Here is a 41,001-nt window from a genome sequence, read left to right on the forward strand (position 1 = left end):
CCTTCCCGCAGCCAGCGCAGCAGCGTGCCCCCCGCCCCTATTTCAATGTCGTCGGCGTGGGCGCCCAGGCACAGCAGGCGCAGGCCGGCGGCCGGCACCAGGGCTAGCATGGCACCGCCCCCCCAACCACGCGTGGTGCCAGCGGCTTGCGCCACACTTCCCAGGGAACATCGCCGCCGTTGCAGAGTTCGTCGAGCTGCTGCTTGTCCTTGAACGTATCCATGGCCGCCCAGAAGCCGGTGTGCCGGTGCGCCCGCAGCCGGTTGGCCGCAATAAGCCGCTGAAACGGGTTTTCCACCAGCTCCTCGCCGGGCTGGAGGTAGTCGAATATTTCGGTCCGAAACGCGAAGTAGCCCGCATTGATCCACAAGCCTGATTGGGCAATGGGGCTGATGTACTCCACGTGGTCGTCATCGGTCAGCGACACAATATGAAAGCTATGCGGGGGCTGGTAGGCCAGAAAGCTTCCCACCGCCGCCGAGGCCGTAAAATCCGCCAGCATGGCCGGCAGGTCCAGGTCGGTCAGGCCGTCGGCGTAGTTGGCCAGAAACATCTCCTCGCCTTCCAAAAACGGGCGCACGGCCGCCAGCCGCTCCCCGATGTTGCTGTGCAGGCCGGTATCGACAAAGGTGATGTTCCAGTCGTCAATATCGGAGCTCAGCAGTTTCACCTGCCGGCCACCCTTCGAGAACACGAAGTCGTTGGAGAGGCACTCGTTGTAATTCATGAAATATTGCTTCACCGAATCGGCCTTGTAGCCCAGGCACAGGATAAAATCCTTGTGGCCATAGTGGGCATAGTAGCGCATAATATGCCACAGCAGTGGGCGGTAGCCCAGCGGCACCATGGGTTTGGGAATGGCTTCGGAGTATTCGCGCAGGCGCATGCCTTGTCCGCCACAGAATAGAACTACTTTCATCTGGCTGATTGGTTTGGGAGAGAGAGAAAGGCGCGCAGGCACCCGGGAGAACCAGCTAAACGACTTGCCTTGGTGAAATCTGCTTCATACGCTACTGCTTTTTAGTGGTCAGGCATACACCTGCACCTCCGGAATGGGCACCACGAAGCGGCCGCCCCAGTTGCGGATATCTTCCATCTGCTCCATGATTTCCTCGCGCAGATTCCAGGGCAGAATCAGCACGTAGTCGGGCCGGGTTTCGCGGATGCGGTCGGGGTGGCAGATGGGAATGCGGGTGCCGGGCAGGAAATTCCCCTGCTTGTGGGGGCTCACATCGACGGTATATTCCAGAAAATCGGTGCGGATGCCGCAGTAGTTGAGCAGGGTGTTGCCCTTGCCCGGCGCGCCGTAGCCGACCACCGTTTTGCCGGCCCGGCGGGCTTCAATCAGGAATTCGAGCAGCTTGCGCTTGGTTTCCTTGGCCTTCTCCCCAAAGTCGGCGTAACAGGCCAGGTCGGTGACGCCGGCGGCCAGCTCCCGCGTGCGCAGCCCGGCTACCTGGGGGCTCACCGGATGCGTACTATTGGCTGAGTGACGGGCAAAGATGCGCAGTGAGCCGCCGTGGGTGCTCAGCTCTTCCACGTCAAACAGCGTGAGGCCGTGGTGGGCGAAGATGCGCTCCACAGTATAAAACGAGAGGTAGCTGAAATGCTCGTGGTAGATAGTGTCAAACTGGTTGCCCTCCATCAGGCGCAGCAGGTGCGGAAACTCCATCGTGATTACGCCCCCGGGCTTAAGCAAAATCCGCATCCCCGCCACAAAATCGTTGATGTCGGGCACGTGGGCCAGCACGTTGTTGCCCAGCAGCAAATCGGCCTGCCCACTGAGGGCGGCCACGTAATGGGCCGTTTCCTGCCCAAAAAAGCGCACTAGCGTGTTGATGCCCTTGGCCTGGGCATGGCCGGCCACGTTGGCCGCCGGCTCAATGCCAAGCACCGGAATTTCCTTCTCCACGAAGTACTGCAACAGATAGCCGTCATTAGATGCTACTTCCACCACCAGGCTGTCTTTGGTGAGCCCGAACCGCGCGGCGGCCATATCGGTGTAACGCTGGGCGTGGCGCAGCCAGGAGGGCGAGTAGGACGAGAAGTAGGCATAGTCGTTCTGGAAAATTTCCTCCGACGTGACAAACTCGTCCAGCTGCACCAGAAAGCAGCTCCGGCACACGCGGGCATGGAGCGGGTAGAATGCTTCGGCCCGGTTGAACTCGTGGGGCCGCACGTGGTCCTGGCACAAGGGCGAGGTGCCCAGGTTGACGAAGGTGAAATCGAGGGCCGAACCACAGAACCGGCACGGACTAGCCGGCGGCTCCACCGGCGCGGAGCGGGGGTCAGAGGGGACGTCAACTGGCGTTAGGGCGATAACGGGCGGCAACAATGGCAGCAATTCCATGGCCAATGCGAGGTAGGGGAGGTGAGAGAAGAGCGGTGGAGCAGACGGGAAGTAGAGCGGGGCGAAGCGGCGGAGTTGCCGGGGAGCGAATCAGACGACCGACTCCGAAACCGATTGGTCTTTGGGGACAGGAGTCGAACCGAAATAGCGGGCTTGCTCCCGGCGGAGCTGGTCGATGAGCCGGCCCTCGGGCAGCAGCACGTCATCGTAGGTGAGCACTTGGTCCGGGGGCACGTCGTGGCGCAGCATGCAGCCTTCGGCCACGCCCAGGGGCAGCAGGTTTTCGTGGCGCGCGACGTCGGCGTTTTCGGCCAGGCCGTAGGTGTGGTAGTGGCCGATGCCATCGAGCACCTGCCCGGCGTGCAGCGCAATTTTGGCGGCCGTCACCACTTCCACGCACATGGGGCCGGCGGGGGCCAGGGCGGCATCCTGAAACAGCACGGCCCGGGCCACGGTAGTTGGCGTTTCGAAGTGGCAGAGGTGGTAGGGCGTGTAGAAACAGTACAGCGGCCCGGGTCCCAGCTTATAGAGCTTGAGGTAGTGCTGCTGCACGGCATCATCAATAGTACCCAGCACGAATACCCCGGGGCCGGGCTCGGCCCCCACCACGTAATCCACGATGCCCGGGCCACCGCTGAGCAGCAGTTCCTGGGGGTACCACTCGGCCGCTTTGGTAATGGGCGTACCGGGCGCCACAGTAGGCCCCAGCATCCCGCGGCGGGCCACCCGCATCCCCAGGGCATTGGCCGTTACGGCCTGCTCGAAGCTGATTTTACTGCCGTCGGCGAAGCTCGTGACCATACTCGGGTTCTGGCCCCACTGCCGGGCAAAGCCCTCCTGGGTGGTGGGATTTCGGTAGGGGTCGTGCAGGCCCTTGATATTACCGCAGAGCACCGGCGTAATGCCCAGGCCCTTCACGAAGCGGGCCAGGTTGAGCGTTACGCCCGGCTGGTCGCCGTCGGACACGGTGTACACCACGCCGGCCTGGTCGGCGTACACTTTCAGAATGGGGCCTACCGTACCATCGAGCTCGGCGTTGAGCAGCACCACGTGCTTGGCGTGCCGGATAGCTTCGAGCACCACGTGCGCCCCGTGCTCCACGGCTCCGGTCACCTCAATAATGGCGTCGATGCCCACGGCCCGGCTCAGCAGCAGCGCGTCGTCGGTGATGGCGGGGCGGCCCTGGGCCAGGCAGGCTTCGAGCTGGGACACGGAGGCCACTTCGGTTACATCCACCACGCCGGCTTCGGCATAGATGGCGCGGGCTTTTTCGGGAGTGCGGTTGGCAATGGCCACCAGCTCCATGCCGGGCACGTAGCAGCAAATCTGGCGGGCCACGCCCCGGGCCATAAAGCCCGCCCCCACCAGGCCCACCCGAATCGGGCGACCTTCGCGCTGGCGTTTTTGCAGGGCAGTATCAACGATGAGCATGGGTTTTTGGAATTATGAATTACGAATTATGAATTATGAATTGGGCCGTTCATACAACGCGGCGGCGCATTCATAGTCATAGCTCACAACCCGTTAGGAGAAGCTTTCAGAAAAGTGCATTCATAATTCATAATTCATAATTCATAATTCATAATTCATAATTCATTTCCGGTATTTTCAGCTCAAAATCGGGGTGGTGCTGGTCTTTTTCGGAGACGAGGACGGGCTCGAAGGGCCACTGGATGCCGATGGCGGAGTCGTTCCAGCGCAGGCCGCGCTCATGGCCCGGCGTGTACTTGGCCGACACCTGGTAGCAAACGTCGGTATGGTCCTGGAGCGTGATGAAGCCGTGGGCGAAGCGGCCGGGCACGAACAGCATCCGGAACGAGTCGGCGGTCAGCTCCACGCCCAGCCACTGCCCATAAGTCGGCGACTCCTCGCGCAGGTCCACAATCACGTCGTAGATGGCGCCGCGGGTGCAGCGCACCAACTTGGTTTCCTCGTAGGGCGCGAGCTGGAAGTGCATCCCGCGCAGGGTACCGCGCAGCGGGTTCGACGAGACGTTGGCCTGCAGGGGCGGCATGAGAATGCCGTGGGCGGCAAATTCGTCTTCGCACCAGGAACGGGCAAAAAACCCGCGTTCATCAGCCATGCGGTCCACATCAATAATGAAGGCCCCGGGCAGTTCAGTTTCAGTGAAAATCATACGCGTAGGTGGTTGAATAGTGAGCACGGAGGGTACTGGCAGCCGCCGCAACGGCCTTGGTTACACGCCCACCGATTGGAGTACCTCGGCGCGCGCGGGTACCACCTGCCGCCAGCCCAGCTCGTCGGTCAGCTCCCGCGACTCGCGCAGGCTGGTGAGCACCCGCAGGCGCATCAGCTCGGAGGAGCGGAACGACCGGTCGCGGAAATTCATGGCCAGCAGGCCGTCGCGCAGCTCGTCGATGGTATCGGCCAGGGTGCGGCGGGGCTGGTGGGCCGGGGCCAGTTCCCGGTAAAGGCTGAAATCGACGCGGTAGGAGCGTTTGTCGGGGGGGGCGGCGGCGTTCAGGCTCACCAGCGTGCCGGGCAGCGAGCCGGCCACGGCGTAGGCCAGTTCGCGCACCTGGTAGTTCCAGTGGTCGGAGCCGGTGTTCACGGCCAGGAAGGTGCCGCCCACCTCGGCCGGGCGGCCAATGGCCCACTCAATGGCACGGGCCATGTCCTGCACATGAATCAGGGGCCGCCAGGGGGTGCCGTCGCTCAGGATGCTGATTTCGCCGGCCGCCACGGCCCCGGCCACGAAGTCGTTGACCACCAGATCCAGCCGCAGCCGGTCGCTCCAGCCGCAGGCAGTGGCAAAGCGCAGGCAGGTGATGAGAAAGTCGTCGGACGCCAGCGGGCGCAGGTGCTGCTCACTCAGCACCTTGGAGCGGGCGTAGGCCGTGAGCGGGTTGAGCTGGGAGGTTTCGGTTTTGGCTCCCTCCCCCCCTTCCCCGTACATGCTGCACGAGGAGGCGAACACAAAGCTGCTCACCCCGGCCGCCTTGGCCCGGCGGGCCAGTTCCAGGGTAGCACGGTAGTTCACGGCCAGCGTCACGTCCTCGTAGGTCTGGCCCATGGGGTCGTTGCTGATGGCGGCCAGACTCACCACCGCGTCTACGCCGGCAAGCAGGCCGGCGGGCAGGTGGCGCACGTCGCCGAACAGCTGCCGGTCCAGGTACGACTCGGGCAGGCGGTGCGTTCCGGTGAGGCAGTGCGCGAAGTAGCCCATATCGAAGCCAATGAGCTCGGCGTGCGGAAACTGCTGGCGCAGGTGGCGTACCACGCCGGGGCCTACGTAGCCCATATTGCCAGTGATAAGAATGCGTTGCATAGGGTGGTGAATGAGTGACTCAGTGGATGAGTGAATGGGTGAAGCGAAAGAGCGGAACGAGTACGCGGCAACGGTGCAGAAGCAACTGCAACAGCGCCGGGCAGACACTATTCCAACAGCTACTTCACTCATTCACCAACTCACTCGTTCACCGCTAGTCGGCGGGCATGATGGTAGGGGCAATGACGCGCTCATGACTGGGCGCAACCAGGGGCGAGGCCAGAATGCCGGCCAGTACGGGGTCGGGGATTGAGGGCTCGGGGGCATCGTCCCAGACTTTCCAACGGGCGCGGCCCTGCTGCCAGAGCTCCTCCAGCATGTTTTTGTCGCGGAGCGTATCCATGGGCTGCCAGAAGCCCGTGTGGCGGAAAGCCGCCAGGTGGCCTTCGGCGGCCAGTCGCTCCAGCGGGGCTTTTTCCCAAACCGTATCGTCGTCGGCAATGTAATCGAGCACGGCGGGTTCAAGCACGAAAAAGCCCCCGTTGATCCAGGGGGTTTCGCCCCCTTCGGGCTTTTCGGTGAAGCTGCCAATCCGCTCACTTTCGTCCGTCAGGTTGAACACGCCGAAGCGGCCCGGCTGGCGCACGGCCGTGAGCGTGGCCAGCGCCCCTTGCTGGCGGTGGTAGCGCACGGCGGCCTGCAAATCCACGTCGCCCACCCCGTCGCCGTAAGTCAGGCAGAACGTTTCGCCGGGCGTGAGGTAGTCGCGCACCCGCCGCAGGCGCCCCCCGGTCATGGTTTCCTGGCCCGTATCGACCAGCGTCACGGTCCAGGGCTCGGCGTGGTTGCGATGAATCTGCATTTCGTTGCGGTCCATGCGAAACGTTACGTCGGAGTTGTGCAGGAAGTAGTCGGAGAAGTACTGCTTGATCAGGTGGCCCTTATAGCCGCAGCACACCACAAATTCGCGGATACCGTGATGGGCGTAAATCTTCATAATGTGCCACAGAATCGGCTTTCCCCCGATTTCAACCATCGGTTTGGGCCGCACACCGCTTTCTTCGCTGATGCGGGTGCCGTAGCCCCCCGCCAGAATAACTGCTTTCATAAGGCATCGGGAAAGTGGGTGAATAAAGAACCCGGAGGAAAAGAGCAGATGGAGTTGAAGGAGTCGCTCAGCGCCGGTATCCGGCCGGGACTACGGTTTCTGAAATATAAAACATATTATAATATTATCAATAATTTTTGTTGTTATTTTTAAAAAAAAGAGAATAAAAGATGCCAATTATCCTGTTAAATACAAACTCCCCCGCGCCTTCTCCCTGATGGGCGGCCTGCTTTGGCAACCCGGTTGCGCATCGGGTTAGCTAAGCAGTGGCGCGGGGCGCAGGCCGACCTACCAAGTGGGCCAGCGAGCGGCGCGCCAGCAGGTACACGAAGCGGGAATTGGTCAGCAGGTAGCGCTTCCAGAGCCGACGCGGTTCGAGCCAGAGCCGGTAGGCCCATTCCAGCCAGAGGCGGCGGGCCCACAGCGGCAGGCGTGGCTCCAGGCCCGCGTACACCGGAAACGCCTGCCCCACGCCCAGCATACAGGCCCGCACGCGGTCCTGGTGAGCAGCCATCCAGCGCTCCTGCCGGGGGCAGCCCAAGGCCACAAACAGCAGGTCGGGGTCGGCGGCGTTGATGGCGGCCACTTCGGCCGCGTCTTCGGCGGGCGTGAGGGGCCGGAACGGTGGCGAGCAGGTCCCGACAACGCGCAAAGCGGGTAGTTCGCGCCCGGCCCGGGCTACCATAGCGGCCAGCACGGCCTCGGTAGTGCCGTAGAAATACACCGACTGCCCGCTGGCGGCGGCCGCGCTCAGCAGCTCGGGCAGCAGGTCCATCCCGGCCACCCGGGGCTGGGGCGGCGTATCGGCGTTGAGCCAGCCAACGGCGGCGGCCACCGGGCTACCATCGGGGGCCACCAGGGCGGCCTGGCGCAGAATCCGGCGAAAACCGGCATCCCGCTGGGCTTCCACCACCATATGCACGTTGGCAAAGCACACGTAGGCCGATGTGCGCATTGCCCCCAGCTTCAGAATAGCAGCCACGAAATCGGCCGGCGCACCGGTAGAAATCCAGGAATCCAGAACGGGCAACTTGGGCAGCATCGGGGAGATGGTGAAGTGGTGAGTTTGACGTTCTGTTGGGCCTTATGGCGCAGGTTGGGCAGTGAAGACAATGAAAACATCAAACTCACCATCTGCCCGTCAGTAGGCGTTTTTTTCGCCGCGCATCATGTTCCAGAGGGTGAGCCAGATGATTTTCATATCCAGTCCGAAGGACCAGTTTTCCACGTACTTCAGGTCGTATTCCACCCGCTTTTCCATGGTGCCGGCCTCCCGGGTTTCGCCCCGGAAACCGTGCACCTGGGCGTAGCCCGTGATGCCGGGCGTAACGGCGTGGCGCATCTGATACGTGCGGATATGCTTGCTGTATTCCTCCAACTGGGAAATCATGTTGGGGCGCGGCCCAACCACCGACATATGGCCCAGCAGCACATTGAAAAACTGGGGCAGCTCATCGAGGTTGTACTTGCGCAGGTAGTGGCCCAGGCGCGTGATGCGCGGGTCGCCCTTGGTGGCCTGGAGCTCCGTGCGGCCGTGGTCGGTGCGCATGGTGCGCAGCTTGAAGCACGGAAACAGCTGGTTGCGCTTGCCCGGCCGCAGCTGCCTGAAAAACACAGGTCCCGACGAATCGAGCTTGATCAGGACGGCCAATATCGTGAGTACCACCGGAAACACGAGCAGGATAACAGCCAGCGAGAAGGCAACGTCAAACAGCCGTTTCACGGCCAGGTTGGCCCGGATGCCCAGCGGGGCGTGGCGGATGGTGAGAATCGGCAGGTGGTCGTAGAAATAAACGTTCACCTCCTGACGGACGGTGCCGCGGAAATCGGGGACGATGCGGAAAGCAAGAAAGTGCTCATCGGCGAAGCGGGAGAGGTCCTCAATCAGCTGGCGGCGGTCGAGGGGCATGGCAAAGTAGATTTCGTCAATCTGCTCGTGCAGGCAGAAGTTCTTGAGCTCCGCCAGCCGGCCCCGCACGGATGCCTGCAACTCAGCGGGCACCTTATCCGGCGTGTCGGTGAAGAAGCCCATAAACTGGTTGGCAATCGGGTCGTGCGACTCCAGGAAGCGGTATAGCTCCTGGCCGCTGGCCCCCGCCCCCACTATCACGAAGCGGCTGTGTGGCCGGGCCAAGTAGCGGTGGTAGGTCCGGTACACGAACGTCATCAGGAAGCGCCCCGCCACTACGGCCGTTACGGCAAAGCTGTAGACCGCAAACAGGTAGCGGGCCGGAGGCCAGTACAGCTTCAGCAGCACAATGGCCAGCAGCACCACCCCGGCATGCAGCAAAAACGTGCGCATCAGGTAGAGCAGCTTTTCGGGGTAGGTGATGAGCCGGTCGGTACGGTAGATGTTGGCAAACTGCCCCGACAGAATCCACCAGAGCAAGGCAAAAATGGCGAAGAAGAACGGGTAATAACCTCCAAAATGCCAGCTCCCGAGTTGTTGCAGGCCCGCCAGCCGGAAGGCCCCAAAAATCAGCAACACATCTACCAGCGGCAGAATGATGCGGGAAGTGTCCGTGTAGTGCCGATAACGTTCCATGTGGCAGGGGGTGAAGTTTGCGGGGGCAGCTCCGGATAGAATGGGTGGGTAGAAAGTAGAGCGTAGGACAGGAGCCTTTCTACAAAGGAAGCATTTTTTATGTTTAAAGCAATAATTAATATCATTATTTAATATTTAAATGATAAAATAAATAAAAAATATTCAGCAATATATCAGCCAAAAACCGGGGCTAACGGCTCACCAGCGGGCATCAGGGCACCCCTGCGAGCTTCTCAGCGGAGCAGGCAGATAATGCCGGGTTTTCAGACCCGTATCTTTTCCGTAGCTTCGGCCCGCCGCTGGGTTACAGGTGTGTGTCCGAGCGGTCAAGAGCTAATCTATTGCAACATCAGGCCCCGGTTGTTTCAGCCGGGGCCTTTTTTGCGGACCAATGCCCGGCCGGAAGCCGGCCCCGGCGGATTCCGCGTAACTTCGGGCCGTTATGGCTACGCCCGATTCTATTTCCCAGACCCTGACTCACCACCAGCTGCGCCAGACGCCCGTGCGCCGGGCCGTGCTGGCCGTGTTGTCCCGCTCCCCCTACGCCCTCTCGGGCCACGAGGTGGAGCAGCAGATCGGTGGCGAAGTAGACCGGATTACGCTCTATCGCACGCTCAAAACCTTCGAGGAAAGCGGCCTGATTCACCGCGTGATTGATACCAGCGACACAGTGCGCTACGCGGCCTGCGCCGTGGGCTGCTCCGCCCAGCAGCACCTCGACGACCACGTGCACTTCAAGTGCACCCATTGCCAGCACATTTACTGCCTCACGCAGGTGGCCATTCCGGCCGTTACGCTGCCCGCCCGGTTCGAGGCCCAGCGCCGCGACTACCTGCTGGCCGGCGTGTGCCGCGAGTGCCAGCCCTGAGTGCCCCTGACTGCCCGCCTCCCCCTCTCTTCGCCGCCCAAGGCTCCCCGCCCTGGGCTGGCAACTGCACGCAGAGGCTTCCGGCCTGTCGGGTCGGGGCAAGTGCTTCTTTCGTTGGGGCAGAAATGCGCCTGCAACTTGCTACTGACGAGCACAAGTACCAACTAACCATACGTTAAAACCACCGCCTGTTTTACCGCCGCCTGATTAGAAATATGCTCCGACAAACCAGTTGCCGGAGCCAGCCACGCGGGTGTTGCGGATGCTGCGCGTACTTGGTGCTTGATGGCCGCCGGTGGCAAGGGTGGTGTGGCCACTGCTGAGCTGCCAGCAGAGAAACCCTTGTGCTGCGCTGCGTGCTGCGGGCGGTTCCGGCCGCAGCTTACCGATAAATCAGTACTTGAGCGGTTTGGGGGCAGTACAGGCTGTGGATGGCGTTGGCGGGAAAAATAACGTAGTCGCCGGCCACGTAGTGGCGGGGCTCGTCGGCCACGGTGATATCGAGTTCCCCGCTGAGCACCACCACGAAAACATCGTGCGGGGCGTGGTGGGGGGCCATGCTCTGGCCAGCGTCAAACTGCTTATGGATGATGGTGTGGCCCTCGCGGCGCAGGAGCACGTGGGTGGTGGCGTTGGCGGAGGAGGGGTGGGCGTGCGTGCCCGCCAGCAGGCTGCCGGAGGTAACTTCCATGAGGAAAAGAGCTAGGTTAAAGGATAGAAAGGGGGTCGTGGAGGGTCCGCAGGCGGGTCTCGAAAACGTGGGCAATGCTGCCGGCCCGCAGCCGCGCCTCATCGGCCACCGGGCCGGCAAACAGGGCGTCGACGGTGTGGCAGAACAGGTGCAGCCACTGCTGAAAGTGCTCCCCGCTGATGGGAAGCGGGATATGCTTGGCGAAGGGCTGGCCCTGGTAGCGGTTGGTGTGCAGCAGCAGGCCGCTCCAGAAATCGTACATGCGCGGCAGGTGGGCCGCCCAGTTCACGTGGGCCATCTCGTTGAAAACGGGTCCCAGCAGCGGGTCGGCGTTCACGCGGTCGTAGAACCTATCGACCAGGGCCTTGATGTCGGCTTCGGTCTGGATATCGGGCAGGGTGTCGGAGGTCATGATTGGGTAGGAAACGTTTGAACGGTAGGCGAAGAGGGGGCTGCGCCAGCACTCAGGCCGCCTGCCGGAGGCACCAGGCCTGAGTGCTGGCGGCTGAACAACCGAAAGGCCCGGCCGGCGGTGCCCAGCAGTAGCAGCAGTTTTAACACTTCGGCCCCAATATAAAGATGGTGCAGGTTGCTGGCGGGCAGAGCCTGGCCGGCCAGCAGGGCCACGGCCCGCACATCGAGGGCCGGCGGCAGCCACAGCGTCTGAACCACCAGCACGGCGGCCAGCAAACCCAGCGGCAGGGCCAGATTCGTCGGCACCTTCAGGCGGAAGGCGGCCCCGGTGGCCAGCACCGCCAGCCCGATTTCCAGCTTGTTGAGGGCCTGGAACACGATACGGCCGATGCCCAGGCCCAGCGGAACGGTAATACCCGGCGCGGTGAACTTCAGCGGCGCTTCCAGAAACGAGATGCCCGCCACCAGTCCCGCCCAGAACAGCAGCGCCGCCACCAACAGAAACGACCAGGAATGACGAGCGAACATAAGCGGAACAGGTAGCAGCGTTGCGGGGTGGAGTGAGATAGGAGCAAGCTGCACTCTTGCCCCCAGCCAGAAAGCAAAGGTGCCCGCCCGCCATCCCGGATGCGCTGACGCAAATCAGGTCCCGACGTGAGGTTGGTCATCGGATGCGCCCGCGGGTGGGGGGAGCTTTGCCAGTGTTGCCTTTACCTGAAATTATGCCTGCCGTTCTTAAAGAAGCTACCGCCACTGCCGTGGCCTGCGCCCACTGCGGCGACGCCTGCCCGCGCCGCTGGCCCTGGCCGGGCTGCCCTTCTGCTGCGCCGGCTGCCGGACGGTGTACGAGCTGCTGGCGGCCAACAACCTGTGCCCCTACTACCGCCTCGACGAGCGCCCCGGTCTCAAAATCAAGGAGGTGGAGCTGCCCGGCCGCTTCGACTACCTCGCCTCGGAAACCGTGCAGGCCCAGCTGCTGAGCTTCCGCTCGGAGCAGCGCGCCCGCCTGACCGTGCGCGTGCCCCAGATGCACTGCATGTCCTGCATCTGGCTGCTGGAGCACCTGCCCCGGCTCCATCCCGGCCTCGTGGAGGCGCGGGTGCAGTTCCTGCGCCAGGAGGTGACCATTACGTACCTCACTGCCCAAACCACCCTCAAAGACGTGGTGGCCCTGCTGGCCTCGGTGGGCTACGAGCCCCAGATTACGCTGGCCGAGCTGGGCGCCCACCCCCACCGCGCCAGCCGCATGCTCTATTACCAGCTCGGGCTGGCGGCCTTCGCCTTCGGCAACGTGATGCTGCTGGCCCTGCCGGACTACTTCTCGTTTGTCGAAGATTTGCAGACTGGGTTCGGGGCCTTTTTTGGGTGGCTGAGCCTGGCGCTGGCCCTGCCAGTGCTGCTCTACAGTGCCCGCAACTTCTGCCGCTCGGCCTGGCAGGGGCTGCGCCAGGGCCATATCAACCTCGATTTTTCGATTAGCCTGGGGCTGCTGGCCTTGTTTGGAGTGAGTGCCTGGGAGGCCCTGGCGGGGCGCGGCCCTGGCGGGGCGCGGCCCCGGCTACTTCGACTCGTTTACCGGCCTGGTGTTTTTGCTGCTTATTGGCCGCTGGGTGCAGCAGCGCACCTATGATGCGCTGCGCTGCGACCGCGCATGAGCAGCATCGCCCTGAACCTGCCCGTGCCGGTGGTAGCCGAGGTAGGGCACGGCCGCGTTGCGTCCGCCGTTGCCGATGCTGTTGCGCGGCATCATCCGGCGCTGGTAGTATTGGGCCGGCCCAACTACGAAGACATTCCCGATGACTTAATCCAGACGACGGCCCTCGAATTATTGCGCCTCATTGCCTACCCGTTGCTGATCGTGCCACACACCATGAGTGGTCTCCAGCCCCTTCGCCGGGTACTGTTTGCCGTTGATGGGGAGCCGTTCAGCCTGGGCGACCACGCGGGAGCCGTGCGCCAGCTGCGTTACGGTCATCGACGCCGAAGTTACGGTGCTCTACGTGGCGCCCGATGCAGTGGAAGTAGAAGCCGAGGAGGCCACCAACCAGGCCCTGGACACCGTGTTGCGCACGGGCCTGACCATCGACCTGCCCCGGGTGAAAGTGCGCACCCTGGCCGATGCAAGTCCGGCCCGCAGAATTCTGGAAGCCGCCCGGAGCGCCGATTTTGACCTGGTCGTCGTGGTTGCGCGGCCCCGCAGCTTCTTCGGTAATCTGTTCCACCGCAGCGTTACGGCGGAAGTACTGCGCCGCAGCACCATCCCGGTGCTGGTGCTCCCCGCCGCGTAAGGAAATAGGGCAGCGTTGGCTTGCCGTAAGGGGTTTTCGCGTTTTCGGGCGGATAAGCGAAAGAGTCAGCCAACTGCTTGCAGCACCACTCAGTTACAAAGGCACTTCGCTCAATGACTGCGTTTAGGACGTTTCCTGCCTGACCTGCTGCCGGCGTTGCTGTTTCTTGCTGCTGAAAAATCCACTTATCTTCACTTCCAGCCAGTGCCCCCGAGGCCTGGAATTTTAATCACGCTTAGTTCTTCTTTCCTATGGATAACCTACTTCGTTTGATTGCCTCGCCCGGAGGCCGGGCGGCCCGCGTGGCTATCGGTACGGGCCTGATTGGCACGGGGCTGGCGCTGGGCCGCAAGGGCCGGGCGCTGGCAGTGCTGGGGCTGCTGCCCCTCTCCATGGGCGCTTTCGACTGGTGCCTGTTGGCGCCGCTCGCAGGCCTGCCCTTCGATGGGGCCCGATTGCGCGACACGCTGGCCCCCCGCCCGGCGGATGAGAAGCGCTAGTACGAGCCACCTCGGATTAGTTGCAGTAGCCTGAACCGATAACGCCCTGCCGCCGCTCCTGCTTTCAGCAGGAGCGGCGGCAGGGCGTTATCGGTTTTACGGATTTGAAGCCTGTGCGTCTTGCATGCCGGGACGGTTGGGCGTTATGCCTTGCCGGGCATCATCTCGTTGCGGGCCAGTACGGGGCAACGCAATCCTGACCGGTCCCACCGCCTACGGATGCACCAATACCCAGCCTTCGGTCTGGCGGATAATCAGCTCGCCGTTGCCGGTGGGTACGTAGGAGATGTAGGGCAGCATGTCGTCTTTAGTGAGTTTGTGGGCCTTCATGGAGTTTTCGCACTGGGCCAGAATGACGCCCGCCTGCTGCAAAGCCAGCACGTCGGCCTCGTAGGGCTGGTTCTTTTTGAACACCACCGTGCCGCCGCTGAACACGACCAGCTCCAGCTCCAGCTTGCCCTTCAGACGCGGGTCGTCCAGGGCATTCTGCATGTTGCGCAGGGTCTGGCCGATGAGCTTGGGGTCGTTGCTGTCGAGCTGGTACACGGCCCGGTAATGCTTTTTGGTGGCCGTTGCGCCCTGAAAGGTGGCGGCTTTGGCGGCGGCGGCCGCGTTGGGTGGCGTGAGGGCCACTGCGGGGGCTGGCGGGGTGGCCGGAGGTGTGGCTTCCGGCGTGGTTTGGGCCTGGGCGGTGCCGAGGGTGGCCAGCAGGGCAGCGGCGGCGAGTAGGCGGGACAGGGAGTTCATCGGCTGGCGGGGAAAGGCGTTAGAAATCATAGTTTACTATCAGGTTCAGCTGGTGCATATTCACCTTGTTTACCACGTAGCGGGCCTCGCCGTAGGTGTCGGCCAGGGAGGCTTTATAAAGGTAGAGCAGCTGACCCCGCAACCCCTTGGCCCAGCCGCGAAACGGGTAGCTGAGCCAAGCGTTGAGTTGGCTGTACGAAGGCATGCCATACTTGTTGAGGCGGAAGTTCTTCACATCGGGCAGGTAGTAGTGGCCGTAACCGACTTCCGCCTTCAGGCCCGGCACGGCCGGCACCGTGTAGCTGGCCAGCAGCGCAGCCGCGTCGAGGCCGCCGAAACCCTCCGTCCGCTCGCGGGGCAGGAAGGTGTAGAACGGCTCGCGGCCCCACTCGCGCGGAAACAGAAAGCGCCCCGTGCGGGTGATGCGGGTGTAGTTGACGCTCAGGCTCCAGGGGCCTTGTTGGTAGCCCAGGCGGCCGCTCAGCGCGTGGGCCTGGCGGCCGGGGGCGCTGTAGGCCAGGCGCGGGTCGGCGTTGCCGCCGTGGCCCACCGTGCGCTGGTAGTGGTACTGCGCGCCCAGTGTGAGCTGGCCCGCGCCCACGGCCCGACCGGTGGTCAGCTCCGTAAACAGGCTGTTGAAAAGGTTGTCGGCGTAGTAGTTCCAGGCCTGCACCTGGGTGCGGGTGCCCAGCTGCCGGCTGACGCCCAGCACGCCCAGGCCCCGGCTACTTTGGTGGCCGGCGTAGGCGGCGCGCCGGCCGGTGTCGTCCACGCCGGTCGGGTACAGGCCGATGGAATTGGCCACCGACGCCCACTCCGAAGTAGAGCGCACGGCGATGAGCGTGAGCCAGCCCGCCGTGATGCGGGTGCGGGCCAGCTCGTTCATTTCCAGCCACAGGCCCTGCGCGTAGTTGGGGCTCAGGCGGCCATCCTGCGGGTTGAGCAGGGGCGTCACGAGCAGCTGCCGGCCAAACGTAGCCACCGACTTCCGCCAGCGGTAGCGCCCGAACAGTTCCTCGGGCCGGCCCGTGAGCTGGCGGCGGGCGGGGTCACTAACATCAAACAGGCCCACTTCGTAGCGGCTCACCGCCCCGGTAGCCGCGTCGGGCGTGGCCAGGTCGTTGGAGGCCAGGTTCACCCAGAAAAAGCCGCCGGCTCCCACCGAAAAGCCGTGCAGCGGGGCCGTTTCGAACCGCGCCCCGGCCCCCAGGCCGTTGGCGTAGTAGTCGGGCAGGTCGCCCTGGTTACGGGTGGCCATGAGGTAGTTGCGCACCCGGCCGTGCCACTGCCCCCGCCCGAAAGCTTCGGCCAGCGTGCGGGCCGGCAGCGAATCGGCCCTGGCCGGGGCGGGGTAGGGCGGCAGTGCCGACCGGCCAGTGGTGGGCAGCGTGGGGGCGGGCTCGGCCTGCTGCGCCCGCGTGGCGAGGGGAGCCAGCAGCAGGGCCACCACAGCGGAACGCAGGAGAAAATTCATCAGCGGGAGTTAGTTGCTTTTGCCGGGGTGGGCATCCTCAATGGGCTGCCATGGCCCGTATTTGTGCTGCTGCACCGAAAACGCGTCGGCGTAGGGCCCAAACGGGTGGTCCACCGGCTTCTTGCTGATGTCGGGCCAGTCGTGGGTGGAAGCCGGATGCGGGCGGGGCTGCGAGTTGACGAAAGCCGCCACGTCCCAGGCCTGCTTGTTGGTGAGCTGCGGGTGGTCGAAGGTGGCGCCGTAGGGCATGGCCGCCTTCACGTATCTGGCAAAGTTGGTGACCCGGAACAGGCCCGCGCCGTCGTTGTAGCTGTGCGGCCCCCACAGGGGCGGGTACTGGTAGCCCCGGCCGTCGGCCAGCGGCTGGCCCTGGCCTTCGGGCCCGTGGCAGCTCTGGCACTTGCCGGCATACACGGCCTTGCCAATAACGGGGTCGGTGGCGCGGTCGAGGTAGGCCAGCTTCACGAAGCCCGTACCGTACACCTTCTTTCCCTTAGGAATGCCCTGGCCCACCCATTTAATGTAGGCCACCATGGCGCGCATCTCGCGGCTGCTGTCGGCCAGGGGCTGGCCGTTGAGGCTGCGCTCCAGACAGTCGTTCACGCGCTTCTCGATGCCCTCCACCTGGCCCGAGCGGGCCCGCAGCTTGGGGTAGGTGGCGGCCACGGCCAGGTAGTTGTTGGCAAAACCCTGCGTGCCGGCCTGCAGGTGGCAGTTCTGGCAGTTCATGCCGTTGGTCAGGTGCGCTACCGAGCCGGCAGGCCCCAGATACTGCGCCGTGTTAGCAATCAGGTCGCGGCCGTAGCGAATCTGGCGGCCGGCGGCCGTGCGCGGAATCAGGGCCGTGTCGGGGGCCGGGGTGGCGGGCCGGCGGTAGCTGCCGGGCGGCGGCGGGCCGTCAGTGGCCTCGTTGGCCACCACTTCGGGCGCGGCCGGGGCCGGGCCGTAGAGCTGCGTGAGCACCACGGCTACCACCAGCACCACCGCCGCTGTCAGCAGCATCAGCAGGCGCGCCAATTGAGGCAGCTGGCGCACCCGTTCTTCCGTGGGTTTCATTGGGAGAAAGGTTGAATGTGGTCGTTCTGGCGTCGCGCCTCACCCCCTGACCCCCTCTCCGAAAAGGAGATAGGGCACCGGTTTTGCCCCAGCCGATAGTCGTGAGGCTCCCCCTCTCCTTTTCGGAGAGGGGGCCGGGGGGTGAGGCGAACCGCCAGGTATTAATAAGGCAGCTTCTCGCGCAGGGCGCTATACGTCCAGGTGCCGGCCAAGGCGGCCAGAATCATCACGGCGGCCGCGCCTACGCCGCTGCCCAGCTGGGCAAACAGGGGGCCTGGGCAGGCCCCGGTGATGGCCCAGCCCAAGCCGAAAATGAAGCCGCCAATCCAGATGCCGTGGTTGAATTTCTTGTCGGAGAGCTTGATTTCCTCGCCGCTGATGGATTTCAGACGGTTGCGCTTGATGAGCTGAATCGAAATCATGCCTACCACAATGGCAGAGCCGATAACGCCGTACATGTGGAAGGCCTGGAAGCGGAACATCTCCTGAATCCGGAACCAGCTGATGACTTCGCTTTTGGTGAGGATGATGCCGAACAAGGTGCCCAGCACTAGGTATTTGAAGTATTTCATGAGAAGGAAATGAGGTCGGAATGAGGTTAAACCGAAGGGTTTGGATGGGCGGGGCGCTGGGCCAGCAGGCGTACTACCTGGGCCGGGCCGGCGTGAAAAGTGCCTTCGCGCAGCACCACGGTGGCTTCCTGATTTTCGAGCAGCGCCAGGCTGGCAAAATCAGTGGCTAGCTGGGCCGGCTCGTAGAGGAGTTCTGCCTCGCGGGGGCCGCCCGAGGCAAGGCCAAGCTGCCGGGGATTAAAGGCCTCCAGAATAAGGTGGCCGCCGGGAGCCAGACTGGCCGCCGCGGCCGCGTGCACCGCCTGCCGGTCGTCGGGGGGCAGGTGGGCGTAAATCAGCCCGATGGCATCGTAGTAGCCGGGCCGCTGCCAGGCCAGGTCGGTCAGGTCGGCTACCTGGTAATCGACGCGCACGCCCTGGGTGGCCGCCAGGCGCTGGGTTTTGGCCCGGCCTTCGTCGCTGAAATCCACGGCCGTAACCTGCCAGCCCTGGCGGGCGGCGTACACGGCGTTGCGGCCCTCACCCTCGGCCAGCAGCAGTAGGCGGCCGGGCGGCAGCGCGGCAAGCTGCCGGCGGAAATAGGCGTTGGGCTCGGTGCCGTAGGCGTAGGTTTCGGACTCGTAGCGGGCATCCCAGAAATCAGCGGCGTGCGTCATAGTCGGCAGTTAAAACAGCATGGGATAAATCACCCAGGTCATCAGCAGGCCACCGGCGAAGAAGCCGATAACAGCCACCAGCGACACCCACTGCAAATTGGAAAGGCCCGAAATGGCGTGGCCCGAAGTGCAGCCCCCGGCGTAGCGCGTGCCGAAACCCACCAGAAAGCCGCCAAACACCATGAAAAACCAGCCCTTCCAGTTGGCCAGGTTATCAAGCGAAAACAGCTCGCGCGGCAGCAGACCCGAGAAATCGGTGAGGTGCAGCTCGGTTTTGAGGTCCTGAATGGTTTCGGGCGAGATGCCTACCATGTCGGGGTAGCCCATGAGCCGGTAGCCTATAAAGCCCCCCAGCGCCACGCCCAGTACAAATACCAGGTTCCAGATTTCGGCCCGCCAGTTGTAGGTCAGGAACGGGATGCCGGCCGGCACGCAAGCCGCGCACACGTGGCGCAGCGAGGAGCTGATGCCCAGCGCCTTATTGCCGATGAGCAGCAGGGCTGGCACCGTCAGGCCAATCAGGGGCCCGGCCACGTACCAGGGCCAGGGCTTTTGAAGAAGTTCAAGCATGATAATCAGTTAAAAAGGAGTGTCCGGCCCGGCTCAGAGCCAGACACTCGGAAAAGGAGATTTGAGGCCGGCTACTTGGTCGTGAGCGGCTCAGGCCAGTCGAGCACCCCGCCCAGCAGGTTGCTCACGTTGGCGAAACCGGTTTTGGTGAGCTGCCCGGCCGCGCTGGCCGAGCGGGCTCCGCTGCGGCAGTACACGTAAGTGGGCGCGTCTTTGTCGAGGGCGGCCATGCGCTGGGCAAAGTCGGGCGCGGTGACTTCGATGTTCACGGCGCCGGGCAAATGGCCCTGGGCAAACTCCTCGGGGCGGCGCACATCCACGAGCACCGCGCCAGGCTGGCGCAGGCCCTCGGAAAATTTCGCGGGGGTGAGATTATGAAAAGCCGGAGCAGAAGATTTCAGGAAGTCAAACATGGCGTGGGATTTTGAAAGAGTTAATGGAGGAAAGCTGCCTGTCATGCTGCGCACCCTGGCTCAATCCGCCACATGCTCAGCATGACGGGCTACTTATAGTAAAGGCAGAATTAGTGAGCCGCCTCAGCCTTTTGGAAAGACTTCACAGCCTCGCTCAAATCCAATACTTTGGTATCGGGCAGGGCGGGGGCCACAATGCTGCTGCCAGCCGCCGAGCGGTAACCGCCAGCGCAATGCACCACCACGGGCTTGCCGGCCGGAATCTCGCCCACCCGCTCGCGCAGCTCGGGCAGCGGCACGTTGATGGCGTTGGCGAACAGCGGCTCCGATTTCACCTCCGAGGCATTGCGGATATCCACGATGGTGTAGTTCTCGGGGTGCTGGCGGAAGGCCTCCACATCCATTTCGGGCATGGTTTCCTTGGTGGAAGGCGTGCCTACTAGTGCGCCCTTAATCAGGGGCTCATAGCCAATCTTGGCCGTTTTCTGAATCAAATTGGTCAGCGTGGCCTCGTCGGCGGCCAGCAGGTAGAACGATTCCTCCGGGCCTACAATGGAGCCCAGCCAGGTTTCGAACTTGCCGCCCTGCTGGATGTTGATGGCGCCGGCCACGTGGCCTTTTTTGAACTCGCCTTCGGGGCGCGTATCCACTACCACCACACCGGCTTCCAGCTTGGCGTCGGCAGCCAGGCGGGGCGCTTTGGCGATGCTGGGGGCGAAGGCGGGCGCGCCGGCCTTGTTCAGGTCCACGTCGTAGCCGAAGTACTTGGGAATGAACGGCTGGTCAGCCAGCAGCTCCTTCACAAAGTCCTCTTCCGACTGCGGGCGCAGGGCGTAGTTGCCGGCCTTTTCGGCCCCGATGGTGCTGCTGTTGGCCGAGTTGGTGGCCTTGCTGCAGAGCGAGCCCGCGCCGTGGGCGGGGTACACCAGCACGTCGTCGGCCAGGGGCATGAGCTTCTCGCGGGTGCTGTGGTACATCTGGCGGGCCAGCTCCTCGCGCTTGGCGGTCATGTTGCCGGCTTTTTCGCGCAGGTCGGGCCGGCCTACGTCGCCGATGAGCAGCGTGTCGCCCGTGAACACGGCCACGTCTTTGCCCTCGTGGCTGAGCACGGTGCTCACCGAGTCGGGCGAGTGACCGGGCGTGTTCAGGGCCCGGAACGTGAGCTTGCCCACCGTGAACGACTGGCCCTCGTCAAACGCTTCGTGGTCGTATTCGGCCCCCAGCAGCTTGCTGACGCGGATAACGGCGCCGGTTTTCTGCGCAATTTCCAGGTGCGACGACACGAAGTCGGCGTGGGGGTGGGTTTCGAGCACGCACACGATTTTGGCGTCGTGCTGCTTGGCAAAATCATAATATTGCTGCGGGTCGCGGGCGGGGTCTACCAGCACAATTTCGCGGGCGCACTCGCTGAGGACTGCGTAGGAATAATGCGCGAGGCCTTTGTCTTCAAACTGTTCGATTTTCATGTCGTTAGGCATAAAGAGTGGGAAAGAAAGCAGGTTAGGATTGGTGAAACAGGAGTTCTTTGACGAGAATAAATGTGCCCATGGCCAGCGTGAACCAGCCGAAAGCGGGCTTCAGCTTGGCGCCCGGAATGAAGCGGGCCAGGTAGGTGCCCAGCACGATGCCGCCGAGGGCGAAGGACAAGAAACCCAGGATGAAGGGCCACGCAATGGGGGTGCCCGCGCTGAGGTCGCCGGTGAAGCCGATGAGCGAGTTCAGGGCGATAATTGCCAGCGAGGTGCCCACGGCCAGCTTCATGGGCAGGCGCGCGCCCAGCACCAGGGCCGGAATGATGAGGAATCCTCCCCCCGCGCCCACGAAGCCTGTGAGCGCGCCCACCACCAGGCCAATGCCCAGAATGAGCGGGTAGTTGAAGGCGTGCTTCTGGTGCAGCTCGCCATCCAGAACTTCTTCGGCCTGCTTGCTGCGAATCATGGAAACGGCCGCGCCGACCATCAGGACGGCGAAGGCCACCAGTACCAGCAGGTCTTTGGTAAACAGGATGCCGCCCACCGTAAACAGCTCGTGCGGGATGGCCGGCATGAGCACCTTGCGCACCAGAAATACCGAGGCCAGCGAGGGAATCAGAAAGACTACCGCCGTTTTTAGCGACACCAGGCCCTTGCGGAAGTAGCCCACCGCGCCCAGTACCGACGTGCTGCCCACCACAAACAGCGAGTAGGCCGTACTCAGCACCGGGCTCACGCCCATCAGGTACACCAGCACGGGGACAGTGAGAATGGAGCCCCCACCGCCCATGATGCCGAGCGAAAGGCCAATGAAAATGGCGGCGAAGTAACCGATGTAGTGCAACATATTGGAAAGCGTAAACGAAAAAGGAAGTAGAAGCGGTAACGTATGAATCTATGAAAGGTTGTTCATGTGTAGTGCCAAAAAAAAGCCGGCCCCTACAAAAAGGTGCAGCCGGCCAGGCACTGAATCACATCAATAACCTCGCGCATCTTCAGTGAGTAGTAAATGTTTTTGCCCTCGCGGGTGCTGCTCAGAATGCCCTTCAGCTTCATGCCCGAAAGGTGGTGCGACAGCAGGCTCTGCTCCACATTCAGCTTCTCGCTGATGTCCGTCACCGACAGGCTTTCCTGCGCCGCCAGCAACTGCACGATGGCAATGCGGGTAGGGTGGGCGGTAACCTTCAGAATGAAAGCCACTTTTTCCATTTTCTCAATGGAAAGACCCATGTCAACAGTAAGAGTGGAGGTAGCAGGTAGCATTACGGGAGCAAATATATGAACAACTTATCATACATACAGCCGTAAGCCCCCATAAGTTCACGAGGTTCTATTATTTCTCCGGTGGTCAACTATTTCCCGTCTGTCATCCTGAGCTTGCGAAGGACTTTCTCACGATTGCACCCGCTAAACAACCCGAGGTATGCGGACTGGCGAAGGTCCTTCGCAAGCTCAGGATGACAGACAGAGAAACGTATGAATCTTCAGACGCCTTACCACCCCGCTCTTCCAACCCACATGAAAACCGCTTCCATCCTTTCAAAAAGCAGACGGCCGGGCTTCTCCGCCACTTTCATGCTGGGCGCATCGCTGCTGCTGGCGGCCTGCAACTCCGCCCCAAAACAGGAGGAAAAAGCCGCCGCTGCCGCACCTGGCACCGTCAGCGGCACCTTCACCATCCTGCACACCAACGACATCCATGGCCGGCACCGGCCCTTTACCGTGGCGCCCGGCAACGCCACCTCCCAGACCGGCGACGCGGGCCGGTCGGCCAGCTCGTTTGCGCACGCAGGCACCGTGGGGGGCTTTGCCCACCTGGCCACCGCTGTGGCGCAGGTGCGGCAGCAGCGCGGGCCGGCCAACGTGCTGCTGCTCGACGGCGGCGACACCTTTGGCGACGACTTTGTAGCCAACCAGACCAAAGGCGCCGCCAACATTCGCCTGATGAACGCGCTGGGCTACCAGTTCATGGCCCTGGGCAACCACGATTTCGACTACGGCAGCGCCCGCACCCGCGAGCTGCAGCAGCTGGCCCGCTTCCCCATGCGCGGGGCCAACGTAACCGACAAGGCCACCGGCGAGCCCTTCCTCGGCGACCCCACCCAGGTGTTTACCGTGGGCGGGGTGCGCGTGGGCATCCTGGCCCTAACCTACCACAACACGGGCCTCACCGGCAACCCCAAAAACACCGCCGAGCTCACCTTCAGCAGTGGCCTGGAAGCTGCCCGCCGCTACCTGCCGGGTCTGCGCGCCCGCGCCGATGTGGTGGTGGTGCTCTCGCACCAGGGCACGAAGGTGGATGAGCTGCTGGCCCGCGAGGTGCCGGGCATCGACCTGATTGTGGGCGCCCACTCGCACGACCTGATTACGCCGCCCCGGCAGGTAGCCGGCGTGTGGGTGGTGCAGGCCCTGTCCGATGCCGCCGTGCTCGGCCAGCTCACCGTGCAGGTGCAAAACGGCCGCCTGACCAACGTGGAGGGCATCGCGCCCACGCTCTGGACCGACCAGTACCCCGCCGACCCGGCCGTGGCCGCCCTCGTCGATTCGCTGCGCGCGCCCTACCGGGCGCAGCTGGAAGAAGTGCTGGCCACCGCCACTGGCCGCATCGGCCGGCAGTACAAGTCGGCCAGCCCTTTCGACCAGCTGGCCGGCGAGTTGCTGCGCGAAGCCACGAAGGCCGAAGTCACCTTTTTGCCCGGCGTGGGCTACGGCGTGTCGCTCGAAACCGGCCCCATCACCCGCGAAGCCCTCTACACCCTGCTGCCGCACCCCTCCAAGCTGGTGACGATGACGCTGACCGGCGCGCAGCTGCTGGCCCTGCTGGAGCAAAGCGCCACCAACCTCAACCCCGGCGACGACCTCAAGCGGGTAGGGGGCCTCATCCAAAGCAGCGGCCTGGCCTGGACCGCCGACCTCGGCCGCCCAACCGGGCAACGCGTGAGCGGTGTGCAGGTAAACGGCCAGCCCCTGGCCGCCACCCGCGCCTACCGCGTGGTGACGCACAACGGCATGCTCAGCGGCATCCACCGCTACACCACTTTCGCCCAGGGCCAGCAGATTGAGAAGCTGGAGAAGGGCGTGACAGAGGTGGTAGAAGCCGGCCTGCGCCGCCGTGGTAAAGTAGCGCCGCCGGTGCTGGCGCGGGTGGAGATTGTGGCTGCCAAGTAGCGGATTTATTGGGGGGATAAGCACCGCACCGGGCGTGGCGGCATGAACTTTGTTTGCCCCGGTAGCCGTTGGGTATGGCAATAAGGCTGTTTTAGGGGAGTTGAGGTGAACTGGTGCAAACGGCGCGAACGGTCGCCTCACCCCCCGGCCCCCTCTCCGAAAAGGAGAGGGGGAGCCATACGATTATTGGCCGAGGCAAGACCGGTGTCCCCTCTCCTTTTCGGAGAGGGGGTCAGGGGGTGAGGCGTACGCCAGAACAAGACGCCTGTTAAGCAATCAAAATGCATCAATGACAGCCTAACTATTCCCCAAAATTCCCGGAAAAACCCTGCACCCAAACCCCCTTTTTAGCCCCCTTTAGCCCACCTGTTGGTCGCCACCAAAAAAAAATGGCGCAACTTTGCACCGTTCGTACTGCTCTATGCCGCGTTTCCTGTCCCATTTGCTGTTGCTGATTTATGCGGGGGTTTTCCTGCATTGCCAGCCCCTGCCCGGGCCGGCCGCCAGCGTAGCGAGTACTTCGGACTCGCCGCAGGAGCAGTCCGGCACCGGCCTCTGCAAAAAGAAGCTGCAAACGGTGCAGGCCGACCCTGCGACCGTGAAAGCGCTGGCGGCCAAGCAGCATCCGCTACCGCTGGACCTGTGCCTCGGCGGCGACTTTGCGGCGCTGTATTTCGGCCTGCTTTTCCCGGCCGACCAGCCCACCATCACCCCCGCCCGCGGCCCCGATGCCGGCCCCGCGCAGGTATTTGCCAACCACCCCAACAAGGCTCCGCCCGTCCGTTTTTCTTAGGAAAAGCGCGGAGGAGCCGGGTGCCATACCCGGCTGACTGCCCCGTTTGACGGGTGCGGTAGCCGGTTTTTTTTATGCCCTGACCGGCCCGGGCGCGGCACCAGCCGCGCCACCTGCTCCTTCGGTTTCGTGCCGAAAGGCAACCCCGTATTTTCCTGAGAATCCCCAGCAAATCTGCCCCTAACTGGCCGAGCCGCACCACCATGCGCGCGTTTCCGGCCCGGATTTCTGTCACGACTTCTTCGGACTCCATGCTTTTTTCTTGCCTAGCCGCCCGTTGGCGGCAACCTCTGGCGACGTGGCACCTAACCGGCGCACTGCTGCTGCTGGCCATGGCCGGCCAGGCCCAACCGGCTCCCGCGCCATCCGCTGTTGCCCAACCCATCTCCCTCACCCAGGCGCTGGAACTGGCCCGCCGAAATGCCCCCCACCTGCAAGCCAAAGCCTATCAGGTGCAGGCCGCCGAGGCCGACATCACCCAGGCCCGCACCCAGCGCCTGCCCTCGGTGCGGCTGAGCGGCCAGGTTAGCTACGGCTCGACCAATGCCGTGGCGGGCACCATTCTGCCCATCGGCACCGTCATTCCCAGCAACGGCACGCTGGCCGGGGTCAACTCCTACAACGCCGTGTTTGGCAGCATGGGCACGGCCCTGGCCGAGTGGAGCCCCGTCACGTTTGGCCAGTACCCGGCCCAGCTGGCCCGCGCCGAGGCGGCCCGCGGCTATGCCCAGGCCGATGCCGACAACGAGTGGTTCACCCAGCAGCTGCGCGTGGCCCAGACCTACCTCGACCTGCTGGCTACCCAAAGCCTGCGCCGGGTGCGCGAGCAGGACGTGCGCCGCGTGGGCACGCTCGAAAAGACCATCACCCGGCTGGCCCTCAACGGCCTGCGGCCCGGCGTCGACAGCACCCTGGCCCGCGCCGCCGAGGCCCAGGCGCGGCTGGCCCTCATCGCGGCCCGCGAGCAGGAAGCCGACCGGCAGGCCCGCCTTTCCACGCTGCTCGGGCAACCCGGCCGCCGCTGGCAGCCCGACACGGTGTACAACGCCCGCCTGCCGCTTGCGCTGGCCCTGCCGCCGGCCACCCACCCCACGCTGGGCCTGCAGCAGCGGGCCGTGGAGTTGGGCCAGGCCCGCGAAACCAGCATCCGGCGCAGCTACCGGCCCCGGCTCTCGCTGCTGGGCGCCACCTGGGGGCGCGGCTCGGGCATCGGCTACAATGGCCAGACCGATTACGGCCTGGGCGGGGCCGCGCCCACCCGCTTCAACTACGCGCTGGGCGTGGGCCTCGTGTTTGACGTGCTGGACTGGCCGCGCCTGCGGGCCCAGGCCCGGGCCGAAAACCTGCGCACCCAGGGCCTGCAGGCCGAATACCGCCAGCAGCAGCTGGAGCTGAGCAACCAGGCCACCCTGGCCGAACAGCGCCTGGCCCTGGCCGCCGACCGCGCCCGCCAGGCCCCGGTGCAGCTCGCGGCTTCCCGCCAGGCCTACCGCCAGAAGCTGGCCCTTTATGATGCCGGCCTGGCTACGGTGGTCGATGTGACGCAGGCCCTCTACGCCCTGCAGCAGGCCGAGCAGGACCAGGTGCTGACGGCCAACGCGGCCTGGCAGGCGGTGCTGCTGCAAACGGCCGCCGCCGGCGACTTCTCCTTCTTTTTCACGCACCTCACTCCCTAGCCGCATGTACGAACTCATCCGCTCGGCCCTGCAGCGGCCTATTACCGTGGTGGTGGCCATGCTGGCCATCCTCTTTTTCGCCTTTGCCGCCGTGCGCAGCATTGCCGTCGATATTTTCCCGGCCATGGACGTGCCGGCCATCTACGTGGCCGAGCCCTACGGCGGCCTCTCGCCCGAGCAGCTCGACGGCTTCATGGCCAACCAGTTCCAGAACAACTTCCTGTTCGTGTCGGGCGTCAAGAAGATTGAAACCAAGAGCATTCAGGGCCTCACGCTCATCAAGCTCTCCTTTTACCCCGGCACCGACATGGCCCAGGCCGCCGCCGAGGTGGCCACCCAGGTGTCGCGGGCCACGGCCTTTATGCCGGTGGGCACGCTGCCCCCGCAGGTGGTGCGCTTCGATGCCAGCTCGCTGCCGGTGGGCCAGCTCGTGCTCGAAAGCGAGCAAAGCTCGCTCACCCAGCTCCAGGATTTGGCCGCCAGCCGCATCCGGCCCATGTTCACCACCATTCCGGGCGTTACCTCCACGGCCCCGTTCGGCGGCAACATCCGCACCATTGTGGTGCGGGCCGACCCCGGCAAGCTGCGCAGCTACCAGCTCACGCCCGACGACGTGGTGAAGGCCATTGTGAGCAGCAACCAGCCCTCGGCGGCCGGCAACGTGAAGATGGGCGACATGGCCTACATGGCCCCGGTAAACTCGCTGATTGAGAACCCCGCCGACTTCCTCGACGTGCCCCTGAAAACCGGCGCCGGCCCCGGCGTGTACCTGCGCGACGTGGCCACGGTGGAGGACGCGGCCGACGTAACCACGGGCTACGCCGTCATCAACGGCAAGCGCGCCATCTACATGCCCGTCATCAAAAAGGCCAATGCCTCGACCCTGAAAGTGGTGCAGGACGTGAAGGACAAGCTGCCCACCCTGCGCGCCCTGCTGCCCGAAGACGTGAAGCTGAGCTACGCCTTCGACCAGTCGGTGTACGTGGCCAACTCGCTCAAAAGCCTGGTGACGGAGGGCATTCTCGGGGCCGTGCTCACGGGCCTGATGGTGCTGCTGTTTCTGCGCGACTGGCGCAGCGTGCTCATCGTCATCACCACCATTCCGCTCTCGGTGCTCTCGGCCGTTATCCTGCTGAACCTGTTCGGTCAGACGCTCAACATCATGACCCTGAGCGGGCTGGCCCTGGCCATCGGCGTGCTGGTGGACGAGGCCACGGTGACCATCGAAAACATCCACCAGCACCTGGAAACGGGCAAGAACAAGGCCCAGGCCATTTGGGACGCGGCCCGCGAAATTGCCCTGCCCAAGCTCCTGATTCTGCTCTGCATCCTGGCCGTGTTCGCGCCGGCTTTGGTGATGGAAGGCGTGCCGCGGGCCATGTTCCTGCCCTTGTCGCTGGCCGTGGGTTTTGCCATGGTGGCCTCGTTTCTGCTCTCGCAAACGCTGGTGCCGGTGATGGCCAACTGGCTGATGAAAGACCACGCCGCCGACGGCTCGCACGCCGAAAAGGCCCCGGACACCGGTTTCTTTGCCCGTTTCCGGGCCGGCTACCAGCGCCTGCTCGTGCGCACCCAGGGCCGGCAGCGGGGCCTGGTGCTGGGCTACCTCACGCTGAGCGTGGTGGTGGTGGCGGCGGGCTTCGCCCTTATCGGCACCGATATTTTCCCGCAGGCCAACAGCGGCCAGTTCCAGCTGCGCCTGCGCGAAAAAGTGGGCACCCGCCTCGAAAAAACCGAGAAAACGGTGGCCGCTGTGCAGGCCATCATCAACAAAGAAGTGGGGCCGGCCAACGTGGAAATCTCGTCCACGTTCGTGGGCACCCAGCCGGCCAGCTTCGCCGTCAATTCGGTGTTTGTGTTCACCACCGGCCCCCACGAGGCCATTATGCAGGTGGCCCTGCGCGAAGGCGTGCACGTGAAGCTGCCCGCCCTCAAGGAGCGGCTGCGGCGCGAGATTCTGCGCCAGTACCCCGGTTTACAGCTTTCGTTTGAGCCCATCGAGCTGGTAGAAAAGGTGATGAGCGACGGCGCGCCCACGCCCATTCAGGTGAACGTGGGGGGCAAAAACCTGCTCGAAGCCGCCGGCCACGCCCGCAAGGTGCTGGCGCAGCTGCAGCAGATTCCGTACCTGCGCGACGTGCAGATTGCCCAGCCCCTGCAGTACCCGGCCCTGCGCATCGACGTGGACCGGGAGCGGGCCGCCCAGTTCGGGCTCACCAGCCAGGAAATCACCCAGTCGGTGGTGGCCGCCACGTCGTCGTCGCGCTTCACCAGTAAAAACCTGTGGCTCGACCCCAAATCGGGGCTGGGCTACCAGGTGCAGGTGCAGCTGCCCGAAGACCAGCTCACGCAGCTACAGGACTTGGAGGCGCTGCCGGTGAAAGCCGGGCAGGCGCGCCCGACCATCGGCGAAGTGGCCACCATTTCGGCCCGCATGATGCCCGGCCAGATTGACCGCCAGGGACCTTACCGGCTGGTGAGCATCACGGCCAACGTGCACGAGCAGGACCTGGGCACCTCCGCGCAGGCCGTGCGCCAGTCGCTTAAACAGGCCGGCGAGCCCCCGCGCGGGGTGGTAGTGAACCTGGTGGGCCAGCCCCAGCTGCTGGCCGAAACCATGAGCAGCCTGCAAACCGGCCTGGGCATGGCCATTGTGGTGATTTTTCTGCTGCTGGCCGCCAACTTCCAGAGCTTCCGCCTCTCGCTGGTGGTGCTGTCGGTGGTGCCGGCCGTGGTGGGCGGCTCGCTGCTACTGCTGCTGGCCACCGGGGCCACGCTCAACCTGCAGTCCTATATGGGTATGATTATGAGCGTGGGCGTGTCGGTGGCCAATGCCATCCTGCTCATTACCAGCGCCGAACACCTGCGCCACGAGCACCGCGACGCCCTGCAAGCCGCCCGCCGGGCGGCCGATACCCGCATCCGCCCCATCCTCATGACCAGCATTGCCATGATTGCCGGCATGCTGCCCATGGCCTCGGGCCTGGGCGAGGGCGGCGACCAGATTGCCCCGCTGGGCCAGGCCGTTATCGGCGGGCTCATTGCCTCCACGCTGGCCTCGCTGCTGGTGCTGCCCCACGTGTTCGGCTGGGCCATGGGCCGGGTTGGTTTCGCGTCGGTATCGCTGCTGCCCAAGCGCACCCGGCAGGCGGCTTAACTCCTATTAGTTTCTCTCTTTTGAACTTCTTATGACTGATTATCTGAACCTTACTACTGGACTGCGCCAGCGCGTGGCCCCGCTGCTGGCCGGCCTGGCCCTGGCCGGCTGCACTTCCGCCACCGATGATTCGGGCGCGGCCGAAGCGGCCGCCAAGCCGGCGGCCCCGGTGGTGGCGCCCGTCGCCACGTTCACGCTCGGGGCCGCGCCGGCCGTGCGCCGCCTGCGCCTGTCCGGCGAGCTCAAGCCCTTCGAGCAGGTCGATATTTTCCCCCGGGTGGGCGCTTTCGTCAAGCAGGTGCTCGTTGACCGGGGCACCCGCGTAGCCAAAGGCCAGACCCTGGCCCTGCTCGAAGCGCCCGAGCTGGCCGCCCAGCTGGCCCGGGCCACCTCGCGCTGGCAGGCCGCCCAGGCCAAGCTCTCGGGCACCAAAGCCAGCTACGAGCGCCTGCTGCGCACCAGCCAGGAGCCCGGCACCATCTCGCCCAACGACCTGGAGCGCGCCCGCGCCGACATGCAGGGCGACCAGGCCAACGTGCAGGCCGCCCGCTCCGAGCTGCAGGCCAGCCGCGAGCTGAGCAACTACCTGGTGGTGCGGGCTCCGTTTGCCGGCGTCATTACGGCCCGCAACGTGTCGGCCGGGGCGCTGGTGGGGCCGGGCGGGGGCCAGCCGGCCAGCCCGCTTTTCTCGCTCGAAAACAACCGCACCCTGCGCCTGGAAGTGGCCGTGCCCGAAGCGGCGGCCGGCCAGTGGCTGCAGCCCGGCGCTGCGGTGCCGTTCACGGTGCCCGCCTTCCCCGGCCAGACTTTTACTGGCACCTACCGCCGCCACGCCGACCGCCTGAGCCAGAGTGTGCGCTCCGAGCTGGTGGAAATGGACGTGCCCAACGCCGCCGGCCAGCTCAAGGCCGGCATGTACGCCCAGGTGCTGGTGGCCCTGCCCACCGCCGCCAGTGGCCGGGCCGTGCCCGTTTCGGCCGTGTTCGCGCGCCCCGACCAGCCCCAGCAGAGCCAGGTAATCCGGGTGCAGGATGGCCGGGCGCAGTGGGTGCCGGTGCGCCGCGGGCCGCTGCTCAGCCGCGACTCGGTGGAAATCTCCGGCGCGCTCACGCCCGGCGACGTGCTGGTGCGCGAGGCCTCCGGGCAGCTGGCCGATGGCCAGCCCGTAACCGTCGCCAAGCCCAAACCCGCTGGTGCGTAACAAATGAAACTTTGTTCATATTAACTTTGTCGTCTCTTTAAATCCCTCAACTATGAATCGCAAAACCCTCATCTCCTGGCTCCCGCTGGCCCTGTTCGCTCTCGTTATGTTCTCGCCCCTGCGGCCCATCGTGCTCGGTGGCCTGCAGCGCGGCCTGCTGGCCACCGGCCTCATGAAGGCCGACGTGCCCGTGGCGCCCGCTACCGCCACACCGGTGGCGCTTACCAATGGTAGCGCCTACCCCCATAACCTGCCGCTTACTACGCTCGACGGCAAAGCCGTGAACCTGAGCGAGCTGAAAGGCAAAGTGGTGTTTGTGAACCTGTGGGCCAGCTGGTGCCCGCCCTGCGTGGCCGAAATGCCGGGCATTTACGCCCTCTATAACAAGGTAGACCACTCGAAAGTGGCCTTCGTGATGCTCTCGCTTGATGAGGACCCGGCCAAGGCCCGCAAATTTGTGCAGAAACGCGGCTACACCTTCCCCGTGTACCTGCGCACGGCCGAGCTGCCCGCCCCGTTCAACTCCAGCGCCATCCCTTCCACCGTTATCCTCGGCCCCGACGGGCAGGTAGCGGCCCGCCACGATGGTATGGCCGAGTACGACACGCCCGAGTTCCTGGCCGCGCTGAACAACCTGGCCAAGTCGGCCCGGTAACGCGGCGGGGAGACCATCGAGGTGGTGCAGCAACGTGCCCGGCCTGCAAGGTTGGGCACCTGCCGCAGCTTGGGCAAGCTCGCGATTCTTCGTTTTTGGAAGCCCCCGCCCCTACCCCGTTCCCACCGAGCGGCCGACCTCTGTTGGCCGCTTGCTTAAGCTGGCAGCTGGCTGACACCTCATTATTCGACTTTTTCCTTCCTTCTATGCCCACCACGCTCACCCTGTTCCAGCTCAACGATGTGCACGGCTACCTCAACCTGCACCAGGAAGCCTTTTTCGGCCCCACCGGCCTTGAGTACCGCCGTTGCGGCGGCTATGCCCGCATTGCCACGCGCCTGCGCGAGCTGCGGGCGCAGCACCCCAACCACCTGCTTTTCGATGGCGGCGACACCTTCCACGGCACCCGGCCAGTGGTAGCCACCGAGGGCGGCATCCTGCCCCCCATCCTCAACGAGCTGGGCATTGCGGCCATGACGGCGCATTGGGAGTTTGCCCACGGTCCGGCCCGGCTCCGGGAACTGGTAAGCCAACTCAACTACCCACTGCTGGCCGCCAACATCTACCACGAGGATAGCGGGGAGCTGGCCTACGCCCCCACGCTGCTGCTGGAAACGGCAGGGCTGCGCGTGGGCATCATCGGGCTGGCCTGCCCTATCGTCGACAAGACGATGCCGGCCCACTTCAGCACCGGCCTGCGCTTCACCAACGGCGTAGCCGAGCTACCGGGCCACGTGCAACGCCTGCGCAACGAGGAGCGCGCCGACGTGATTATCCTGCTCTCACACTGCGGCTTTCCGCAGGATGTAGCCCTGCTCGAAGACTGCCCCGGCATTGACGTGTGCCTGAGCAGCCATACCCATAACCGGCTCTATAAGCCTTTCGAGGCGGGCGGGGCGCTGGTAATCCAGTCCGGCTCCCACGGCTCGTTTCTGGGCCAGCTCACCCTCACGGTGGAAGCTGGCCGCGTGGTTTCGCACACCCACGAGCTGCATGAAATTAGCGAAAGCATAGCCCCCGACGCCGCTTTGCAAACCCGCATCGACGCGGCGCTGGAGCCCTTTGCCGCCCTCAATGAAACAGTAGGCACCACCGACACCGGCCTGCACCGGCTTACGTCGGTGGAGTGCCCGGCCGATGATTTCCTGCTGGCCAGCCTGCAAGCCCTGGTGCCGGCCGACCTGTATTTCTCCAACGGCTGGCGCTACGGCGCGCCCATCGCGCCCGGTCCGGTACTGCTCAACGACCTCTACGACCTGGTGCCCATGGACCCCGAAATTCAGACCGCGGAGCTCACGGGGGCCGAGCTGCACGAGATGCTCGAAAAGAACCTCGAAGGCACCTACAGCCAGAACCCGCTGCACCAGATGGGCGGCTACGTGAAGCGCACCCTAGGCCTGAAAGCGTACTTCAAAGCCGAAAACCCCAAAGGCAGCCGCCTGCAGGCCGTGTTCGTGCAGGGCAAGGCACTGGACCCGGCCCGCACCTATTCAGCGGCCTTCATCACCTCGCAGGGCGTGCCGCCCAAGTTTGGCCGCAACCGCCAAAAAACCGGGCAGCACATTGTGGCCGCCATGCGTACCTACCTGGCGCAACACCGCCCGCTGGTAGTGCAGCCGCACGACACGTTTATCGTCGTCTGAGGGACGCGCCGGGCGGCCTCGGGCGGACGAGTGAGCCAGCCCAGAGCAACCGGCTGTTGGGCGCGGGTTGAGCCTGGGGTACACATATTGCTCAGCCCGAGGTTTTGCGGTAGCGCCACACGGCCAGGGCATTCACCGTGAGGGCCAGTAGCAGCAGGGCTCCCAGTGGCCCGGCAATGTCGCGCGCGGTACTGCCCTTGAGCAGCACCATGCGGGCGATGCGGATGATGTAGGCCAGGGGGTTGAGCCGGTCGAGGGCCTGGGCCCAGGCCGGCATGTACTCGATGGGCGTGAACAAGCCGCTGAGCAGCACGAAGATGATGAGGAAGAAAAACGCCACGAACAGCGCCTGCTGCTGCGTACGGCTGCTGGCCGAAATCAGCAGGCCGATGCCCAGCGGCACGGTGAGGTAGAGGGCGGTGGCGGCGTAGAGCAGCGGCAGGCTGCCCACCAGCGGCACCTGAAACACCAGCCGCGCCACCAGCAGCCCCACGCTGAGCTGGTAGAAGCCCGCCAGCCAGAACGGCAGCAGCTTGCCCAGCATAAACTGCCACTTGCGAATGGGCGTGACGTTGAGTTGCTCGATGGTCCCGATTTCCTTTTCGCGCACGATGTTGAGCGTGGCCAGAAACATCACAATCAGCGTCATAATCTGGAAAATGAGCCCCGGCACCATGAACGTTTTGTAGTTCAGGCGCGGGTTGTACCAGTAGGCCGGCACCACCTCCAGCCCCCCGCGCCCGGCCAGCACGGCCGCCACCGTGGCGGGCCGGGCCTCGCCCTGGTACGCCTGCACGATGCTGGCCGCGTAGCTGCCTGCCAGCCCGGCCTTCACGCTGTTCAGGGCATTTACCAGCAGCTGCACGTCGGCCCGGCGCTCGCGCACCAGCGCCCGCTCGAAGTGGCGCGGCACCACCAGCACTACGTCGGCGCGGTCGCGTAGCAGGTCCTGCTCGGCGGCGCGCACCGAGGGGCGCACGGCCACCAGCCGGAAGTAGGGCGTGTACTGAAACTTATCGACCAAGCGGCGGGCGGCCGGGCTGTGGTCCTGGTCTACCACCACCAGGTTGAGGTTGCGGATTTCGTAGTTGGCCGCGTTGGAGAGCACCAGCAGCTGCACCACCGGCGCCAGCAACAGCAGCAGCAGCGTGCGGTTGCGGCGCAGCTGATGAAATTCCTTTTCGAGCAAAAACCAAACGATGCGCATGAGCAGCTTGCAGTTAAGATGGTATCAGGCCAGCCGGCTTTTGAGGGAGCGGAAGGCCAGCAGCAGCAGCCCGGCGGCCAACGCCAGCAGGGCGGCGGTTTCGGGCCACAACTCGCGCAGGCCCAGGCCCTTTATCATGATGCCCTTGAGAATGTCGATGTAGTAGCGGGCCGGAATCAGGCGCGACACGGCCTGCATGGGCGGGGGCATGCTTTCGAGCGGAAACAGGAAGCCGCTCAGCATCACGGTGGGCAGCAGCAGGCTCAGAATAGAGAAGAGCATGGCCCCCTGCTGCGTGCTGGAGCGCGTGGAAATAAACACGCCCAGCGCCAGCGCCACGAAGGTGTAGAGCAGGGTTTCGAGCAGCAGCAGCCCCAGACTGCCCCGCATGGGCATGCCCAGCCCCCACACGCCCAGGGCCAGAATAACGAGGGCATTGCCGAAAGACAGCAGAAAATACGGCACAATCTTGCCCAGAATGAAGGGCAGCTGCCGCATGGGCGACACCAGCAGCACTTCCATGGTGCCGGTTTCCTTTTCGCGGGCAATGGTGATGCTGGTGAGCATGGCCGACACCAGCAGCAGAATCAGGGCCATGGTGCCGGGCACGAACGTGTAGGCCGCCTCCAGGCTGGGGTTGAAGTAGAGCCGGGCCACGGCCTCCACGTGCGGGCCGGCCGTGCCGGGGGCGGGCGGCGGCAGCTCCTGCCGGGCATAGTCGCGCACAATGCTCGTGGCGTAGCTCACCAGGCTGGTGGCGGTGTTCTGGTCCGAGGCATCGGCCACGAGCTGCACCTGCGCGTGGCCCAGGTGGTCGAGTTCGTGCGAGAAGCCGGCCGGAAACACCACCGCCAGCTTGATATCGCCCTGCCGGAACGCCGCCTCCACCTCCCGGTACGAGCCCAAGTAGTGGCGCAGCCCGAAATAGTCCGACGACAGCAGCCGCGCCTGCACCTGCCGGGCGTGGGGGCCTTTGTCGAAGTCGAGCACGGCCACATCGGCGTTTTTCACCTCGTTGGTGAGCGCGAAGCCGAAAAGCGTGACCAGCACCACGGGCATGCCAAACAGGATGAGCAGGGTGCGGCGGTCCCGGAAAATATGGTAGAACTCCTTGCGCACGAACAGAAGAAAAGCTTTCATGGCGGGCCTATTCGGTGTTTTTGGCCCCTCGGGCCAGCTGAAGAAAAACCTCGTTCATGTCGGCCGCCCCAAACTGCTGCTTCAGCCCGGCCGGCGTGTCCAGAGCCGCCATCCGGCCATCGACCATAATGGACACCCGGTCGCAGTACTCGGCCTCATCGAGGTAGTGGGTGGTGATGAACACGGTGACGCCCCGGGCCGCTGCTTCGTACAGCAAGTCCCAGAACTGCCGGCGCGTGATGGGGTCTACGCCGCCCGTGGGCTCGTCCAGGAACACCACCGCCGGGTCGTGGAGCAGGGCCACCGAGAAGGCCAGCTTTTGCTTCCAGCCCAGCGGCAGGCTGCCCACCAGCGCGTCGCGCTCGTGGGCCAGGCCCAGCCGCCCCAGCAGCGCTTCGGTCTTGGCCCTGATTTCGGTGGTGCGCAGCCCGTACACGCCGCCGTAGAAGCGGATGTTCTCGCGCACCGTCAGGTCGTCATAAAGCGAGAATTTCTGGCTCATGTAGCCGATGCGCCGCTTGATGGCTTCCGGCTCGCGCCCCACATCGAAGCCTGCCACCGAGGCCACCCCACCCGAGGGCGTGAGCAGGCCGCAGAGCATACGCATGGCCGTGGTCTTGCCCGCCCCGTTGGCCCCCAGAAAACCGAATATCTCGCCCGCCGCCACCTCAAAGCTGATGGCATCGACGGCCGTAAATGCCCCGAAGGTCTTGGTCAGCCCCTCGGCCCGAATCACTGGCCCGGCCACCGCGCCGGGCAGCTGTGTTGCGGCCCCGCTCATCGTGCGGTGGGGGCTGTAGCGGCCGGCCGGGCCCCCAGCAGCTCCATAAATGTGTCCTCGATGGTGGGCGTGAGGCCCCGCAGCTGCACCTGGGCGTGGCCCGCCCGCGCCAGGTAGCCCAGCAAGTCGGCCTCCGCCGTGCCGGTTGTGGCAGCAGCCGTGGCGGCGGGCAGCAAACTCAGGTGGGCTTCTTCGCCGAAGGCATACACCGTGCGCGTGGCCGGGTAGGCCCGCAGGCTTTGCAGCAGCGGATAAAGGCTGCCCGTGGCCCGCACCGCGTACAGCGGCACCGGATAGGCGGCTTGCAGGGCCGCCGGGGTATCCACGCGCAGCACCTGGCCTTCCTGCAGCAGGGCCACCCGCTCGCAGCGTGCCGCTTCATCCATGTAGGGAGTCGAAACCATAATGGTGATGCCGCGCGCCTTCAGCTGCCCCAACACCTGCCAGAACTCCTGCCGCGACACGGCATCCACGCCCGTTGTGGGCTCATCGAGCAACAGCACTTCGGGCTTATGAATCAGGGCGCAGCACAGGGCCAGCTTCTGCTTCATGCCCCCCGACAAGGCCCCTGCCCGCCGGTCGCGGAACGGGGCCAGCGGCTCATAAATATCCCGAATCAGCTCGTAGTTAGCCCGCACCGTGGTGCGGAACAGGGCCGCGAAAAAGTCCAGGTTTTCTGCCACCGTCAGGTCGGGATAGAGCGAGAAGCGGCCCGGCATGTAGCCCACCACTTCCCGAATGGCCCGCATGCCGCCGCGCGTGTCGTGCCCGGCCACGGCGGCCGTGCCCGCATCGGGCAGCAGCAGCGTGGCCATGATGCGAAACAGGGTGGTTTTGCCCGCCCCGTCGGGGCCGATGAGGCCGAACAGCTCGCCCGGCGGCACGCGCAGGCTCACGTCCTGCACCGCCTGCACGGGGCCATAGCTTTTGCTCAGGTGTTGAAGGTCGATGGCGAACATGGCGGCGGGCATCAGGTGGGAGAAAAGAGGGTGGCGGAGCTTAGGGGCTATCCGAACAGGCAAAACAAGAACGGTCATGCTGAGCTCGGCTCAACATGACGACCAATTCGAATAGGCACTCAAAACCGCACGTCGGCGGGCATCCCGATTTTCAGGCTGCCATCGTTGGGCACGGCAATTTTCAGGGCGTACACCAGGCTCACCCGGTCCTCTTTGGTTTGCACCACTTTGGGAGTGAATTCCGACTTGCTGGCCACCCACTGCACCCGGCCGGGATACTCGCGCTGGCCGCCGTCGGGGGCATCCACCAGCACCTTCACCGCCTGTCCCAGCTTCACGCGGGTAAGCTGGTCGCCGGCCACGTAGGCCCGCAGCACCAGCTGCCGCGTATCGCCGATTTTGTAGAGCGGCTGGCCGTAGCCCACCACCTCGCTCGGCTCCACATACACCGTAAGCACGGTGCCGGCCACGGGGTTCACCACGCGGCTGCGCCGGAGCTGGTCGTCGAGCTGGCTCAGCTGGGCCTGGAGCGGGCCAGCCTGTGCGGCCGTGCCCCGGGCCTGGGTACCCAGGGCGGCGCGCTGGGCGGCGGCCTGCTTTTGGGCCACAGCCAGCTGGTAGTCCAGGTCGTCGAGCTGTTTGGCGGGCACGGCATCGGCGCGCACCAGGTTCAGCACGCGCTGCCGCTCGCGCCGCAGGTTGGCCGCCTGCTGCTCCAGGGCCACCAGCTGGGCGGGCACATCGGGGGTTTGGGCGCGCACGGCCCGCACGCTGGCCAGCAGCTGCTGGCGCCGCAGCGACAGGGCCAGCGTGTCTACCAGGCCCACCACGCGGCCGGCGGGCAGCTCATCGCCCTCGCGCACGGCCAGGCGCAGCAGGGGGCCGGTCGCCTCGGCCGCCACCACATACTCGGTGGTTTCAAAATTGCCCGAGGCATCGAAGCGCGGGGCGGCGGGCTGGCAGCCGCTCAGCAGGCCTGGCACCACCGCCAGGGCCAACAACCAAAAGCGTAGCGGGGAGTGAAGAAGATGAAGCATACGGCGGGAAGAATTAAGGCTGAGTTGGGGAAGCAGAATCGGTGGCGGCGGGGCCGCCTTGGGCGCTGAGCAGAGCTGCCTGGGTTTGCAGCAACTGCAGGCGGTGCAGCTGCTCGTTGAGCTGGGCCTGCGCCAGCTGGTTGGCATCGGCGAAGTAATCAGCAAACCCGATGATGCCGTTGGCCAGCTGTACGGCCGACGTGGCGCGCACCTTTTCGCGCAGCGTAATCAGGGCCTGGTCGGTGGTGAGCAGGTCGCGGTAGCGGTCCACGGCGCTTTGCTGGGCCACCAGGGCCACGCGCTGGCTTTGCGCGAAGCTTTGCTGCTGCACCGCCACGGCCTCGGCATCCAGCTGGAGCAACTGCTGGTCCTGCCGCCGGGTGGTGTAGCCGTTCAGGGTCCAGCTCAACCGCAGCCCGCCCAGGCCGTAGGCATGCAAGTCGTTGCGGAAAAAGTTGAGCCCCGGCCGGCCGTAGCCCGCCTGCCCAAAGGCACTCAGGCGCGGGCCTAGGCGGGCATCGAGCAGGCGCGCCTGGCCCGCCAGCTGCGCCCGCTGCTGTTGGTAGAGCGCCCACTCGGGGCGGGGCGGAGCCGGGGGCAGCTCGGCGGGCAGCTCCAGCGCCGTGGTGGGCGGCAGGAGCCGGCCCAGCAGCTCGCCCAGCTGGCCTAATAGCATGGCCCGCTGCCGGGCCAGGTCGCACACCTGCTGGTCGAGGCCCAGGGTTTCGGCATCGAGGCGGGCCAGGTCCTGGCCGGTGGCCGTGCCGTAGCGCTGGCGGGCGGCCAGGGCAGTGCGGCGCGTGAGCAGGTCGGTGCGCAGGCCCTGGCGCAGGCGGCTGGTTTCATCGGTGAGCAACACGCCAAAAAACAGGTTGTCAACCTGTTCGCGCACCTTATACAAGCCCACCTCCGCCTGCCGGTTGCCGGTGGCGCGGCCCAGCTGCTCCTGCTGCTGCTGCTGCCGCGTGAGGCCGCCGTCGTAGAGGTTCTGGCTCAGGTCGAGAGTGAGGCGGTATTGGTCGCGGGCCACGGCGGGCAGGGCCACGCCGGGCAGGTCGAGCGGCACACGGGTTACCTCGGTCTGGTAGCTGGCCTGGGCATTGAGGGCTACCTGCGGGATTTGTTGCAGGGTTTTGAGCCGGGTAATGCGCGCGGCAGCCTGCTCGTCGTTCAGGGCCAGCTGCCGCAGCAGCGGGTAGTGCTGCCGGGCCTCGGCGTAGCAGGCGGCCAGCGTGAGGGGCGGCCCGTCGGCGGGGGCGGGCGGCACAGCCTGGGCCAGCGCCCCGCGGCCCAGCAGCGCCAGCGCCAGCAGAAGGATTCGAGACTTATCCATACGATTTAACTACTTGGTTAAACAAGAGGCAAAAAAATATCAGGCCTGAATGGCCCGGATGACAAACTCGGCCACTTCCGTGCGGCGGCGCTCCATTTCGACCTGGAAATCGGCCTCCGACAGCGCCAGCACGGCCTGAAAAATTGGCTTTCCCATGAACGGGAATACGGCCATCGACATCATATTCATCAGCAGCTCGGTCGAGGCCATGGGCCGGATGCGACCCTCGGCCACGGCCTCTGCCACTTGCCGGTGGAAGGCGTCCAAGCGCGGCTTCTCCTTACGGGTAATGGATTTAAAGAAAAACTCCGGATTGCGGTTAATCTCATTCACCACGAACAGCGGCAGGAAGCTGTTGGCGCTCACGAAGGTGATGTACTCGCGCACCACCCGACGAATCTTCTCAAAAAGCTCCAAATCCGACTCCAGCAGGGCCAGCATGCGGGGCAGCAGGGTGCCTACCGCCCGCCCCACAATGAGCTTAAAAAGCTGCTCCTTGCTGCGGAAATAGTAATGCAACAGGGCTTTGTTGATGCCGGCACGGTCGGCAATTTCCTGCATCCGCGCCCCGCTCATGCCCTTCTCCAGAAACACCTGCTGCGCCGCTTCCAGGATAAGCTCCTCGGTGCTCACTTTGGGGGCGACGGTGGATGGTTGTTTCGGCATAATGGATTAACCGTTTGGTTAACTTCTGAGCAAATATACGCAGTGGGCGGTACTTGTTGGGGGAAATCTTATCGGTCAACAGGGCAAAAACACCGCGAAGTTAGTTCGTGCCCAAGGGCATTGGGGCGAACTGGCTGAGCAGTTGCCGGAAACAGATACCATTTTTTTGCCTGATAGTATGCACGTTAGCGACCCGACACTGACCAACGCCGCAGTAATGGCGCGCTGGCGGCGATGCTCACCACGCTGCCAGCAGCCTCCCCAGATTGGGCACCTGCGGAATGGCAACGGGTTCGTTGGCTTTACTACCTCCTTAGGTTCGGGCCAGGCACTGGCGCTGCCCGGGAGTCCGGACGCTGACCAGCCAGCACCCGCTGAATAACGGCGCTTGGCTCGGGTACGCAGCGCCTCTCCACCCGATAGTCCGTTACCTGCCAAAAGAAATCCGTTCCTTTGGCGGTGGTATAATGCGAGGTGATTCAAGTTGGCGTTAACCGACGGTTGTGCTCGTCGATGACGAGTTGGATGCGCATGTGGTGCATTTTCTCGCACCGACTGAACGAGCAGGACTTGCGCACCAACACGCCGCACTTTTGGCGCAACGAACAGTTGATGGCCTCCACGATGCTCGT

40 protein-coding genes (1 of these 40 cut by a window edge) are annotated in these 41,001 nt (G+C 64.5%); 11 read left to right on the forward strand and 29 right to left on the reverse strand.

All coding sequences use genetic code 11. The annotated features are described in order from the left end of the window. From D0T11_RS16450 to D0T11_RS16490, 9 genes are all read right to left on the reverse strand, one after another. Positions 1-155, reverse strand: partial view of a PIG-L deacetylase family protein gene (locus D0T11_RS16450; protein WP_220473739.1) — the start only. Its footprint begins 535 nt before the window's first position; 155 of the gene's 690 nt are visible here — the first part of the coding sequence; the start codon lies at positions 153-155; the stop codon falls past the left edge of the window. Beyond that, on the reverse strand, positions 104-919 hold the full coding sequence (locus D0T11_RS16455) for a sugar phosphate nucleotidyltransferase (RefSeq protein ID WP_119656894.1): 816 nt from the start codon (positions 917-919) through the stop codon (positions 104-106). Before D0T11_RS16455 ends, D0T11_RS16450 begins: the two co-directional genes overlap by 52 nt. A gap of 108 nt (positions 920-1,027) precedes the next feature. Beyond that, entirely contained in the window at positions 1,028-2,350 is a 1,323-nt protein-coding gene (locus D0T11_RS16460; protein WP_119656895.1) for a class I SAM-dependent methyltransferase, read from the reverse strand. 90 nt (positions 2,351-2,440) lie between these two features. Further along, positions 2,441-3,781, reverse strand: a complete 1,341-nt coding sequence (locus D0T11_RS16465; protein ID WP_119656896.1) for an NAD(P)H-dependent oxidoreductase — start codon at positions 3,779-3,781, stop codon at positions 2,441-2,443. 148 nt (positions 3,782-3,929) lie between these two features. Beyond that, a complete protein-coding gene (rfbC, locus tag D0T11_RS16470) occupies positions 3,930-4,487 on the reverse strand; it encodes a dTDP-4-dehydrorhamnose 3,5-epimerase (RefSeq protein WP_119656897.1) in 558 nt (185 codons plus the stop codon). A gap of 60 nt (positions 4,488-4,547) precedes the next feature. Next, a complete protein-coding gene (locus tag D0T11_RS16475; RefSeq protein WP_119656898.1) occupies positions 4,548-5,639 on the reverse strand; it encodes an NAD-dependent epimerase/dehydratase family protein in 1,092 nt (363 codons plus the stop codon). Positions 5,640-5,793: 154 nt separating this feature from the next. Next, a complete protein-coding gene (rfbF, locus tag D0T11_RS16480) occupies positions 5,794-6,687 on the reverse strand; it encodes a glucose-1-phosphate cytidylyltransferase (RefSeq protein WP_119656899.1) in 894 nt (297 codons plus the stop codon). A 259-nt stretch (positions 6,688-6,946) separates the two neighbouring features. Beyond that, a complete protein-coding gene (locus D0T11_RS16485; protein ID WP_119656900.1) occupies positions 6,947-7,729 on the reverse strand; it encodes a WecB/TagA/CpsF family glycosyltransferase in 783 nt (260 codons plus the stop codon). Between the two features lie 99 nt (positions 7,730-7,828). Beyond that, positions 7,829-9,232, reverse strand: coding sequence for an exopolysaccharide biosynthesis polyprenyl glycosylphosphotransferase (locus D0T11_RS16490; protein WP_119656901.1), 1,404 nt, complete (start codon positions 9,230-9,232; stop codon positions 7,829-7,831). Positions 9,233-9,674: 442 nt separating this feature from the next. Between D0T11_RS16490 and D0T11_RS16495 the strand changes: the two genes are divergently transcribed. Continuing rightward, positions 9,675-10,100 carry a Fur family transcriptional regulator gene (locus tag D0T11_RS16495; protein WP_119656902.1) on the forward strand — a complete coding sequence of 142 codons (426 nt, stop codon included), beginning with the start codon at positions 9,675-9,677 and terminating at the stop codon, positions 10,098-10,100. 382 nt (positions 10,101-10,482) lie between these two features. Here D0T11_RS16495 and D0T11_RS16500 read toward each other — a convergent pair whose 3' ends face one another. Genes D0T11_RS16500 through D0T11_RS16510 form a run of 3 tightly spaced genes read right to left on the reverse strand, consistent with a single transcriptional unit; the run spans position 10,483 to position 11,733 of the window. Then, the gene (locus tag D0T11_RS16500; RefSeq protein WP_182888456.1) at positions 10,483-10,791 is read right to left on the reverse strand and encodes a cupin domain-containing protein; all 309 of its coding nucleotides are present in this window, start codon (positions 10,789-10,791) and stop codon (positions 10,483-10,485) included. Between the two features lie 16 nt (positions 10,792-10,807). Next, positions 10,808-11,203 carry a group III truncated hemoglobin gene (locus D0T11_RS16505; RefSeq protein ID WP_119656904.1) on the reverse strand — a complete coding sequence of 132 codons (396 nt, stop codon included), beginning with the start codon at positions 11,201-11,203 and terminating at the stop codon, positions 10,808-10,810. Next, entirely contained in the window at positions 11,200-11,733 is a 534-nt protein-coding gene (locus D0T11_RS16510) for a hypothetical protein (protein ID WP_220473740.1), read from the reverse strand. Before D0T11_RS16510 ends, D0T11_RS16505 begins: the two co-directional genes overlap by 4 nt. 283 nt (positions 11,734-12,016) lie before the next feature. Between D0T11_RS16510 and D0T11_RS16515 the strand changes: the two genes are divergently transcribed. The 3 genes from D0T11_RS16515 (at position 12,017) to D0T11_RS16525 (ending at position 13,993) form a co-directional block, all read left to right on the forward strand. After that, entirely contained in the window at positions 12,017-12,835 is an 819-nt protein-coding gene (locus D0T11_RS16515) for a heavy metal translocating P-type ATPase metal-binding domain-containing protein (RefSeq protein WP_245990960.1), read from the forward strand. Between the two features lie 283 nt (positions 12,836-13,118). Beyond that, positions 13,119-13,493, forward strand: coding sequence for a universal stress protein (locus D0T11_RS16520; RefSeq protein WP_119656906.1), 375 nt, complete (start codon positions 13,119-13,121; stop codon positions 13,491-13,493). A 251-nt stretch (positions 13,494-13,744) separates the two neighbouring features. Next, positions 13,745-13,993, forward strand: coding sequence for a DUF2892 domain-containing protein (locus D0T11_RS16525; RefSeq protein ID WP_182888457.1), 249 nt, complete (start codon positions 13,745-13,747; stop codon positions 13,991-13,993). 213 nt (positions 13,994-14,206) lie between these two features. Here D0T11_RS16525 and D0T11_RS16530 read toward each other — a convergent pair whose 3' ends face one another. From D0T11_RS16530 to D0T11_RS16575, 10 genes are all read right to left on the reverse strand, one after another. Beyond that, a complete protein-coding gene (locus D0T11_RS16530; RefSeq protein ID WP_119656907.1) occupies positions 14,207-14,740 on the reverse strand; it encodes a DsrE family protein in 534 nt (177 codons plus the stop codon). 19 nt (positions 14,741-14,759) lie between these two features. Then, a complete protein-coding gene (locus D0T11_RS16535) occupies positions 14,760-16,214 on the reverse strand; it encodes an OprD family outer membrane porin (protein ID WP_119656908.1) in 1,455 nt (484 codons plus the stop codon). Positions 16,215-16,223: 9 nt separating this feature from the next. Beyond that, positions 16,224-17,270, reverse strand: a complete 1,047-nt coding sequence (locus D0T11_RS16540) for a c-type cytochrome (RefSeq protein WP_119656909.1) — start codon at positions 17,268-17,270, stop codon at positions 16,224-16,226. Positions 17,271-17,431: 161 nt separating this feature from the next. Further along, complete coding sequence (locus D0T11_RS16545; RefSeq protein ID WP_119656910.1) at positions 17,432-17,842, reverse strand: DUF6691 family protein; 411 nt, start codon at positions 17,840-17,842, stop codon at positions 17,432-17,434. A gap of 26 nt (positions 17,843-17,868) precedes the next feature. Then, positions 17,869-18,498, reverse strand: a complete 630-nt coding sequence (locus D0T11_RS16550; RefSeq protein WP_119656911.1) for a class I SAM-dependent methyltransferase — start codon at positions 18,496-18,498, stop codon at positions 17,869-17,871. A 9-nt stretch (positions 18,499-18,507) separates the two neighbouring features. Next, complete coding sequence (locus D0T11_RS16555; protein ID WP_119656912.1) at positions 18,508-19,068, reverse strand: YeeE/YedE family protein; 561 nt, start codon at positions 19,066-19,068, stop codon at positions 18,508-18,510. 71 nt (positions 19,069-19,139) lie between these two features. Then, complete coding sequence (locus D0T11_RS16560) at positions 19,140-19,481, reverse strand: rhodanese-like domain-containing protein (RefSeq protein WP_220473741.1); 342 nt, start codon at positions 19,479-19,481, stop codon at positions 19,140-19,142. 110 nt (positions 19,482-19,591) lie between these two features. Then, positions 19,592-20,947 (reverse strand): MBL fold metallo-hydrolase, encoded by a 1,356-nt coding sequence (locus tag D0T11_RS16565; RefSeq protein WP_119656914.1) that lies wholly within the window; start codon positions 20,945-20,947, stop codon positions 19,592-19,594. A gap of 34 nt (positions 20,948-20,981) precedes the next feature. Further along, positions 20,982-21,800 carry a sulfite exporter TauE/SafE family protein gene (locus D0T11_RS16570; protein ID WP_182888458.1) on the reverse strand — a complete coding sequence of 273 codons (819 nt, stop codon included), beginning with the start codon at positions 21,798-21,800 and terminating at the stop codon, positions 20,982-20,984. Positions 21,801-21,892: 92 nt separating this feature from the next. Further along, positions 21,893-22,183 (reverse strand): ArsR/SmtB family transcription factor, encoded by a 291-nt coding sequence (locus D0T11_RS16575; RefSeq protein ID WP_245990951.1) that lies wholly within the window; start codon positions 22,181-22,183, stop codon positions 21,893-21,895. 345 nt (positions 22,184-22,528) lie between these two features. Here D0T11_RS16575 and D0T11_RS16580 point away from each other — a divergent pair, with 345 nt between their 5' ends. The 7 genes from D0T11_RS16580 (at position 22,529) to D0T11_RS16610 (ending at position 33,246) form a co-directional block, all read left to right on the forward strand. Then, positions 22,529-24,121: a bifunctional metallophosphatase/5'-nucleotidase gene (locus tag D0T11_RS16580; protein ID WP_182888459.1), complete on the forward strand. Its 1,593-nt coding sequence runs from the start codon at positions 22,529-22,531 to the stop codon at positions 24,119-24,121. Positions 24,122-24,542: 421 nt separating this feature from the next. Next, the gene (locus tag D0T11_RS16585) at positions 24,543-24,914 is read left to right on the forward strand and encodes a hypothetical protein (RefSeq protein ID WP_147374696.1); all 372 of its coding nucleotides are present in this window, start codon (positions 24,543-24,545) and stop codon (positions 24,912-24,914) included. 251 nt (positions 24,915-25,165) lie between these two features. Beyond that, the gene (locus D0T11_RS16590; protein WP_182888460.1) at positions 25,166-26,590 is read left to right on the forward strand and encodes a TolC family protein; all 1,425 of its coding nucleotides are present in this window, start codon (positions 25,166-25,168) and stop codon (positions 26,588-26,590) included. Between the two features lie 4 nt (positions 26,591-26,594). Further along, positions 26,595-29,747: an efflux RND transporter permease subunit gene (locus tag D0T11_RS16595; protein WP_119656918.1), complete on the forward strand. Its 3,153-nt coding sequence runs from the start codon at positions 26,595-26,597 to the stop codon at positions 29,745-29,747. Between the two features lie 31 nt (positions 29,748-29,778). Beyond that, the gene (locus tag D0T11_RS16600; RefSeq protein WP_119656919.1) at positions 29,779-30,948 is read left to right on the forward strand and encodes an efflux RND transporter periplasmic adaptor subunit; all 1,170 of its coding nucleotides are present in this window, start codon (positions 29,779-29,781) and stop codon (positions 30,946-30,948) included. A 52-nt stretch (positions 30,949-31,000) separates the two neighbouring features. Next, positions 31,001-31,603 carry a TlpA family protein disulfide reductase gene (locus D0T11_RS16605; protein ID WP_119656920.1) on the forward strand — a complete coding sequence of 201 codons (603 nt, stop codon included), beginning with the start codon at positions 31,001-31,003 and terminating at the stop codon, positions 31,601-31,603. 206 nt (positions 31,604-31,809) lie between these two features. Next, on the forward strand, positions 31,810-33,246 hold the full coding sequence (locus tag D0T11_RS16610) for a bifunctional metallophosphatase/5'-nucleotidase (protein WP_245990954.1): 1,437 nt from the start codon (positions 31,810-31,812) through the stop codon (positions 33,244-33,246). A gap of 91 nt (positions 33,247-33,337) precedes the next feature. Here the strand turns inward: D0T11_RS16610 and D0T11_RS16615 are convergent, their stop codons facing one another. The 7 genes from D0T11_RS16615 to D0T11_RS16645 form a co-directional block, all read right to left on the reverse strand. Further along, the gene (locus D0T11_RS16615; RefSeq protein WP_119656921.1) at positions 33,338-34,453 is read right to left on the reverse strand and encodes an ABC transporter permease; all 1,116 of its coding nucleotides are present in this window, start codon (positions 34,451-34,453) and stop codon (positions 33,338-33,340) included. A gap of 24 nt (positions 34,454-34,477) precedes the next feature. Further along, on the reverse strand, positions 34,478-35,593 hold the full coding sequence (locus D0T11_RS16620; protein WP_119656922.1) for an ABC transporter permease: 1,116 nt from the start codon (positions 35,591-35,593) through the stop codon (positions 34,478-34,480). Positions 35,594-35,600: 7 nt separating this feature from the next. Continuing rightward, the gene (locus tag D0T11_RS16625) at positions 35,601-36,374 is read right to left on the reverse strand and encodes an ABC transporter ATP-binding protein (RefSeq protein WP_119656923.1); all 774 of its coding nucleotides are present in this window, start codon (positions 36,372-36,374) and stop codon (positions 35,601-35,603) included. Further along, positions 36,371-37,345, reverse strand: coding sequence for an ABC transporter ATP-binding protein (locus tag D0T11_RS16630; protein WP_245990957.1), 975 nt, complete (start codon positions 37,343-37,345; stop codon positions 36,371-36,373). The genes D0T11_RS16625 and D0T11_RS16630 overlap by 4 nt, the downstream gene beginning before the upstream one ends. Before the next feature lie 107 nt (positions 37,346-37,452). Further along, a complete protein-coding gene (locus tag D0T11_RS16635) occupies positions 37,453-38,370 on the reverse strand; it encodes an HlyD family secretion protein (protein WP_182888461.1) in 918 nt (305 codons plus the stop codon). 13 nt (positions 38,371-38,383) lie between these two features. Then, positions 38,384-39,703, reverse strand: a complete 1,320-nt coding sequence (locus tag D0T11_RS16640; RefSeq protein WP_119656925.1) for a TolC family protein — start codon at positions 39,701-39,703, stop codon at positions 38,384-38,386. Between the two features lie 39 nt (positions 39,704-39,742). Next, positions 39,743-40,369 carry a TetR/AcrR family transcriptional regulator gene (locus D0T11_RS16645; protein ID WP_119656926.1) on the reverse strand — a complete coding sequence of 209 codons (627 nt, stop codon included), beginning with the start codon at positions 40,367-40,369 and terminating at the stop codon, positions 39,743-39,745. Positions 40,370-41,001: the final 632 nt, after the last annotated feature.

This window comes from Hymenobacter rubripertinctus, from assembly GCF_003583925.1.
GTDB classification, from domain to species: domain Bacteria; phylum Bacteroidota; class Bacteroidia; order Cytophagales; family Hymenobacteraceae; genus Hymenobacter; species Hymenobacter rubripertinctus.

What these genes read in the sequence shown, in the direction of transcription:
- D0T11_RS16490 (WP_119656901.1), bottom strand. Translation starts at nt 9,232, where the DNA reads ATGGAACGTTATCGGCACTACACGGACACTTCCCGCATCATTCTGCCG.
- D0T11_RS16600 (WP_119656919.1), top strand. Translation starts at nt 29,779, where the DNA reads ATGACTGATTATCTGAACCTTACTACTGGACTGCGCCAGCGCGTGGCC.
- D0T11_RS16525 (WP_182888457.1), top strand. Translation starts at nt 13,745, where the DNA reads ATGGATAACCTACTTCGTTTGATTGCCTCGCCCGGAGGCCGGGCGGCC.
- D0T11_RS16500 (WP_182888456.1), bottom strand. Translation starts at nt 10,791, where the DNA reads ATGGAAGTTACCTCCGGCAGCCTGCTGGCGGGCACGCACGCCCACCCC.
- D0T11_RS16510 (WP_220473740.1), bottom strand. Translation starts at nt 11,733, where the DNA reads ATGTTCGCTCGTCATTCCTGGTCGTTTCTGTTGGTGGCGGCGCTGCTG.
- D0T11_RS16585 (WP_147374696.1), top strand. Translation starts at nt 24,543, where the DNA reads ATGCCGCGTTTCCTGTCCCATTTGCTGTTGCTGATTTATGCGGGGGTT.
- D0T11_RS16555 (WP_119656912.1), bottom strand. Translation starts at nt 19,068, where the DNA reads ATGCTTGAACTTCTTCAAAAGCCCTGGCCCTGGTACGTGGCCGGGCCC.
- D0T11_RS16550 (WP_119656911.1), bottom strand. Translation starts at nt 18,498, where the DNA reads ATGACGCACGCCGCTGATTTCTGGGATGCCCGCTACGAGTCCGAAACC.
- D0T11_RS16540 (WP_119656909.1), bottom strand. Translation starts at nt 17,270, where the DNA reads ATGAAACCCACGGAAGAACGGGTGCGCCAGCTGCCTCAATTGGCGCGC.
- D0T11_RS16605 (WP_119656920.1), top strand. Translation starts at nt 31,001, where the DNA reads ATGAATCGCAAAACCCTCATCTCCTGGCTCCCGCTGGCCCTGTTCGCT.
- D0T11_RS16530 (WP_119656907.1), bottom strand. Translation starts at nt 14,740, where the DNA reads ATGAACTCCCTGTCCCGCCTACTCGCCGCCGCTGCCCTGCTGGCCACC.
- D0T11_RS16570 (WP_182888458.1), bottom strand. Translation starts at nt 21,800, where the DNA reads ATGTTGCACTACATCGGTTACTTCGCCGCCATTTTCATTGGCCTTTCG.
- D0T11_RS16615 (WP_119656921.1), bottom strand. Translation starts at nt 34,453, where the DNA reads ATGCGCATCGTTTGGTTTTTGCTCGAAAAGGAATTTCATCAGCTGCGC.
- D0T11_RS16460 (WP_119656895.1), bottom strand. Translation starts at nt 2,350, where the DNA reads ATGGAATTGCTGCCATTGTTGCCGCCCGTTATCGCCCTAACGCCAGTT.
- D0T11_RS16535 (WP_119656908.1), bottom strand. Translation starts at nt 16,214, where the DNA reads ATGAATTTTCTCCTGCGTTCCGCTGTGGTGGCCCTGCTGCTGGCTCCC.
- D0T11_RS16565 (WP_119656914.1), bottom strand. Translation starts at nt 20,947, where the DNA reads ATGAAAATCGAACAGTTTGAAGACAAAGGCCTCGCGCATTATTCCTAC.
- D0T11_RS16455 (WP_119656894.1), bottom strand. Translation starts at nt 919, where the DNA reads ATGAAAGTAGTTCTATTCTGTGGCGGACAAGGCATGCGCCTGCGCGAA.
- D0T11_RS16620 (WP_119656922.1), bottom strand. Translation starts at nt 35,593, where the DNA reads ATGAAAGCTTTTCTTCTGTTCGTGCGCAAGGAGTTCTACCATATTTTC.
- D0T11_RS16545 (WP_119656910.1), bottom strand. Translation starts at nt 17,842, where the DNA reads ATGAAATACTTCAAATACCTAGTGCTGGGCACCTTGTTCGGCATCATC.
- D0T11_RS16560 (WP_220473741.1), bottom strand. Translation starts at nt 19,481, where the DNA reads ATGTTTGACTTCCTGAAATCTTCTGCTCCGGCTTTTCATAATCTCACC.
- D0T11_RS16495 (WP_119656902.1), top strand. Translation starts at nt 9,675, where the DNA reads ATGGCTACGCCCGATTCTATTTCCCAGACCCTGACTCACCACCAGCTG.
- D0T11_RS16505 (WP_119656904.1), bottom strand. Translation starts at nt 11,203, where the DNA reads ATGACCTCCGACACCCTGCCCGATATCCAGACCGAAGCCGACATCAAG.
- D0T11_RS16580 (WP_182888459.1), top strand. Translation starts at nt 22,529, where the DNA reads ATGCTGGGCGCATCGCTGCTGCTGGCGGCCTGCAACTCCGCCCCAAAA.
- D0T11_RS16645 (WP_119656926.1), bottom strand. Translation starts at nt 40,369, where the DNA reads ATGCCGAAACAACCATCCACCGTCGCCCCCAAAGTGAGCACCGAGGAG.
- D0T11_RS16520 (WP_119656906.1), top strand. Translation starts at nt 13,119, where the DNA reads ATGGGGAGCCGTTCAGCCTGGGCGACCACGCGGGAGCCGTGCGCCAGC.
- D0T11_RS16485 (WP_119656900.1), bottom strand. Translation starts at nt 7,729, where the DNA reads ATGCTGCCCAAGTTGCCCGTTCTGGATTCCTGGATTTCTACCGGTGCG.
- rfbC (WP_119656897.1), bottom strand. Translation starts at nt 4,487, where the DNA reads ATGATTTTCACTGAAACTGAACTGCCCGGGGCCTTCATTATTGATGTG.
- D0T11_RS16635 (WP_182888461.1), bottom strand. Translation starts at nt 38,370, where the DNA reads ATGCTTCATCTTCTTCACTCCCCGCTACGCTTTTGGTTGTTGGCCCTG.
- D0T11_RS16475 (WP_119656898.1), bottom strand. Translation starts at nt 5,639, where the DNA reads ATGCAACGCATTCTTATCACTGGCAATATGGGCTACGTAGGCCCCGGC.
- rfbF (WP_119656899.1), bottom strand. Translation starts at nt 6,687, where the DNA reads ATGAAAGCAGTTATTCTGGCGGGGGGCTACGGCACCCGCATCAGCGAA.
- D0T11_RS16590 (WP_182888460.1), top strand. Translation starts at nt 25,166, where the DNA reads ATGCTTTTTTCTTGCCTAGCCGCCCGTTGGCGGCAACCTCTGGCGACG.
- D0T11_RS16465 (WP_119656896.1), bottom strand. Translation starts at nt 3,781, where the DNA reads ATGCTCATCGTTGATACTGCCCTGCAAAAACGCCAGCGCGAAGGTCGC.
- D0T11_RS16640 (WP_119656925.1), bottom strand. Translation starts at nt 39,703, where the DNA reads ATGGATAAGTCTCGAATCCTTCTGCTGGCGCTGGCGCTGCTGGGCCGC.
- D0T11_RS16625 (WP_119656923.1), bottom strand. Translation starts at nt 36,374, where the DNA reads ATGAGCGGGGCCGCAACACAGCTGCCCGGCGCGGTGGCCGGGCCAGTG.
- D0T11_RS16595 (WP_119656918.1), top strand. Translation starts at nt 26,595, where the DNA reads ATGTACGAACTCATCCGCTCGGCCCTGCAGCGGCCTATTACCGTGGTG.
- D0T11_RS16610 (WP_245990954.1), top strand. Translation starts at nt 31,810, where the DNA reads ATGCCCACCACGCTCACCCTGTTCCAGCTCAACGATGTGCACGGCTAC.
- D0T11_RS16575 (WP_245990951.1), bottom strand. Translation starts at nt 22,183, where the DNA reads ATGGGTCTTTCCATTGAGAAAATGGAAAAAGTGGCTTTCATTCTGAAG.
- D0T11_RS16630 (WP_245990957.1), bottom strand. Translation starts at nt 37,345, where the DNA reads ATGCCCGCCGCCATGTTCGCCATCGACCTTCAACACCTGAGCAAAAGC.